Source organism: Streptomyces barringtoniae, assembly GCF_020819595.1.
In the GTDB taxonomy this organism is placed as follows: Bacteria; Actinomycetota; Actinomycetes; order Streptomycetales; family Streptomycetaceae; genus Streptomyces; species Streptomyces barringtoniae.
In genome coordinates this window covers 1-57,671 of sequence record NZ_JAJHNP010000026.1, presented here as the reverse complement: position 1 = coordinate 57,671, position 57,671 = coordinate 1, and the positions used below count along the sequence as shown (strand labels likewise).

General features: G+C 70.5%; 43 protein-coding genes, 2 tRNA genes and 2 pseudogenes (1 of these 47 running past the window's edge). 27 read left to right on the top strand and 20 right to left on the bottom strand.

Annotated features, from left to right (window positions below):
- The 3 genes from LMU33_RS35255 to LMU33_RS35245 all read left to right on the top strand — a co-directional run.
- A protein-coding gene (locus LMU33_RS35255) for a TIGR03767 family metallophosphoesterase (RefSeq protein WP_228625134.1) crosses the window boundary here: on the top strand, window positions 1–1,534 show its 3' portion. The gene continues 215 nt to the left of window position 1, outside the view; 1,534 of the gene's 1,749 nt are visible here — the last part of the coding sequence; its start codon lies beyond the left edge, outside the window; the stop codon is at window positions 1,532–1,534.
- Window positions 1,535–1,629: 95 nt separating this feature from the next.
- A complete protein-coding gene (locus tag LMU33_RS35250; RefSeq protein ID WP_228625132.1) occupies window positions 1,630–2,787 on the top strand; it encodes a serine hydrolase domain-containing protein in 1,158 nt (385 codons plus the stop codon).
- 151 nt (window positions 2,788–2,938) lie between these two features.
- On the top strand, window positions 2,939–4,306 hold the full coding sequence (locus tag LMU33_RS35245; protein WP_228625252.1) for a glycosyltransferase: 1,368 nt from the start codon (window positions 2,939–2,941) through the stop codon (window positions 4,304–4,306).
- Here the strand turns inward: LMU33_RS35245 and LMU33_RS35240 are convergent.
- From LMU33_RS35240 to pepN, 4 genes and pseudogenes are all read right to left on the bottom strand, one after another.
- Window positions 4,247–4,624, bottom strand: a pseudogene (locus tag LMU33_RS35240) (GNAT family N-acetyltransferase); the annotation flags it as partial. The gene LMU33_RS35245 and the pseudogene LMU33_RS35240 overlap by 60 nt on opposite strands.
- A gap of 36 nt (window positions 4,625–4,660) precedes the next feature.
- Entirely contained in the window at window positions 4,661–5,470 is an 810-nt protein-coding gene (locus LMU33_RS35235) for an SGNH/GDSL hydrolase family protein (RefSeq protein WP_228625130.1), read from the bottom strand.
- Between the two features lie 169 nt (window positions 5,471–5,639).
- The gene (locus LMU33_RS35230; RefSeq protein WP_228625129.1) at window positions 5,640–6,677 is read right to left on the bottom strand and encodes a hypothetical protein; all 1,038 of its coding nucleotides are present in this window, start codon (window positions 6,675–6,677) and stop codon (window positions 5,640–5,642) included.
- A 207-nt stretch (window positions 6,678–6,884) separates the two neighbouring features.
- Entirely contained in the window at window positions 6,885–9,464 is a 2,580-nt protein-coding gene (gene pepN, locus LMU33_RS35225; protein WP_228625127.1) for an aminopeptidase N, read from the bottom strand.
- Between the two features lie 150 nt (window positions 9,465–9,614).
- On the opposite strand from pepN, the gene LMU33_RS35220 reads away from it, so the two are divergent.
- Window positions 9,615–10,277 carry a mycothiol-dependent nitroreductase Rv2466c family protein gene (locus LMU33_RS35220; RefSeq protein ID WP_228625125.1) on the top strand — a complete coding sequence of 221 codons (663 nt, stop codon included), beginning with the start codon at window positions 9,615–9,617 and terminating at the stop codon, window positions 10,275–10,277.
- 127 nt (window positions 10,278–10,404) lie between these two features.
- Here LMU33_RS35220 and LMU33_RS35215 read toward each other — a convergent pair whose 3' ends face one another.
- From LMU33_RS35215 to LMU33_RS35175, 9 genes and pseudogenes are all read right to left on the bottom strand, one after another.
- On the bottom strand, window positions 10,405–11,052 hold the full coding sequence (locus tag LMU33_RS35215) for a superoxide dismutase (protein ID WP_228625123.1): 648 nt from the start codon (window positions 11,050–11,052) through the stop codon (window positions 10,405–10,407).
- A gap of 119 nt (window positions 11,053–11,171) precedes the next feature.
- Window positions 11,172–12,557 carry an amino acid permease gene (locus LMU33_RS35210; RefSeq protein WP_228625120.1) on the bottom strand — a complete coding sequence of 462 codons (1,386 nt, stop codon included), beginning with the start codon at window positions 12,555–12,557 and terminating at the stop codon, window positions 11,172–11,174.
- 125 nt (window positions 12,558–12,682) lie between these two features.
- Entirely contained in the window at window positions 12,683–13,579 is an 897-nt protein-coding gene (locus LMU33_RS35205; protein ID WP_228625118.1) for a TauD/TfdA dioxygenase family protein, read from the bottom strand.
- Window positions 13,580–13,601: 22 nt separating this feature from the next.
- Window positions 13,602–14,936 (bottom strand): LLM class flavin-dependent oxidoreductase, encoded by a 1,335-nt coding sequence (locus tag LMU33_RS35200; protein ID WP_228625117.1) that lies wholly within the window; start codon window positions 14,934–14,936, stop codon window positions 13,602–13,604.
- Window positions 14,933–15,109: pseudogene (locus LMU33_RS35195) on the bottom strand (sulfonate ABC transporter ATP-binding protein); the annotation flags it as partial. The gene LMU33_RS35200 and the pseudogene LMU33_RS35195, both read right to left, overlap by 4 nt.
- Before the next feature lie 59 nt (window positions 15,110–15,168).
- On the bottom strand, window positions 15,169–15,903 hold the full coding sequence (locus LMU33_RS35190) for an ABC transporter ATP-binding protein (RefSeq protein ID WP_228625115.1): 735 nt from the start codon (window positions 15,901–15,903) through the stop codon (window positions 15,169–15,171).
- Entirely contained in the window at window positions 15,879–16,727 is an 849-nt protein-coding gene (locus LMU33_RS35185; RefSeq protein WP_228625113.1) for an ABC transporter permease, read from the bottom strand. The genes LMU33_RS35190 and LMU33_RS35185 overlap by 25 nt, the downstream gene beginning before the upstream one ends.
- Entirely contained in the window at window positions 16,724–17,767 is a 1,044-nt protein-coding gene (locus LMU33_RS35180; protein ID WP_228625111.1) for an ABC transporter substrate-binding protein, read from the bottom strand. The genes LMU33_RS35185 and LMU33_RS35180 overlap by 4 nt, the downstream gene beginning before the upstream one ends.
- A 216-nt stretch (window positions 17,768–17,983) precedes the next feature.
- Window positions 17,984–19,183, bottom strand: coding sequence for an ROK family transcriptional regulator (locus LMU33_RS35175; RefSeq protein WP_228625109.1), 1,200 nt, complete (start codon window positions 19,181–19,183; stop codon window positions 17,984–17,986).
- A gap of 447 nt (window positions 19,184–19,630) precedes the next feature.
- On the opposite strand from LMU33_RS35175, the gene LMU33_RS35170 reads away from it, so the two are divergent.
- Window positions 19,631–20,212, top strand: coding sequence for a biotin transporter BioY (locus LMU33_RS35170; RefSeq protein WP_228625107.1), 582 nt, complete (start codon window positions 19,631–19,633; stop codon window positions 20,210–20,212).
- A 177-nt stretch (window positions 20,213–20,389) separates the two neighbouring features.
- On the opposite strand, the gene LMU33_RS35165 is transcribed toward LMU33_RS35170, so the two are convergent.
- Together LMU33_RS35165 and LMU33_RS35160 are read right to left on the bottom strand one after the other, a co-directional pair.
- Window positions 20,390–21,199, bottom strand: a complete 810-nt coding sequence (locus LMU33_RS35165) for an Fpg/Nei family DNA glycosylase (protein ID WP_228625105.1) — start codon at window positions 21,197–21,199, stop codon at window positions 20,390–20,392.
- A gap of 100 nt (window positions 21,200–21,299) precedes the next feature.
- Entirely contained in the window at window positions 21,300–21,785 is a 486-nt protein-coding gene (locus LMU33_RS35160) for a ribose-5-phosphate isomerase (protein WP_228625103.1), read from the bottom strand.
- Between the two features lie 237 nt (window positions 21,786–22,022).
- On the opposite strand from LMU33_RS35160, the gene LMU33_RS35155 reads away from it, so the two are divergent.
- A complete protein-coding gene (locus LMU33_RS35155; protein ID WP_228625102.1) occupies window positions 22,023–23,447 on the top strand; it encodes an amino acid permease in 1,425 nt (474 codons plus the stop codon).
- An 84-nt stretch (window positions 23,448–23,531) separates the two neighbouring features.
- Here the strand turns inward: LMU33_RS35155 and LMU33_RS35150 are convergent, their stop codons facing one another.
- A complete protein-coding gene (locus LMU33_RS35150) occupies window positions 23,532–24,773 on the bottom strand; it encodes a GNAT family N-acetyltransferase (protein ID WP_228625100.1) in 1,242 nt (413 codons plus the stop codon).
- A 186-nt stretch (window positions 24,774–24,959) separates the two neighbouring features.
- Here LMU33_RS35150 and LMU33_RS35145 point away from each other — a divergent pair, with 186 nt between their 5' ends.
- Window positions 24,960–26,132, top strand: coding sequence for a PP2C family protein-serine/threonine phosphatase (locus LMU33_RS35145; RefSeq protein ID WP_228625098.1), 1,173 nt, complete (start codon window positions 24,960–24,962; stop codon window positions 26,130–26,132).
- Between the two features lie 110 nt (window positions 26,133–26,242).
- On the top strand, window positions 26,243–26,704 hold the full coding sequence (locus LMU33_RS35140) for an HD domain-containing protein (RefSeq protein ID WP_228625096.1): 462 nt from the start codon (window positions 26,243–26,245) through the stop codon (window positions 26,702–26,704).
- Here LMU33_RS35140 and LMU33_RS35135 read toward each other — a convergent pair.
- On the bottom strand, window positions 26,694–27,827 hold the full coding sequence (locus tag LMU33_RS35135) for an acyltransferase family protein (RefSeq protein WP_372478120.1): 1,134 nt from the start codon (window positions 27,825–27,827) through the stop codon (window positions 26,694–26,696). The genes LMU33_RS35140 and LMU33_RS35135 overlap by 11 nt on opposite strands.
- Before the next feature lie 489 nt (window positions 27,828–28,316).
- On the opposite strand from LMU33_RS35135, the gene LMU33_RS35130 reads away from it, so the two are divergent.
- Window positions 28,317–28,511 carry a hypothetical protein gene (locus LMU33_RS35130; RefSeq protein ID WP_055703542.1) on the top strand — a complete coding sequence of 65 codons (195 nt, stop codon included), beginning with the start codon at window positions 28,317–28,319 and terminating at the stop codon, window positions 28,509–28,511.
- 1,280 nt (window positions 28,512–29,791) lie between these two features.
- On the opposite strand, the gene LMU33_RS35125 is transcribed toward LMU33_RS35130, so the two are convergent.
- A tRNA-Gly gene (locus tag LMU33_RS35125) sits at window positions 29,792–29,862 on the bottom strand.
- Window positions 29,863–30,068: 206 nt separating this feature from the next.
- Between LMU33_RS35125 and LMU33_RS35120 the strand changes: the two genes are divergently transcribed.
- The 5 genes from LMU33_RS35120 to clpX all read left to right on the top strand — a co-directional run bounded on the left by LMU33_RS35120 (window position 30,069) and on the right by clpX (window position 34,836).
- A tRNA-Pro gene (locus LMU33_RS35120) sits at window positions 30,069–30,145 on the top strand.
- 191 nt (window positions 30,146–30,336) lie between these two features.
- On the top strand, window positions 30,337–31,716 hold the full coding sequence (gene tig, locus LMU33_RS35115) for a trigger factor (protein WP_228625092.1): 1,380 nt from the start codon (window positions 30,337–30,339) through the stop codon (window positions 31,714–31,716).
- A 322-nt stretch (window positions 31,717–32,038) separates the two neighbouring features.
- Window positions 32,039–32,644: an ATP-dependent Clp protease proteolytic subunit gene (locus LMU33_RS35110; RefSeq protein ID WP_228625250.1), complete on the top strand. Its 606-nt coding sequence runs from the start codon at window positions 32,039–32,041 to the stop codon at window positions 32,642–32,644.
- Between the two features lie 69 nt (window positions 32,645–32,713).
- Window positions 32,714–33,379, top strand: coding sequence for an ATP-dependent Clp protease proteolytic subunit (locus tag LMU33_RS35105; RefSeq protein WP_228625090.1), 666 nt, complete (start codon window positions 32,714–32,716; stop codon window positions 33,377–33,379).
- A 170-nt stretch (window positions 33,380–33,549) separates the two neighbouring features.
- The gene (clpX, locus tag LMU33_RS35100) at window positions 33,550–34,836 is read left to right on the top strand and encodes an ATP-dependent Clp protease ATP-binding subunit ClpX (protein WP_228625088.1); all 1,287 of its coding nucleotides are present in this window, start codon (window positions 33,550–33,552) and stop codon (window positions 34,834–34,836) included.
- 66 nt (window positions 34,837–34,902) lie between these two features.
- On the opposite strand, the gene LMU33_RS35095 is transcribed toward clpX, so the two are convergent.
- Window positions 34,903–35,886 carry a hypothetical protein gene (locus tag LMU33_RS35095; protein WP_228625086.1) on the bottom strand — a complete coding sequence of 328 codons (984 nt, stop codon included), beginning with the start codon at window positions 35,884–35,886 and terminating at the stop codon, window positions 34,903–34,905.
- Window positions 35,887–36,023: 137 nt separating this feature from the next.
- Here LMU33_RS35095 and LMU33_RS35090 point away from each other — a divergent pair, with 137 nt between their 5' ends.
- The 13 genes from LMU33_RS35090 to LMU33_RS35030 all read left to right on the top strand — a co-directional run bounded on the left by LMU33_RS35090 (window position 36,024) and on the right by LMU33_RS35030 (window position 55,933).
- A complete protein-coding gene (locus tag LMU33_RS35090; RefSeq protein ID WP_228625084.1) occupies window positions 36,024–38,648 on the top strand; it encodes a valine--tRNA ligase in 2,625 nt (874 codons plus the stop codon).
- 82 nt (window positions 38,649–38,730) lie between these two features.
- The gene (gene folC, locus LMU33_RS35085; RefSeq protein ID WP_228625082.1) at window positions 38,731–40,242 is read left to right on the top strand and encodes a bifunctional tetrahydrofolate synthase/dihydrofolate synthase; all 1,512 of its coding nucleotides are present in this window, start codon (window positions 38,731–38,733) and stop codon (window positions 40,240–40,242) included.
- A 9-nt stretch (window positions 40,243–40,251) separates the two neighbouring features.
- Window positions 40,252–40,614, top strand: a complete 363-nt coding sequence (locus tag LMU33_RS35080) for a DUF4233 domain-containing protein (protein WP_228625080.1) — start codon at window positions 40,252–40,254, stop codon at window positions 40,612–40,614.
- Between the two features lie 67 nt (window positions 40,615–40,681).
- A complete protein-coding gene (gene ndk, locus LMU33_RS35075) occupies window positions 40,682–41,095 on the top strand; it encodes a nucleoside-diphosphate kinase (protein WP_228625078.1) in 414 nt (137 codons plus the stop codon).
- 323 nt (window positions 41,096–41,418) lie between these two features.
- Entirely contained in the window at window positions 41,419–42,438 is a 1,020-nt protein-coding gene (locus LMU33_RS35070; RefSeq protein WP_031158632.1) for a rod shape-determining protein, read from the top strand.
- Window positions 42,439–42,602: 164 nt separating this feature from the next.
- Complete coding sequence (gene mreC / locus LMU33_RS35065; protein WP_228625076.1) at window positions 42,603–43,544, top strand: rod shape-determining protein MreC; 942 nt, start codon at window positions 42,603–42,605, stop codon at window positions 43,542–43,544.
- A 13-nt stretch (window positions 43,545–43,557) separates the two neighbouring features.
- Window positions 43,558–44,235 carry a rod shape-determining protein MreD gene (mreD, locus tag LMU33_RS35060; RefSeq protein ID WP_228625075.1) on the top strand — a complete coding sequence of 226 codons (678 nt, stop codon included), beginning with the start codon at window positions 43,558–43,560 and terminating at the stop codon, window positions 44,233–44,235.
- Between the two features lie 137 nt (window positions 44,236–44,372).
- The gene (gene mrdA, locus LMU33_RS35055; protein WP_228625073.1) at window positions 44,373–46,631 is read left to right on the top strand and encodes a penicillin-binding protein 2; all 2,259 of its coding nucleotides are present in this window, start codon (window positions 44,373–44,375) and stop codon (window positions 46,629–46,631) included.
- A complete protein-coding gene (gene rodA / locus LMU33_RS35050) occupies window positions 46,628–47,824 on the top strand; it encodes a rod shape-determining protein RodA (RefSeq protein WP_228625071.1) in 1,197 nt (398 codons plus the stop codon). The genes mrdA and rodA overlap by 4 nt, the downstream gene beginning before the upstream one ends.
- Before the next feature lie 122 nt (window positions 47,825–47,946).
- Window positions 47,947–49,446, top strand: a complete 1,500-nt coding sequence (locus LMU33_RS35045; RefSeq protein ID WP_228625069.1) for a CYTH and CHAD domain-containing protein — start codon at window positions 47,947–47,949, stop codon at window positions 49,444–49,446.
- A gap of 70 nt (window positions 49,447–49,516) precedes the next feature.
- Complete coding sequence (locus LMU33_RS35040; protein WP_228625067.1) at window positions 49,517–51,487, top strand: TIGR03960 family B12-binding radical SAM protein; 1,971 nt, start codon at window positions 49,517–49,519, stop codon at window positions 51,485–51,487.
- A gap of 171 nt (window positions 51,488–51,658) precedes the next feature.
- Window positions 51,659–52,717, top strand: a complete 1,059-nt coding sequence (locus LMU33_RS35035) for a zinc-dependent alcohol dehydrogenase family protein (protein WP_228625065.1) — start codon at window positions 51,659–51,661, stop codon at window positions 52,715–52,717.
- A gap of 204 nt (window positions 52,718–52,921) precedes the next feature.
- Window positions 52,922–55,933, top strand: a complete 3,012-nt coding sequence (locus tag LMU33_RS35030) for a SpoIIE family protein phosphatase (RefSeq protein WP_228625063.1) — start codon at window positions 52,922–52,924, stop codon at window positions 55,931–55,933.
- Window positions 55,934–55,955: 22 nt separating this feature from the next.
- On the opposite strand, the gene LMU33_RS35025 is transcribed toward LMU33_RS35030, so the two are convergent.
- A complete protein-coding gene (locus LMU33_RS35025; protein WP_228625061.1) occupies window positions 55,956–57,182 on the bottom strand; it encodes a PP2C family protein-serine/threonine phosphatase in 1,227 nt (408 codons plus the stop codon).
- Window positions 57,183–57,671: the final 489 nt, after the last annotated feature.

Genomic DNA, 57,671 nt, shown 5'->3' with positions numbered 1-57,671 from the left:
CTCCGTCGCCGCGCCCCGCAACAGCTCCGGCTACCGCCGGCTCGGTGACGGGCCCGGCTGGGCGCGCGTGGTGCGCGGTGAGCTGGCCACGCCCAAGTCCGGCCGCGCGAGCCGCCGCCGCGCCCTCGCCGCGTTCGTGCAGTTCACCGACCTGCACCTGATGGACGTCCAGCACCCTCTGCGCTGGGAGTTCCTGCGCGCGGCCGACCCGCACTCCTGGCGGCCGCAGGAGGCGCTCACCGTGCCCGGTGCGATCTCGCTGGTCGAGCGGGTCAACGCGCTGCGGGGCGCCCCCGTCACCGGCGCCCCGCTGCACTTCGTGATGACCACCGGCGACAACACCGACAACAACGCCCACTCCGAGCTGGAGTGGTTCATGAAGGTGATGAGCGGTGGCCGCATCAGCCCCAACTCCGGTGATCCCAAGCACTACGAGGGCGTGCAGAACAGCGGTCTGCAGCTGTTCTGGCAGCCCGACGCCGCTCTGCGCGACCACGACAAGACGCTCGGCTTCCCGCAGCTGAAGGGTTTCCTGGCCGCCGCGATCCGCGAGGTGCAGAGCCCCGGCCTCAACCTGCCCTGGTACTCCACCGTCGGCAACCACGACGCCCTCCCGCTCGGCGCCTACGGCTCCCACGGCGACCCCTACCTCGCCGAGGCGGCCATCGGCGGCAAGAAGCTGATGAACGTCCCGGCCGCCGATGCGAGGAAACTCCTGGCCTCCATCAACAACGGCACCGACGCCAAGGGCACCGGCTACCGGGACTTCCTCAAGGCCCACGCCCGCTCGATGCGTTCGGTCACGCCGGACGAGAAACGCGCCCCCTACACCCCCGCCGACTACCTCAAGGCCCACCTCGACCCCGCCCACCAGGGCCACGGCCCGGTCGGGCACGGCTACTCCTCGGCGAACCTCGACGCGGGCACCCAGTACTACGCCTTCCGCATCTCCGACGACGTCATCGGCATCAGCCTCGACACCACCGACGCCGGCGGCTACTACGAGGGCTCCGTCGGCACCGCCCAGCTGAAGTGGCTGGACAGGACGCTGAAGGACAACAAGGACTCCTACGCCGTCGTCTTCAGCCACCACACCAGCAAGTCGATGGACAACACCCGCCCCGACCCGGCCCGGCCCGGCGAGAAGCGGCACGGTGGCGCCGAGGTGATCTCGGTCCTGTCCGCCCACGCCAACGTGCTGGCCTGGGTGAACGGGCACGTCCACAGGAACGTCATCACCCCGCATCAGGCCTCCGGCGGCCGTTCCTTCTGGGAGATCTCCACCGCCTCGCACATCGACTTTCCCCACCTGGCCCGCATCATCGAGCTGGTGGACAACAAGGACGGCACCATCTCCCTGTTCACCACCCTGATCGAGGCCTCCGCCCCGCACCGCACCGACTTCGCCGACCTCTCCCAGACCGGCCTCGCCGCCCTCTACCGCGAGCTGGCCTACAACGCCCCGGGCGCCAGCAAGACCCTCGCGGGCAGCGCGGCCGACCGGAACACGGAGCTGGTGCTGAAAAAGGGCTGAAACTCACCCATCCGGCCTATTGCAGAGCAACCTTCGCGCACCCGGCGAGGGTTTCCTCCCCCGACCGCACAGAACAGCACAGGTTGGGGGAAGACATGCGCGTACGCACGACCCTGGTGGGCGCCACCGCCCTGCTCCTCACGGCGGCCCTCGCGGCTCCGGCCGTGGCCGCCACCGGCGCCCACCCCGCCGGCGCCCACCCCGCCGGCGGGCACTCCCACGCCGGCACCCGCAAGGCCGTCGAGGCCGCGGTCGCGGCCGGGGTGCCCGGGGTGACCGCCACGGCGAGGGACGGCCACGGCACCTGGTCCGCCACCGCCGGCGTGGGCGACCGCCGTACCGGCGCGCCGCGCTCCACCGCCGACCGGTACCGCGTCGGCAGCATCACCAAGACCTTCGTCGCCACCGTGCTGCTCCGGCTGGAGGCGGAGGGCCGGCTGTCGCTGGACGACACCGTGGAGAAGTGGCTGCCCGGCGTCGTCCAAGGGCACGGCCACGACGGCCGCCGCATCACCGTCCGGCAGCTGCTGAACCACACGAGCGGCATCTTCGACTACACCGGCGACGCGGACTTCGGCCGGGCGTTCTTCACCGCGGACGGCTTCTCCCGGCACCGCTACGACACGCTCGCGCCGGGCGAGCTGGTGACGATCGCCATGAAGCACGAGCCGTACTTCGCGCCGGGCACGTCCTGGAAGTACTCCAACACCAACTACGTCCTGGCCGGAATGGTGATCGAGAAGGTGACGGGCCACTCGTACGCCGCCGAGATCGAGCGCCGCGTCATCGCGCCGCTGCGGCTGCGGGGCACCTCGCTCCCCGGCACCCGGATCACCGTGCCCCGCCCGAGCAGCCGCGCCTACTCGAAATTCCTCGATCCGACGGGTCCGGTGTACGACGTCACGACCCTGAATCCGTCCCTGGCCTCGTCGGCCGGTGAAATGATCTCCGACTCCGCCGATCTCGACCGCTTCTACAGCGCCCTGCTCGGCGGAAAACTCCTGCCGCCGAAGCAGCTGAAGGAAATGAAGACCACCGTGGAGGCCACGGGCATCCCGAACACGCGCTACGGCCTCGGGCTCATGGACACCCGGCTGACCTGCGGTGTTCATGTCTGGGGGCACAACGGCGGCATTCACGGGTCCGCGTCCTCGGCGGTGACCACGGCGGACGGCCGCCATGCGATCGCCTTCAATTTCAACGGCGACTGGGCCGGGGACATGCAGTCGGTGATCGACGGAGAATTCTGTTAGCCACCGTTTCATCCACGTCATTCCGTGTTAACCCGGACGCAATGTCCGTACCGCCTCATATCGGCTATCCCGCTTTGGACGGGGATGGCTCGATCTTCTCGATCATTTATGCAAGGCGGGTGGTCGCGTGCGCGCGAGGCACGGACTGCGTGTGCTGTCGGTCTACGAGGGCTTCTTCTCCGGAGGAGCCCGGATCGTGCACAGCGACGTCGTACTGGGACTGGCCGAGGGCGGCCAGTCCCACCAGGTGCTCAGCATCCATGGCGAGGTCCATCGCGAGGCCACCCGGCAGCGCATGGAGGACGACCACTGCTACCGGGCGCTGACCGCCGGCGGGGTCGGCGTCACCTCGCTCGGCCGCAGCGCCGGCCTGGTGGACGGCTCGCTCGCGGCGAACGCTTTCAGCGGGCCCGAGCTGGCCGAAACGGCTCGGTCGATGGCCGGGGCGGATGTGATCCTCTCCCTGAAGGAGCAGCCGCTGGCCCTGCTCAACCAGGCCGGCCTGCCCCGCCGCCCGGTCGTGGTCGGTCTGCACCGTTCCGACCCGGAGAACCAGGGCCCCGCCCTGGAGGAGCTGAAGGCCGCCATCGCCGACGGCACGGTGGCCGCGTGCGTGTGCTGCGCCGAGTCCACCCGGGCCGCCTACGAGGCCGCCGGCATCCCGGCCCGGCTGCTGCACGTCATCCCCAACGGCGTCGACCTGCTCCGCTTCCGCCCGGACCCGGCCGCGCGCCTCGCCCTGCGCGCCTCCCTCGGGATCGCGGACCGGGCGCCGGTGGTCGTCTTCGCGGCCCGGTACGCCGCGATGAAGAACGTACCCCTGCTGCTCCGGGCGGCCCGCGCCTGGCTGGCCCGGGAGGGCGGCGGGCACGTGCTGATGTGCGGTGCCGGGATGACCCCCGGCAACTCCGGGCTGCGCGCGGACCTCGCCGACGCCTTCGCCGACGCGCCGTCCCTCACCGACCGGGTGCACCTGCTCGGCGTGCGGCACGACATGCCGGCCGTGTACGCCGCCGCCGACGTCGTCGCCCTGACCTCCGTCTCCGGGGAGGCGGCGCCGCTGTGCCTGATCGAGGGCATGATGTGCGGCGCGGTGCCGGTGACGACCGACGTCGGCGACAGCGCGTCGATCGTGGAGGGCCTCGGCTTCGTCACCCCGCCGGACCCGGCCGCGATCGCCCTGGCCTGGTCCGCGGCGGCCGGCGGACGCGCCGGGCTCGCGCCGGCCCTGGACGCCGCCCGCGAGCGCTTCAGCCGCACCCGCATGATCGCGGCCTACGCCACCCTGCTCGACGAGGTGTACGCCTCACACGTCGGCGGGCAGCGGGTCGTGGCGCAGCACGCTGTAGGCGACGCCGTCGCGCCAGCGGCCGTTCCGGAAGACGATGCCCCGCAGTACGCCCTCGCGGGTGAACCCGGCCTTCTCCAGGGCCCGCTGCTCGGCGATGTTCTCGGCCTCGGTGTCGGCCTCGATCCGCATCACGGGTGTGTGGGCGAAGAGGTACCGGACGAGCTGTAGCTGGGCCCGGGTGCCGATGCCCCGGCCCCGGGCCTCCGGCAGCAGCTGGGCGCCCATGTTCCAGCAGTGGGTGGAGGCCGTGACGACGACCTTGCGCCAGGCGACGAACCCCAGCGGCTCGGTTCCGGCCGTGACGATCAGCCGGCCGCCGTCCTCGCCGAGCAGCCGGTTCTCCGTCCAGCGCTGCCGGAACCGCCGCGGGTCGGCGTAGCCGTACCACTGGAACGGCCCCGCCGTCTCCGGCTCGGTGAGGAAGCGCTCCAGCAGGGGGAGGTCGTCCTCGGTGACGGGGCGCAGGGTCACGTCTTCGGCAGGCATGGACCGGAGCGTACGGCCCGGCCTGTCAGGGCCCCGTCAGGAAACCCGGTCGAGCACCGGGAGGTAGCCGAGCAACTGGCCCGGTGCCGTGGGGTGGTACGACTCGGTGGGGGCCAGCACGTCGACGCTGTGCAGCCAGGGGGTCGCGGAACAGATCTCGTGGCCGGCGAAGGCCGCCCTGACGTCGGCGTAGGCGAACCCGTGGGCGGCGGCGCGGCGGGCGATCACCGCGTCGAGGTGGTCCACACCGTCGTTGATGGCGGCGCGCGCGGTGTCCTGGAGGCCGACTTCGCAGGTGCCTCTGAGGTGGTACAGGTGCGGATAGCCGAGCACCACGACGCGGGCGCCGGGAGCCCGCTCCCTGATGGCCGAGTAGAGCCGGTCGAGGCTGTCCCCGAGGGACCTGTCCACCGTGGCGCGGGCGGCGGCGACGGCTGACAGGCAGCGGCTGGTGCCGCCCAGCGCGCAGGTCGTCATGACGCCGACGAAGCCCGCGTCGCTGCCGCCGACGGTGAGGGTGACCAGCCTGGTGCCTGGACCGAGCGTGCCGAGCTGGCCGGACAGGACGTCGCTCGTCCGGGCGTGGTTGCACGCGGAGAAGGCGAAGGTCGCCACCTTGTGCGCCGAGGCCCACAGGACCGGGTACGCCCGGCCGCTGCGCTTGCAGTTCGTGCCGGTGGGGAGGTAGTCGCCGGCACCGAGCCCGGCGGAGTAGGAGTCGCCGAGGGCCACATAGCCCACGGCTGCCGTCCGGGGCGCCGCCTGTGCCGTGCCGGGGCCGGCGACGAGGCAGGCCGTGGCGAGCACGAGGGCCGCCGAACACGCGGCTGTCCGGGTGTGTCGCATACCTCTCATCTTTCGCGCCCCGGCCCGCGCCGCCCGCGAGGCTCGTCCGTTCGGGTGAACCGCTGACCAGGTGTGACGCACGAGGAGGGGCCACCGCAATCGCCCGGTGGCCCCTCCTCTCCCCTCCTGAGGGCGCGGATCCGCCCTCCCGATGCCTTCCGGTCCGTCACTACCGGGGAAGCACCACGACGTAGGCGGCCGGGTCACGGTCCGCCGAGGCCATCAGGGCCGTGCGGACCACCGCCGCCTGCTGTTCCATCGCCTTCCCGAGCTTCTTCGGCGTGATGTACACGACGGTGATCCCGAGGCGTTCGAGGTGCTCGCGCTTGCGGGCGTACTCCGACCACAGCGCGTCGTCGTCCTGCCGGGGCGCCCGGGTGTCGAGCTCCACCGCCACCGCCTGTTCCGGCCAGTACGCGTCGACGCCGCCGAGGTGCGGGCCGCCGGGCAGCCGCAGGTCGACGTTCCAGAGCGGGTCGGGCAGGCCGTACTCGCGGACCATCCGGTACAGGCGGTCCTCGGCGATCGAGCGGCCCTCCGCCACGAGCGCGTCCACCGCGTTCACCACGTGCGGGCGGTTGAGCAGCCTCGCGCTGGTCAACTCCCGTACGACAGCGGCCGGTTCGCAGTGGCCGCCGCGCACCGCCTCGGTCAGCAGCCGCCGTACCGCCTCCGCGTCCGTCAGCTCCGCCACCGCGTCCGCCAGCGCCCGCGGCACCGGCGCCACCGGCAGACCCGTCACCGCGTTGGGCGTGGGCAGGGCGGGGGTGCGCAGGACGCGGACGTAGCCCGTGGTGCGGATCCGGCGCAGCCGGGGGACCAGGACGTCGACGCGGTCCAGGGAGAGCAGCGGCGGGGTGGCGGAGAAGCCGTAGAGGGTGAGGGCCGCGAGGCCCGTGATCATCGCCTCCGTGTAGACCGGCCCGTGCGGGTCCTCCGCCGTCGGCTGGGCCGGGACGCCCGGCGCGGACTCGCGGGCCGCGTACAGCAGCGCCCCGTGCAGACGCTCCTCGCTCGTCGCGGGGCCGGGGTGGAGGAGGACCACGTTCGGCAGCAGCTGCTGCCAGGGGCCGCCGGGGCGGCAGTGCTCGGCCAGTTCTGCCGTCGTCACTCCGTGGGAGCGGAGCTGGGCCGCCGTCAGGACGCGGCGGCGGGCCTCGGAGAGGTGGCGGAGGGGGCGGGGGGAGAGCGGGGTGTTGTGCGTCATGGCGTCGGGATTCCCGCGCTCGGTCCCCCCTTTAACCCCTGTTACACGGCCGTCGAAGAATGCGGACAAGAGGGGACTAAAGGTCAGGTGTTCGGATGCCGAGTAGGGACGGGAAACCCCTGGTCCGATCGGGTGCGGACCAGGGGTTACGGTTCCGATTGACCGAATTCCGTAACGGTCACCGGCGGCCCAAGCTCAGGCCAAAGGTCAGTCGTTGGCGGCCGTCACGTCGCACTCCTGTGCGCGCAGCGCCCGCGCCAGGTCGTCCCGGGCCTCCAGCACCAGCCGGCGCAGCGCCGGCGCCGCGTCCCGGTGCGCCTGAAGCCACGCGTCCGTCGCCCCGAGCGTCTCCGGCCGGTCCTGCAGCGCCGGGAACAGGCCCCGTACGACGTCCATGCCGATCTGGATCGACCGCTCCCGCCACACCCGCTCGATCACGGTGAAGTACTTCTCCGCGTACGGCGCCGTCAGCTCCCGCTGCGAGGGCTGGCCGAAGCCCGCGATGGTCGCCTCCACCAGCGCGTTCGACAGCGCGTCGGACTCCACCACCTGCGCCCACGCCTGCGCCTTGACCGCCGCCGACGGGCGGGCCGCAAGGCAGCGGACCTGGTGGCGCTTGCCGGACGCCGTGTCGTCGCGGGCCAGTTCGGCCGCGAGGACCGACTCGTCGGCCACGCCGTGCGCCGCCAGCGGCTCCAGGAACGCCCAGCGCAGCTCCTGGTCCACCTCCAGGCCGTCGACGGTCTCCGCGCCGTCCAGCAGGCGCTTCAGCAGGGCGAGGTCCGTCTCGCCGGACGCCACCGTCGCGAAGAACCGGGCCCACGCCAGCTGGTGCTCGCTGCCGGGCTCGGCCGCCTCCAGCTCCCGCAGCGCGCCCTGCGCCAGCAGCTCACCGCCGGTCCGCCGCCATTCGGGCGCCGCATAGTGCACCAGTGCCGAGTTCGCCCACGCGTGCAGCATCTGCAGCACGCCGATGTCGGACTCGCGGCCCGCGAACCGCAGCACCAGGCCGACGAAGTCCCGCGCCGGCAGCAGCGCGTCCCGGGTCATGTTCCACAGCGCCGACCAGCACAGCGCCCGGGCCAGCGGGTCGGTCAGCGCGCCCAGGTGCTCCTTGAGGGTCGTCAGCGAGGTGTCGTCGAAGCGGATCTTGCAGTACGTCAGGTCGTCGTCGTTGACCAGGACCAGGTCCGGGGCCTCGGCGCCCGCCAGGTCCGCGACGACCGTGCGCGGCTCGTGCGCGTCCGTCTCCACGCGTGCGTACCGCTCCAGCGCGCCCTCGGGCGTACGCCGGTACAGGCCCACCGCGATGCGGTGCGGGCGTTCCTCGGGATGCGACTCCGGCGCTTCCTGCACCACCGCCAGCTCGGCCACCCTGCCCTGCGCGTCCAGCAGCACCTGCGGCGTCAGCGAGTTGACCCCGGCCGTCTGCAGCCACGAACGCGCCCACGCCGACATGTCCCGGCCGCTGGTCTCGCCCAGCACCGACAGCAGGTCGCCGAGGCGGGTGTTGCCGTACGCGTGACGCTTGAAGTAGCGGCGGGCGCCCTCCAGGAACGCGTCCTGGCCGACGTACGCCACCAGCTGCTTGAGCACCGAGGCGCCCTTGGCGTAGGTGATGCCGTCGAAGTTCAGCTTGGCGTCCTCCAGGTCACGGATGTCCGCCGTGATCGGATGCGTGGACGGCAGCTGGTCCGCGCGGTACGCCCAGGCCTTGCGGCGGTTGGCGAAGGTGATCCAGGCGTCCTTGAAGCGGGTCGCGCCCACGTTCGCGAACGTGCCCATGAAGTCCGCGAAGGACTCCTTCAGCCACAGGTCGTCCCACCACTCCATGGTGACCAGGTCGCCGAACCACATGTGCGCCATCTCGTGCAGGATCACGTTGGCCCGCGCCTCGTACGACGCCTGTGTCACCTTGCCGCGGAAGATGTACTCCTCGCGGAAGGTCACCAGGCCCGGGTTCTCCATCGCGCCCAGGTTGTACTCGGGCACGAACGCCTGGTCGTACTTCCCGAACGGGTACGGGTAGTCGAAGTGGTCGTGGAAGAAGTCCAGGCCCTGCTTGGTGACCAGGAAGACGTCGTCGGAGTCGAAGTGCGGGGCGAGACCCTTGCGGCACATCGCGCCGAGCGGGATCTCCAGCTTGGTGCCGTCCTCGAACGCCCGCTCGTAGGAATCCGTCACATAGTGGTACGGCCCCGCCACCACGCACGTGATGTACGTCGAGATCGGCTTGGTCTCCGCGAACCGCCAGACGCCGTCGGCCGGTTCGCCCGCGCCGTTGCTCCACACCGTCCAGCCCTCCGGCGCCCGCACCTCGAAGCGGTACGGCGCCTTGAGGTCCGGCTGCTCGAAGTTGGCGAAGACGCGGCGGGAGTCGGCGGGCTCGTACTGGGTGTAGAGGTAGACCTCGCCGTCCTCGGGGTCGACGAAGCGGTGCATGCCCTCGCCGGTGCGGGAGTAGGCGCACTGCGCGTCCACCACCAGCTCGTTCTCCGCCGCCAGGTCCTCCAGCGCGATCCGCGAGCCGTCGAAGACCTGGCCCGGGTCCAGGTCCCGGCCGTTGAGCGACACCGAGGTCACGCTCGGCGCGACCAGGTCGGCGAAGCTGGACGCGCCCGGCTCGTTGCAGCGGAAGCGGATCGTGGTCACCGAGCGGAACGTGCGTGGCTCGCCCTCTCCGTCGCCTACGGCGGACCTGAGGTCCAGGGACACCTCGTACCCGTCGACGGACAGCAGGGCGGCCCGCTCCCGGGCCTCGTCACGGGACAGATTCTCACCGGGCACGGACGGCACTCCCTTGTGATCGCGTGGATGAGGCTGAACAGGACCGATCCTGCCATGTGCCCCTGACAGGGGGCAGCAGGGAATCAGCGGGGAATGCGGGTCGCGAGGACGTGGTTGGGGGTTGGAAAGAGTCCTTCGCTGAGGAGAACCATGTCCGAGACCGTGCCCGAGACCGGCAAGACCCCCGTCGACTTCTGGTTCGACCCGCTGTGCCCGTGGGCCTGGATGACGTCCCGCTGGGTGCTGGAAGTGGAGAAGGTCCGCGACATCGAGGTCCGCTGGCACATCATGAGCCTCGCCGTCCTCAACGAGAACAGGCTGGAGGAGCTGCCCGAGGAGTACCGGGAGATGCTCGCCATCAAGGCCTGGCAGCCGGTCCGCGTGGTCACCGCGGCCTGGCAGAAGCACGGCGAGGACGTCCTCGGCCCGCTGTACACAGCGCTCGGCACCCGCATCCACAACAACGGCGAGGGCCCGACCCTGGAGGCGATCGCCGGCGCCCTCGCGGACGTCGGCCTGCCCGCCGACCTCATCGACCACGCCGAGCAGCAGGACTTCGAGTACGACGCCGAGCTGCGCGCCTCCCACAAGGAGGGCATCGAGAAGGTCGGCCAGGACGTCGGCACCCCGGTCATCGCCGTGCCCGGCCCCGACGGCGAGCAGATCGCCTTCTTCGGCCCGGTCGTCACCCCCGCCCCGAAGGGCGAGGAGGCGGCCCGCCTGTGGGACGGCACGCTCGCCGTGGCCTCGGTGCCGGGCTTCTACGAGATCAAGCGGACCCGGACCCAGGGGCCCGACTTCAGCAACCTGTAGGCCCGCTCGCCGCATACGAACAAGGGGAGGACCCCCGCGAGTCACGTCCACGCGGGGGTCCTCCTTCATCCGCCTGCCGTCGTGAAGGGTGAGAAGACGATCACGGGGCAGGACGAGCGACGGGCTCTCAGGGAGCCATCAGGAGCACGTCGGCGCGGGACTTGGCGGCCTGGTGACGGCGGGCCACGTCCTGCCAGTCGACGACCTGCCACATGGCCTCGACGAAGTCCGCCTTCTGGTTCCGGTACTGGAGGTAGAAGGCGTGCTCCCAGGCGTCGAAGACCAGGATCGGGGTGGAGCCCTGGCCGACGTTGCCCTGGTGGTCGTAGACCTGCTCCACGATCAGCCGCCCGCTCAGCGGCTCGTACGCCAGCACGCCCCAGCCGGAGCCCTGGGTGGTGGCCGCGGCCTTGGAGAGCTGGGCCTTGAAGGCGGCGAAGGAGCCGAAGGACTCCTTGACGGCCTCCGCCAGCTCGCCCACGCCGTCGGCCGCGAGCGGCTCGCCGCCGCCGTCCTTCGGGCCGGTCATGTTCTGCCAGTAGATGCTGTGCAGGATGTGGCCGGAGAGGTGGAAGGCCAGGTTCTTCTCCAGCCCGCCGACGGATCCCCACGCCTCCTTGTCCCGCGCCTCGGCGAGCTGCTCCAGCGTGTCGTTGGCGCCCTTCACATAGGCCGCGTGGTGCTTGTCGTGGTGCAGTTCGATGATCTCCGGGCTGATCACGGGGGCGAGCGCGGAGTAGTCGTAGGGCAGGTCGGGCAGCGAGTAGACGGGCATGGGCGGGTCCCCTCCGAAGCTTATTGCAAGTTACTTGCAACTACACGCTAGCAACAAGAGTGACGGGCGAAAGAAAGGCCCCCACGTGTCGCACGTGGGGGCCTTCGCCGGTGCCGGACTCAGCGCCTGGCGCGGGCCCGCTGCCAGAGGTAGCCCACGACCGCCAGGAACAGGGTCATGCCGCCGGTCGAGAAGAGCTGGACGCGGGTGTCCGGCTCGCGGGCCATCAACACGAAGATCGCGACCATGCCCGCCAGCGCCACCCAGGTCAGCCACGGGAACGCCCACATGCGCACGACCAGCCGCCCGGGGGCCTCGCGCTCGATGCGGCGGCGCAGCAGCAGCTGCGAGACGGCGATGAAGATCCAGACGACCAGGATGACCGCGCCGATCATGTTCAGCAGCCACGGGAACACGTCGTTCGGGCGCCAGTAGCTCAGCAGCACGCAGACGAAACCGAAGAAGCAGGAGGTGAGGACCGCGATCCGCGGGACCCCGCCGGACAGTTTGACCAGCGCCTTCGGGCCCTGGCCGCGCTCGACCAGCGAGTAGGCGATGCGCGAGGAGCCGTAGATGTTCGCGTTCATCGCGGACAGCAGGGCGACCAGGACGACCACGTCCATCAGCCGGCCCGCGCCGGGGATGCCGAGGTGGTCGAGCGCGGCGACGTACGGACCCTTCTCCACGACCTCCTTGGAGTTCCACGGGACCAGGGTGACGACGACCGCCATCGAGCCGATGTAGAACAGCGCGATCCGCCACATGGCCGTGCGCACGGCGGACGCCACGCCCTTGACCGGGTTCTCCGACTCGGCGGCCGCGATGGTGACCGTCTCCAGGCCGCCGTAGGCGAAGACGGAGGCGAGCAGGCCGACGAGGAGGCCCTGGTTGCCGTGCGGCATGAAGTCGCTGAGGTTCGAGGCGCCGGGGGAGTGCGTGCCGGGGAGCACACCGGCGATGGCCAGCACGCCGAGGACCAGGAACAGGCTGATCGCGCCGACCTTCAGCGCGGCGAACCAGAACTCGAACTCGCCGAAGTTCTTCACGGCGGCCAGGTTGGCCCCGCAGAACACCACCATGAACAGGGCCACCCACATCCACTGCGGGGTGCCGGGCAGCCAGCCCTGGACGATGTTCGCGGCGCCGATGCCCTCCAGGCCGACGGCCGTGCACAGCAGCACCCAGAAGGACCAGCCGGCGGCGAAGCCCGCCCAGGGGCCGATCGCCCGCTCGGCATGCGCGGAGAAGGAGCCGGAGGAGGGGTGGGCGGCGGACATCTCGCCCAGCATCCGCATCACCAGCATCACCAGCAGGCCGGAGAGCGTGTAGGCGATGACGATGGACGGACCGGCGGCGGCGATGCCCGCGCCGGAGCCGACGAACAGACCCGCGCCGATCACACCGCCCAGGGCGATCATCGACAGGTGGCGCTGCTTGAGGCCGTGGGAGAGGGAGGCGCCGTCCTGCTGCTGTGGCGGTGTCTCGGTGGTCGTGCTGCTGGGCATGGGCGCGGCTCTCCCGGGCAAGGCAATGGGCGGGCAAAAACCCCGCCAGTCTGGGCGGCCCGTCCGCTCACACGGAGGGACCGCCCAGTATCCGGACACCCTCTGCACGGAGGGTGAGAGTCCCGTTACGCCGCCGCGAGCACCGGCGTGTAGTGCGAGGCGTCGCCCTCGATCGAGTAGCTCTCCTTGCCCTCGATGCCGACCGGGACGTCACCGGCGACGGTCACCCGGTGCAGGCGGCGCGGCCGTCCGTCGTAGTTGTCGACGGCATAGTGCTGGGTGATCCGGTTGTCGAAGAGCACCAGCTCGTTCTCCGCCCAGCGGTGGCGCAGGATGTTCTCCGGGCGGGTGACGTACGCCTGCAACAGGTCCAGGATCGTGCGGGACTCCCCGACGGACAGGCCCACGATCCGCTGCGCGAACCCGCCCACGAACAGTCCGCGTTCCCCGGTCAGCGGATGGACGCGGACCACCGGGTGGGCGGTGCGGTACGTGATGGAGGTGAACTGGGCGCGCTGGGCGGCCTTCTCCTCGTCGATCTCCTCGTCCGGTACGGCGTAGTCGTAGTCGTTGGTGTGCTCCGCCCACAGGGTGTCGGCGAGGCGCCGAAGCGGCTCGGGCAGGTCCCGGTAGGCGGCGGCCGCGTTGGCGATCAGGGTCTCGCCGCCGTACGGCGGGATCGTGATCGAGCGCAGGGTGCTGGCCTGCGGCGGGTTGAGCACGAAGGTCACGTCGGTGTGCCAGTGGTTGGCCCGGCCCCGCTCGCTGTCCACGGGCAGCACATTCGGGGCGCCGTCGACCGCGCCGACCGTCGGGTGCGCGGTGGTCAGGTCGCCGAAGTGGCGGGCGAAGGCCTGCTGGCCCGCGTCGTCCAGACCGCCCGCGTCGAAGACGAGCGCCTTGTGGACGTTCAGGGCCTCACGGATCGCGGTGACCTCCTCCGGAGCGAGGGGCCTGGTGATGTCGACGCCGGAGACACGGGCGCCGATGCGTGCGGTGACCTGGGTGATCTCGAGGGACATGGGCGGGTCCTTTCAGGCGGGGTCAGACGAGGGCTGCGGTGTGCTGGTTGGCGGGGCGGGGGAGGCCGTAGCGCTCCCGGAGGGTGTGGCGGGGGCCGTACTCGTGGCGGAACAGGCCGCGGGCGCGCAGGAGCGGTACGACGTGCTCGACGAACGCGTCCAGGCCGGAGGGCAGCACGGCGGGCATGACGTTGAAGCCGTCGGCGGCACCTTGCGTGAACCAGGTCTCGATCCGGTCGGCGACCTGTTCGGGCGTCCCGGCGAAGGTGAGGTGGCCGCGCCCGCCGCCGAGCCGCGCGATCAGCTGCCGGACGGTGAGCCGCTCGCGCCGGGCCAGCTCGACCACGAGCGTGTAGCGGCTCCTGGCCCCCTCGACGGCGGACTCGGGCGGCAGGTCGGCGGGCAGCCCGGCGTCCAACTCCAGTGTGCCGGGCTCGAGTTGCAGCAGGCTCTCCAGCCGGCCCACCCCGTGGTCGTACACGATGTGGTCCTCCAGCAGCTGCTCCGCCGCCCGCGCCTCCGCTTCCGTCGAGCCGAGTACGGGCACGATCCCGGGCAGCACCTTGACGTGCTCGGGGTCCCTTCCCGCCTGTGACGTCCGGGACTTGAGGTCGGCGTAGAAGGTTTGGGCGCCGGCGAGGGTCTGCTGGGCGGTGAAGACGGCCTCCGCGTAGCGGGCGGCGAAGCGTTTTCCGTCCTCGCTCGATCCCGCCTGTACGAGCAGCGGGTAACCCTGCGGAGTGCGGGGCACGTTCAGGGCGCCCGCGACGCTGAAGTACGCCCCCTGGTGCCGGGGCGGATGAACCTTCCTGTCGTCGCCCCAGACCCCGGCCGCCTTGTCGGCGACGATCGCGTCGTCCTCCCAGCTGTCCCACAGCTTCAGCGCCACATCGAGGAACTCGGCCGCGCGGGCGTACCGCTCGGCGTGCGCGGGCTCGGCGTCGAGCCCGAAGTTCCGGGCGGCCTCGGCGCCGGCCGTGGTGACGATGTTCCAGCCGGCCCGCCCGCCGCTGATGATGTCCAGCGAGGCGAACTTGCGGGCCAGGTTGTACGGGGAGTTGTAGGACGTGGACGCGGTGGCGATCAGCCCGATGTGCTCGGTGGCCGTCGCCAGCGCCGTCAGCAGGGTGAGCGGTTCCAGGGCGCCGGCCGGGCGCTGGGCGAGGTTGCCCCACAGCTGGGGGCCGTCGGCGAGGAAGAGGGAGTCGAAGGTGCCGCGCTCGGCGATCCGGGCGAGCCGCACATGGTGCTCCAGGTCGACATGCGCGTACGGATCACTCTCCGGCAGCCGCCACGACGCCTCGTGGTGCCCGGTGTTCATCAGGAACGCGTTCAGATGAAGTCTTCTCTGTGTCACCGGTGGTCCTCCGTGACGCCGAGTGCCGTCAGCAGGTGTTCGCGGTACTCGCCCAGGACGGGTTCGCGGTAGGTGCGGGGGTGGGGGTGGTCGATGGTGAGGTCGAGGGCGATGCGGCCCTGGTCCAGGACGAGGACCCGGTCGGCGAGCACGATCGCCTCGTCCACGGGGTGCCTGTGGCGCTTCGAGGGTTCGGGGTGGTGGCGGGTGTTGTGTGAGTGGGAGCGGCGGGTCACTTGTGGTCCTCCGTGACGCCGAGTGCCGTCAGCAGGTGTTCGCGGTACTCGCCCAGGACGGGTTCGCGGTAGGTGCGGGGGTGGGGGTGGTCGATGGTGAGGTCGAGGGCGATGCGGCCCTGGTCCAGGACGAGGACCCGGTCGGCGAGCACGATCGCCTCGTCCACGTCGTGGGTGACCAGCAGGACGGACGGCCGGTGGCGCTGCCACAGGTCGCGCAGCAGGGTGTGCATCCTGATCCGGGTGAGCGCGTCCAGTGCGCCGAAGGGCTCGTCGGCCAGCAGGAGTTCGGGCTCGCGGACCAGGGAACGGGCGAGCGCGGCCCGCTGGGCCTCACCGCCGGACAGCTCGCCCGGCCAGGCCCGTTCGCGGCCCTTCAGCCCGACCTCGGCGAGGGCGGCCCGGCCGCGCTCCTCGGCGTCCTTGCCGTCGGTGCCGAGCACGACGTTGTCCAGCACCCGGCGCCACGGCAGCAGCCGGGAGTCCTGGAAGACGACCGAGACCCGCTCCGGGGCGGTGAGCCGCCCGCTGCCGGCGACCCCGTGGTCGAGTCCGGCCACCGCCCGCAGCAGCGTGGACTTGCCCGAGCCGCTGTGCCCGAGCAGGGCCGTGAACTGGCCGGCAGGCAGGTCGAGGTCGATGCCGTCGAGGACCGTACGGCCGCCGAAGGAGCGGGTCAGGCCCTGGAGCCGGACGGCGGGCGGGGTCAGTTGTTCAAGCTGCGGCGCCATGACAGCACCCTCCGTTCCACGAGACGGACCACGCTGTCGGAGACCAGGCCGAAGACGCCGTAGACCAGCAGGCCGACCAGGATGACGTCGCTCTGGCCGTAGTTCTGCGCCTGGAACATCAGGTACCCGAGGCCGCTGGTGGCGTTGATCTGCTCCAGCACCACCAGGCCCAGCCAGGAACTGGTCACACCGAGCCGGAGCCCCACGAAGAACCCGGGCAGTGCGCCGGGGATCACCACCTGGCGGATGAAGGCGAGCCGGGACAGGCCCTGCACCTCGGCGAGTTCGACGTACCGGCTGTCGATGCCGGCCAGCGCGGCATGGGTGTTCAGATAGACCGGGATGTAGACGACGATCGCGATGATGGCGACCTTGAAGGTCTCCCCGATGCCCAGCCAGAGGATGAACAGCGGAATCAGACCGAGGGTCGGGATCGCCCGGTTGAGCTGCACGGTCCCGTCGATCAGCGCCTCCCCGGTGCGGCTGAGCCCGGAGGCGAGCGCCAGCAGCACACCCGCGGACAGACCGATCGCGAAGCCGTAGCCGGCCCGCCTCAGCGAGGTCAGGATGTCGGTGGGCAGGGTGCCGTCGGTCCACAGCCGGCCGGCGGTCCGCAGCACCGTCCAGGGCGCGGGGATCGCACCGGGGTCGAGGGTGCCGGCGGCCGAGGCCGCCGCCCACAGGGCGAGCACCGCCAACGGACCGATCAGCCGGGCCGCGGGCAGCCGGCGGCCGGGGGAGAGACGACGGCGCCTGCGGACCTGGGGAACCTCCCCCGCCTCAGCCGCCGCGACGGCGGTCGTCGTCGTGGTCACGGCGGTCATTTCCGGTACTCCTCGGGTACGGCCCGGGCGGCGATCGACTCGAAGCGGTGGTCGAAGAGCGAGGAGACGTCGAACCGCTTCACGAACCCGCCGTCGGCGAGCAGGTCGGCCGTCTCCTGCTCCCACTTGACCGCCTCGCCCCAACCGGGCGGGAACAGCGGCTTGTTGGCGAGCCTGCTGATGCCCCGCGCCTGCTCGGGGGTCAGGTTCTGCGTCTTGACGTAGAACTCCTCGTTCCAGACGTCCGGGTGCTCGTACTGCCACACCTGGCCCCGGGCCCACTGCGGGATGTAGGCGGCGATCGCGGCGGCCTTCGCGGGATCGTTCAGCACCGCCTGCGGGGCCCACAGCAGGTTGAGCAGGTCGACGACGTCGGTGGGGATGGTGCGGGCGCCCCTGGACTCGTACTGCTTGAGGTAGGCCGGTGCCTGGCTGTTGGCGAGCGGGGCCACGTCGACCTGCCCGGACTGCAGGGCGGTGAGGAACTGGTTGCTGGTCAGCGGGACCAGCTTCACCGCGTCGTACGCGAGGCCCGCCTTCTTGAGCGCCCGCAGCAGGACGACCCCCTGGGCCTGCCCCTGCGAGAACGCGAGCCGCTTGCCCCTGAAGTCGTCGACGGTGTGGATGTCGCTGCCGGGCTTGGTGGCGAAGAGGTAGTTGGGCTTGCGGGTGATGTCGATCGCCACGATCTTCGCGTCGAAGCCCTGGTAGTGCGCCTGGATCGGCGGGATGCCGGCGTTGTTGGCGAGGTCCAGGGACCCCGCGCGGAAGGCGTTGATGACATCCGGGCCCGCCCCGATGTTCACCCAACTCGACACGGTGAAGGGCAGCTTGGGCAGCCTCGCCAGCCGGAACTGCAACTGCTGGATGTTCTGGTAGGAGGCGATCTTCAGGCTGGTGCCCGCCGGAACCTGGTCCGCGAGCGGCTTGGTCGCGGCGCCCCGGGTGTCGGCGGAGGCAGCGCCCTTGGCGCAGCCGCTGAGGCCCACGGCGGCGGCGGACGCGCCCAGCAGGGAGGTGAGAAAGACACGACGGTGCATGGGAGGACTCCCGGGAGAAAAGGGCTGGAAAGGCGGGAAGAAATCCGGGAAAGACGAGCCGGAGGAAGAGAACTCACGCAGACTCACGCAGCGGGAAACACGCGCTTCATGCGCGGCAATATGTCAGCAACAGACGGTGCGACAGCTCGTGAGGTGGCTCATGACCAGCATGTTCCTGGCCATGAGCGACTCCTGTCAACATTCCGAGTTTCTGAATTAAATACCCTCAGGTGACGTACCCAGCGGATCCCGGAACAGCACGTCGAGCACCACGGAACCGCCCGCCACCGACAGTACGGAATCCGGGAAACTCGTCGGGAGTACAGCCGCGGTACGGCGATTTCCGGCCGCCTCCCGCAGCGCGCCCAGGCACTCCTCGAAGTGGAGGACACCGACCTCGGTGACGACGACCGTCTCCGGGTTGAGCACATCCAGCAGCAGCCCGGCCGCCCGCCCGGTCGCCCGGGACCGCTCGACCAGCAGCCGCCGGGCCACCTCGTCGCCGGCCGCCGCTGCGGCCACCACGTGCATCGGATTGGCCGAGCCGATCACCCCGGCCGCGCGGGCCCGCCGGCTGAGCGTCCGCTCGCTCAGCTCCGCCTGCAGGCAGCCGCTACGGCCGCACGGGCACGGCTCGGTGCCGCCCGGCACCGGCAGATGCGCGATCGCCCCGGCCGCCGAGCGCGGCCCGTGGTGCACCTCGTCGTTGGTGGCGAAGGCCGCGTCGACCACATTGCCCACGAACAGATGCAGCACGCTCCGGCTGCCCCGGGCCCGCCCGAACAGCCGCTCGCCGTGCAGCAACGCCCGTGCGTGGCCGTCCACATGGACCGGCAGGCCGGTGCGGGCGCCGAGCAGCTCCCGCACCGGCACCTCGCGCCAGCCCAGCAGCTCGTGCTCGACCACGGTGCCGGTCTCCCGGTCCACCCAGCCGCCGACCGCCACCCCGACCCCCAGCGGCCGGCGGCCCGGCACCCCGGCGAGCAGCCCCGCGAGGCCCTCGGCGGCCCGGCCCAGCACCCAGCCGGGATCGGTCCGTTCATGCTTCAGCTCACGCCGCGCCACCACCCGGCCGCGCAGGTCCAGCAGGGCCACCGTCGTGTACGGCACGGCCACGTGCACCGCGCCGACCAGGAACCCCGTGTCGTCCAGGTCGACGGGGACATGCGGCCGGCCGACGCCGTTCGAGCGGCGGGGCACGGCGGACTCGCGGATCAGGCCGAGCTCGGTGAGCCGGGCACAGTGCTCCGTGACCGACGCGGGCGACAGCCCCGTCAGCCGGGCGACGGTGCTGCGCGCCACCGGCCCGTGCTCCAGCACGGACCGCAGTACGACACTGGCGCTGGTGCGCCGCCGGTCGCTGTCGGCGGCGCGTGGAACGGGCGAGACAAGGGTGGATGCCGCGGTACGGGGCATGGGAACCGTCCTCGGGAAACGGGGCCGACACGTCTCGGCAGGGCGAGGCGTGCCGCAGGGCCCGCCCCTACCCCGGGCGGCGACAGGTGGCCGTGCCCTGGCGTCGCAGGTCGACATAGCGACGCGAGGTGAAGTACCGGGCCTGGGCAACCATGCGGTCGAAGCTAGCAAAACGCCCCCGCGCTGCCCAGACGGCGACCGACGGGCGAGACGGTCCCCCGCGGGGCTTTGGCGGGACCCTACAGAGGGGTCGTCAGATGCCGAGGTACCGCAGGCCACTCCACCTCAGTGACCGGTATCACGTCGAATCCGGTGTAGCGCACACTATTTGTGCGAAGCCCACCAACGCGCCGCTCAAGCCTTTGTCGACCGGAGACGGTGATCGGCGCGGGCGGCGCGTTGTAGCGTCACGGTGTTCCCACCTGCCCACTCACCCGCGGAGTCCCCATGAGCACCGCCACCGCCACCGCTCGCCCCGGCGCAGTCCTCGCCGACCTGCTGCCTGCCTCCCGCGTCCGCGACGCGGCCCTCGTCGCAGGCGGCGCCGTGCTCACCGGCCTCGCGGCCCAGGTGGCGATCCCGGTGCCCGGCACCCCGGTGCCGGTGACCGGCCAGACCTTCGCCGCGCTGCTCGTCGGCACCGCGCTCGGCGCCCGCCGCGGCTTCCTCTCCCTCGCCCTGTACGCGCTCGCCGGTGTCGCGGGCGTGCCGTGGTTCGCGGACGGCTCCTCCGGCGCGGCCTCGGTCTCCTTCGGCTACATCCTCGGCATGCTCCTCGCCTCGGCGGCCGTCGGCGCCCTGGCCCGGCGCGGCGCCGACCGCTCGCCGCTGCGCATGGCCGGCACGATGCTCCTGGGCGAGGCGGTCATCTACGCCGTCGGCGTGCCCTACCTGGCCGTCGCCGGCCACATGTCCCTCTCCCAGGCCGTCGCGCTCGGGCTCACCCCGTTCCTGATCGGCGACGCCCTCAAGGCCGCCCTGGCGATGGGCGCGCTGCCCACCGCCTGGAAGTTCGCGAACAAGCGCTAGCACGCCGTGCGCTGACGCCGTGTTTCCTGCGGAAGAGGTTCCCCGGGGCGTAGAGCCTCCTTGACCCGGGCGAGCCTCTTTCGCGTCTTCGGAGGCGAAGTTGAGGGACCGTCCGAGGATCTCCGCGGCGGCAGGGCGGGCGTGCCGCCCGGACGTGACGGGCAGCCCGCCCTCCTTTCACGGTTTCTGGCAGGTGGGGCACCAGAAGAGGTTGCGGTTGGCGAGGCCGGCGGTGCGGACCTCGTCGCCGCAGACGTGGCAGGGCAGGGTGGCGCGGCGGTAGACGTACACCTCGCCGCCGTGGTCGTCCACGCGGGGCGGCCGGCCCATGGCCTCCGGGGTGTGCTCGGACCGCACCGTGTCGATCCTGTTGTTCCGCACCCCTTCGCGCATCAGCGCCACGAGGTCCGCCCAGAGGGCGTCCCACTCGGCCGGGGTGATGTCCTGCCCCGGCCGGTACGGGTCGACGCCGTGCCGGAACAGGACCTCGGCACGGTAGACGTTGCCGACGCCGGCGACGATCTTCTGGTCCATCAGGAGCGCGGCGATCGTCGTACGGCTGCGGGAGATCCTGCGGTACGCCGCGTCCGGGTCGGCGTCCTCGCGGAGCGGGTCGGGACCGAGGCGGTCGTGTACGGCCCGCTTCTCGCTGTCGGTGATCAGCGCGCAAGTGGTGGGGCCGCGGAGGTCGACGTACGCCGTGTCGTTCGCGAGCCGGAGCCGGACGGTGTCGGTCGGCGGGGGTGCGGGGGCCCCGCCGAAGGTGACCTTGCCGAACAGGCCGAGGTGGATGTGGACCCAGTCGGTGTCGCGGAAGCGGAGGAAGAGGTGCTTGCCGTGGGCTTCGGTGGCCGTCAGTTCGGCCCGGTCCAGCAGGGCCGCGGCGTCGGAGAACTTGCCCTGGGGGCTGGTGACACGCGGGGCGCTCTCGAGGAACCGCTCGGCGTAGTCCTGGGCCAGCCGATGAATGGTGTGCCCTTCCGGCAAGGCGGGGGTGTCCTTCCTTCCGCCCACCCGGCTCGGTGGGCCGACGACCGACTGACCCAGGCGGGCATATGGGGGTCGGGGGCGGAGCCCCCGGGGGCCCCTAGCTCTGCGGGTGGTGGGCCGGGACCGGCGGGAGGTCGCCCGTCGTCTCGTACGACGACAGCATGTCGATCCGCCGGATGTGACGCTCGTCACCGGAGAACGGCGTGTTGAGGAAGACCTCGACGAACTTCGTCGCCTCCTCCGTGCTGTGCATGCGCGCACCCACCGCCACCACGTTGGCGTTGTTGTGCTGCCGGCCGAGCGCCGCCGTCTCCTCGCTCCAGGCCAGCGCCGCCCGCACGCCCTTCACCTTGTTCGCGGCGATCTGCTCCCCGTTGCCGGAGCCGCCGATCACGATGCCGAGGGCGTCGGCGTCCGCCGCCGTGCGCTCGGCCGCCCGGAGGCAGAAGGGCGGGTAGTCGTCCTGGGCGTCGTAGATGTGCGGCCCGCAGTCGACGGGCTCGTGACCCGCCGCCTTGAGCCACTCGACGAGGTGGTTCTTCAGTTCGTAGCCAGCATGGTCGGAGCCGAGATACACGCGCATGCCATGAGTGTGACACGCCCCATGGCGGGCAGCAGCCCCGGGTGGCGGCCCCCCGCCGGGTGTCCGGGAACACCCCGTCAGGCCTTCCAAAATGTGAGCAGGACCATAGAACCTCAAGGGAACCTCAAGTAACGATACGGATTCAGAGGTTCCCGAATCCGTTCGCCTCGGATTCACTGGACCGACTCGTACACCGCTCGTACGACATGCTCCGCCTGGCGTAAAGGAAATCCGTCCATGACCCCTGGTTCGGGCCTTCAAGCAGGACTCAAGAACCGCCACCTGACGATGATCGCGATCGGTGGTGTGATCGGAGCCGGCCTCTTCGTCGGTTCCAGCTCCGGTATCGCCACCGCGGGACCGGGCATCCTCCTTTCGTACGCGCTCGTCGGCACCCTCGTCGTCCTCGTGATGCGGATGCTCGGCGAGATGTCCGCCGCCAACCCCACCTCCGGCTCCTTCTCCGCGCACGCCGACCGTGCCCTCGGCCGCTGGGCCGGGTTCTCCATCGGCTGGCTCTACTGGTTCTTCTGGGTCGTCGTGCTGGCCGTCGAGGCCACCGCCGGCGCCAAGATCCTCGCGGGCTGGGTCCCGGGCGTGCCGCAGTGGGGCTGGGCCCTCATCGTGATGACCGTGCTGACCGCGACCAACCTGGTCTCCGTCGGCTCCTACGGCGAGTTCGAGTTCTGGTTCGCCGGCATCAAGGTCGTGGCGATCGGCGCGTTCATCGGCGTCGGTCTGCTGGCCATCTTCGGCGTGCTGCCGGGGGTGCACGCCGACAAGGCGTCCTTCGGCAACCTGACGAACCACGGCGGCTTCCTGCCGCACGGTCCCGGCACCATCCTCACCGGTGTGCTGCTGGTCGTCTTCTCCTTCATGGGCAGCGAGATCGCGACGCTCGCGGCCGGTGAGTCGGAGGACCCGCAGCGCGCGGTCACCAAGTCCACCAACAGCATCATCTGGCGTATCGGCGTCTTCTACCTGGGCTCGATCCTGGTCGTGGTCTCGCTGCTGCCGTGGAACGACCCGTCCATTGCCAAGCAGGGCTCCTACGTCGCCGCGCTGAACTCGCTCGGCATCCCCAACGCCGGTCAGATCATGAACGTCATCATCCTGACCTCGGTGCTGTCCTGCCTCAACTCCGGCCTGTACACGGCCTCCCGCATGGCCTTCTCGCTCGGCCAGCGCGGTGACGCCCCGAAGGCGTTCGCCCGCACCACCTCGCGCGGTGTGCCGATGGCGGCGATCCTGGCCTCGGTCGTCTTCGGTTTCGTGGCGGTCTTCTTCAACTACGCCTACCCGGACACCGTCTTCCTCTTCCTGGTCAACTCCAGTGGCGCGGTGGCCCTGTTCGTGTGGCTGGTCATCTGCTTCTCGCAGCTGCGCATGCGCAGGATCATCCAGCGGGAGGCGCCGGAGAAGCTCGTCGTCAGGATGTGGCTGTACCCGTACCTGACCTGGGCGACGGCCATCTTCATCATCGGCGTCCTCGGCTACATGCTGACCGACACCAAGGGCGAGAGCAGCGGCCGTACGACCGTGCTGCTGTCGGTGGCGGTCGCGGCCGTCGTGGTGATCATCTCCCTGGTGAAGCAGAAGGTCACGGCGGGCCGCCCGGCCCCCGCCGTCGAGGCCCCGGCCGACAAGGTGTCCGTGGGCTGACCGGCCTCCTCCTCGGCCACAACGACGTACGGCACGGTGAAGGCGTCCTTCACCGTGCCGTACGTCGTGGTGGGGGTGGCGTCTCTAGAAGCCGTGCGGCAGCCACGGGGCCACCGGTGAGCCGAACGCCACCGACGCCTCCGTCAGCGCCCCCGGCCGCAGCTCCCGCACCCGCCCGGCGGCCGCGAGCGACAGCAGCGTCACACCGCCGAGATAGGACGCGCCCAGCTCCCTTACGGACAGCGAGAGGTCGGCGGCGTCGGACGTACGCTCGCAGGACGCGCCCTTGGCGTCGCCCGTCAGCCGCCAACGCCCCGCGTTCCACGGGCAGAAGACGTCCTCCACCTCCAGCACGACATCGACCGGCGCCGGATACGTGCGCGCCGACAGCGCCGCACCGACGTCGACGAGACGGACGTACGCGTCGTCCTTCAGGCGCGGCCGGCAGCGCCGGGTGTCCGAGACCAGGTAGCGCCAGGCGTCGTCGACCGGGCGGGACCCCACCGACAGCGTCGTCATCAGGTCGATGCCGAACAGGAACCGCCACAGCGCCGCCTCGGTGACGGGATCGAGCGCGGCCAGGTCCTTCAGGCACACCGTGCCGTCGTGCCCGCTCTCGCCCCAGCCGATCTTGGTGCTGAAGCGGACGTACCCCGTCACCTCGCCGTCCCGTTCGGCCACCACGCACTGCAGCGCCGACGCCCCGTCCCGCCGGCTCTCGGGGTCGAGGAGACCGGCTTGCTCCCAGCCGGGCCGCCTGGCCAGCATCCCGGGCCGCAGGGGCACCAGCGCCGCGTAGACCGCCTCGCAGGCGTCCAGGACGTCGGCGGGCGCCGCGTAGCGCAGCCGTACGTCCTCCACGCCGGGCGGCAGGGACAGCGTCACCCGGCTCGTGTCGATCTCGGCTGCCGTACGGAAGGTGGCGGCGCCGTACCCGAAGCGGCCGTAGATCGCGGGCTCGGACGCGGTGAGTACCGCGAGCGGCTCGCCCAGCGCCCGTACGTCGTCCAGCTGCCGGCGCATCATCGAGGTCAGCACCCCGCGCCGCCGGTGGGTGGCCGCCACGCTCACCATGGTCACCCCGGCCACCGGGAGCGCGGCCCCGCCCGGCACGGTCATCCGGAAGCTGAACGCCCCCGTCGTACCGACGATCCTGTCCCCGTCCCATGCGGCCAGGGAACGGTCGAACTCGGTGAGGGACTTGTCCAGTTCGCGTTCCTCGGGCGGTACCGCCTGGGCGCCGAAGGCGCGGTACAGCACGTCGTACCACCGGTCCCAGTCGGACTCGCGCAGCACCCTCAGCTCGGTTCCCCGGTCAGTCCCCATGCGCCATGCCTACCAGGGCCCTGCGGGACGAGCCAGCGAATTTCTCCCGGACGGCGGCGCGACGGCCTCGCGTGCCGTTCACTGTGAGGACGAACCGACGACGAAGCGCGAAGTCGGGCCCCGCACGGGGGACAAGTGGGACCTCCCGTGCCAAGCAGCCGGTCCGATGGATAGGGTCCCGAACTAATGGCAGCAGGACGAGAGCGGCGCGCGAAGGCCGAGACGTTCACGGCCCGGTTGAAGATGCTGTGGCACCGGGCCCGCACCGGCCTGCGCAGAAGCGCCGTGGACTACTTCCGCGGCGACGGCTCAGACTGGATCGCGTTCGCCGGACTGCTGCTCGCCATCCCCGTCCTCATGGGCATGACCCTGGGCGACTCGGTGTGGTGCTCCCCGGCCACCCTGGTGCTGCCGATCATCGCCGGCGGCCTGCTGCTGCGCCCGGCGAGCCTGCTCGGCCTGTACGCGGCGGCGGCCACCGCGCTGATCGTGGAGTCGGTGCGGCTCGGGCCGTACACCGAGGGGCCCTCGCGGGTCACCCCCGGTGTGGTGCTGGTGGTGGCCGCGTGCGGTTTCTTCGGCCTGCTCACGGCCCAGTTCCGCAGCCGGGTCGGCGTGCCCTGGCGGCGCGGCGGCACCATGCTGTTCGACCTGCGCGAGCGGATCCGGGTGCAGAGCAAGCTGCCGAAGCTGCCGCAGGGCTGGCACCACGAGATGGCACTGCGGCCGGCCGGCGGTCAGTCCTTCTCCGGGGATTTCGTCGTCGCGGCCCGCACGAACGGCGGCCGCACCCTGGAGGTCGTGCTCACGGACGTGTCCGGCAAGGGCATGGACGCCGGATCGCGCGCCCTGCTGCTGTCGGGGGCCTTCGGGGGCCTCCTGGGCTCCCTTCCCCCGCACGCCTTCCTGCCCGCCGCGAACGGCTACCTCCTGCGCCAGGACTGGGACGAGGGCTTCGCCACCTCCATCCATCTCGTCCTGGACCTCGACTCCGGCGACTACGAGCTGTACTCCGCCGGGCATCCGCCGGGGCTGCAGCTGAGCGCGGGCAGCGGACGCTGGGAGGAGAAGACGGCCGAGGGGCCGCTCCTCGGTGTGTACGACGGCGCCCAGTTCGACCCCGTGAAGGGCTCGCTGCGCCCCGGTGACGTGTTGATGCTGTTCACGGACGGTTTGGTGGAAACCTCCGACCGCGACATCGTCGAGGGCATCGACCGGCTCACCGGCGAGGCCGACCGCTATGTCGCCGGCGGCTTCCACGGCGCCGCCTGGCACCTCATCGAGGCGGTCGCGAAGGACGTCAACGACGACCGGGCGCTGCTCCTGATCTGCCGCCGGCCGGCGCCGCTGATCGGCTGACCCGCCCAGCCGTTCACTCGCTGTGGACCAGCCGGGTCGCCAGGCCGGCGGCTCGCTGCCCCGCTCACCCGGCGTTCCCGGCGGCCTCGGCGCCACGGCACACTGGGCCGATGACACAGCTCACGCTCGCCGAGGTCGAGGCCGTCGCCCGCACCGCCCACGAGGGCCAGACCGACAAGGCGGGACGGCCGTACGCCGAGCATCTCGCCGCCGTCGCCGCCGGTGTGCGCGCCCGGGGGGGGGACGCGGAACAGATCGCGGCGGCCTGGCTGCACGACGCCGTCGAGGACGACGCGCTCACCCCTCAGTGGCTCGAAGAGGCGGCCCTGAGCGCCCGTACCAAGGCCATCGTGGACGCCCTCACCAAGCGGCCCGGGGAGGAGCCGGAGGCGTACGCGCGGCGGATCCTCGCCACGGACGGCGCGCGGCTGGTGAAGGAGGCCGACCTGGCGCACAACGCCGACCCGGAGCGGCTGGCGGTACTGGACGAGCCGACCCGGAGACGGCTGACCGCCAAGTACGCCCGGATGCGCGCCCTCCTCGGTCTGCCGGAGCCGGGCCCTACAGGCTGACCTTCGCGCGCTCGTGATCCCTCCGCTGCCGTTCCCGGGCGAGTTCGACCGGGTCCTGCCTGAACGCCCACTCCATCTTCGGCTCCATCGCGAACCGGAAGACGCGCTGCACGGGCTTGGTGCACAGCACGGTGACCACGGTGGCCGCGAGGACGGTCACGAAGATCTCGCCGAGCGGGGTGTGCAGCCAGGCGTGGTCGAACCAGCCGTTGTACTCGCCGGCCTTCCTCAGGAAGCCGTGCAGCAGGTAGCCGTAGAGCGTGCCCGAGCCGATCGCCGTGAACCAGGTGTTCCGGCCCGGTACCCAGGACAGGAAGCAGGCGGTCAGCAGCACCGCGCAGCCGAACATGACCAGCGTCATGACCGGGCCGGTCCACCAGGGCGCGCCCAGCCCCGGCGCCGAGTCACGGCGGTAGAACCACGCGGCGTTCATCCGGGGCGCCGCCCACCAGCCGACGAGCAGCGCGGTCGCGAACACCGGCACCGACAGGATCCGCACCGAGCGGCGGCGCACCAGCCGGAAGTGCTCGGGTTTCAGGGACACGCCGAGCACGAAGTACGGCAGGAACTGCAGGAGGCGCTGCATGTTCAGGACGTCGCCGATGTGCGAGGCGACGGTCGCCAGCATGGCGACGACGAGGGCGAGCGGCACCGGCCACCGCACCAGCTTCCAGATCGGCGTGGTCAGCCGCCAGACGAACAGCGCGCACAGGAACCAGGTCAGGTAGAAGGGGTAGACGAGGCTGATGTCCTGACCGGGGTTGTGGTTGAAGTAGCGCTCGAAGAGCGAGTAGGCCGTCTCGAAGACGACGTACGGCACGGCGACGCCGGTGATCAGCCGCTTGAGCCGGACCGGGCTCAGGTCGAAGTTGCGGGAGAAGTAGCCCGAGATGAGGACGAAGGCCGGCATGTGGAAGGTGTACACGACGTCGTACACGCCCTGGAGGACGCGGCTGTCGCTCTTCAGCGGCTCCCATGAGTGCCCCACCGCCACGAGCACGATCGCCAGGTACTTGGCGTTGTCGAAGAACGCGTCGCGCTGCCGGCCGTCGCGCTGTTCGCCGGATCTGTCCGCCTTCGCCGGCCCCTTCCGCGCACTCGACGGGGTACGCGGGCCGGGCACTGCGCCCGCCGGCGACTGTGCCGGGGGGAGCGGCCTGCGGTTCTGGCCGGGGGACGAGGCGGCGTCAAACATCTCAGGCACCCTAGCGTCGTCTGCGGGATTTCGTAAAACCCCGGCAATCATTCCTGGTTAACGCCTTCGGATAGCCGCCGATATCCCACCACGGGTCGTCAGTTCACCCTGGATGTCCAGATTCATCCCGACTAAATGGGGCATACTGCGCCTCGGCGTCATCAATTCACCATCAATTCGAATTAGATGCGCACGAGATGTGTGCAGGGAGAAACGAAGTCGCTCAATTCTCAGGGGAGTCACGTGCGGGTGCCTGTCGAATTCCCGTGCGGCGGGTCGCCCGCGCCGGGTTCGGTGCCCGACGTTGTGTCACGGGCCGCATGAGGCGGCAGTGTTGGTGGCACGATGGTTCTGGCGGGGGTGCGCGGGCCGTACCTCCGGGCCGGGAGAGCGGACCGACCGAGGGTGTGATCAGTTGTGGCCATTTCACTGTCTGTGGTGCTGCTGTTGGCGATCATCCTTGTAGTGCTCCTGAGAGGGGGGAACATCAAGGCGGGCCCCGCGATCGTCGCGGTCCTCTTCGGTTTCTTCCTCGCCTCGACCGGCATGGCCCCGTCCATCGACCGCTTCCTGAACTCGATAGCGGACTCGATCAGCTCGATCAAGTTCTGACCGGGGCGGGCCCGAGCCGGGACGCACTGAACAAGTTCAGAGTCGAACAACTCCACACAGCGGGGGCGTACGGCGATGGCGCCGCGCGCCCCGGACCCGGCTGCGATTGGCGGCTACCGCGAGCGGCGGCTACCGCATCGAGGACGCGTCTGAACCGGATGCGGACCTGGTCGTCGTCGGCGTACCGGCCGTGGACGCCCTCGACCGCGAGCCGGCGACCGGACCCGGAACGGGCGAAGGCCGGCCACCACCGCCCGCCAGGCCCCTGCAGCGCCGTGACGGCCCCCGTGGCGGAGCCGGGCCGGCGGTGCCCTGACGGCCCCGCGGTGGCGCGGACGCCGACGCCTCGCGCCCCTGGACGGCCAGGCCCGACAGCCCCGGCCGAGGATGTCGGCACCCTCCCCTCGGCTCTCGGCTCTCGGCTCTCGGCTCTCGGCTCCGGGCATCGCTCGAGCCGGGGGCCGGGATCCCCGTCGTCGCCACGGCCGCCCGCTGCCCCGGGACCGGCTGCGCGAACCCGCCACCGGCCCTCAAGGCCCTGCGCGACCTCCACGGCGCAGAAGTGTCCACGGGCCTGAATCCGGCCAATGTCATGGCCGCCCGAGGCGGGCCGTACCCAGACCATCCGGGAGGGCGGTACCGCCCGCTCGAGCGGAGCCGCTGGCGGGGGAGCACCCGGCCCTTCATGTCCCCCGAGCGGTTCACCTCCCTGCGGCCACCCTGTGCGGCCCCCTCGACGGCGTGAGCGCCTGGGAGACGGCGACCCTGGCCTGGACCCGAGCCCCCCGACGGGCTCCTGTACGTCCTGAGCTCCGGCGGCTCCCGGCCCGGGACCCGCCGGAGACCGATCCCGCCCCCACGGAGGCGGTACGACGGCACCGGCACCGGTGGCGGCCCGCCGCCGTCACGACGGCCGCAGCGCCTGCCGTACCGGCGGCCCCTGCCCGTCACCGCGATTGCCGGGCGTGGCGACGCTCCCGGCGCCCGACTTCCCGGCTGGCCGACGGGCCTGACATGCCCAGGCAAAGGGCCCTCCGGCGCCGACCCGGGCGGCTCCTTCAACCGCCGCGCCGCCACCGGCACGTCCCTGATCTGCACGGGCGACCGCATCCTGGCCACCCGCTTCACCCTCGCCGACGCCCGCCAGGCCTGTGGCAGGCGCCGAGCGCGGCCGTAGCTGCGGCCGATGCAGCAGGCCCGGCCGGGCCTCTGAACACGCCAGGGGCCCGGCCCCGCCGAAGCGGAACCGGGCCCCTGGGCTGGTCATGGCGACCGATCGGAGCGGGCGACGGGAATCGAACCCGCGTAGCTAGTTTGGAAGACTAGGGCTCTACCATTGAGCTACGCCCGCAACAGTGCGCCGCAGGTCGGTGGCCGCGGCACTGGAGGCATCGTAGCGGGTCGCCCGCCGCCGAGGCCAACGAGTTGATCCCGGAAGCCCCCGTGCGCGCCGCACGCGATCCCTCGCGCCCCCACGCCGGAGCCCCCGTGCGTACCGCCTCGGAGAATGCGGCCGACGTAACCGGCCAGGGCATGTACCCTACGTGTCGCACCAGACGGGGTGTGGCGCAGCTTGGTAGCGCGTCCGCTTTGGGAGCGGAAGGCCGTGGGTTCAAATCCCGCCACCCCGACCACCCTGCTCACGCACCTGCTCACGACGTCGTGATGATCGCCTTTTGGGGCGCTGACCGGCTGCGGTTACTATGCAAGCTGCGCGCCCGTGTGTCCCGGCCCACTCGGCCTACGAACTCCTCCGGGCGGCGAATCCGCCGGACCAGTCTGGCTCCGGCAGAATCCAAGAAGTCAGCCACAAGGAGACCGAACCGTGAAGAGCGCCGTGGAGACCCTGAACCCGACCCGGGTTCGGCTCACTGTCGAGGTGCCCTTCGAGGAGCTCAAGGACAGCCTCGACGCGGCGTACAAGAAGATCAACCAGCAGGTCACGGTGAAGGGCTTCCGCAAGGGCAAGATCCCCGCCCGGGTCATCGACCAGCGGTTCGGTCGTGGCGCCGTGCTGGAGGAGGCCGTCAACGACGCGCTTCCGAAGTTCTACACCGAGGCGGTCAACGAGGCCGAGCTCAGCCCGCTGGGCCAGCCCGAGGTCGACATCACCGAGCTGAAGGACGGCGAGACGCTGAACTTCACCGCCGAGGTCGACATCCGCCCGGCCCTGGAGATCCCGGACTACTCCGGCATCGAGGTCGAGGTCGACGCCGTCGAGGTCACCGACGAGGACGTCGAGAAGTCGGTCGAGCAGCTGCGCGAGCGCTTCGCCTCCACCTCGCCGGTCGAGCGCGCCGCCGAGGACGGCGACGTCGTCACCATCGACCTGCAGGCCAAGGTCGACGGCGAGGTCCTCGAGGACGGCATCGCCAACGGCGTCTCGTACACCATCGGCTCCGGCGAGCTGCTCGACGGCATCGACGACGCCGTCAAGGGCCTGTCCGCCGGTGAGGAGGCCACCTTCACCTCCGAGCTGAAGGGCGGCTCGGCCGCTGGCAAGGAGGCCGAGGTCGTCGTCAAGGTGACCCAGGTCGCCGCCCGTGAACTGCCCGAGCTGGACGACGAGTTCGCGCAGCTCGCCTCCGAGTTCGACACCCTGGACGAGCTCAAGGCCGACAGCCGCAAGCGCCTCGCGAACATGAAGCAGTTCGACCAGGCCACCCAGGCCCAGGAGCGCGTCCTGGAGAAGCTCCTCGAGCTGGTCGAGGTCCCGGTCCCCGAGAAGCTGCTCGAGGACGAGATCAACACCCGCAAGCACAACCTGGAGCACCACCAGCTCGGCCAGATGGGTCTGACCCTCGACAAGTACCTGGAGATCCAGGGCAAGACCGCCGAGGAGTTCGACACCGAGACCCGCGAGGCCGCGGTCAAGGGCATCAAGACCCAGTTCGTCCTGGACGAGCTGGTCAAGAAGGAGCAGCTCAACGTCAACCAGGAGGAGCTCACCGAGCACCTCATGCGGCGCGCCGCCTCCTCCGGCATGTCCCCCGACCAGTTCGCCCAGGCCGTCGTCGAGGGCGGCCAGGTGCCGCTCCTGGTCGGCGAGGTCGCCCGAGGCAAGGCCCTGGCCGTCGTGGTCGAGGCCGCCACGGTGAAGGACACCAACGGCGAGATCGTCGACCTGGACGACGAGGAGGAGACCGAGGCCGCCGTCGAGGCCGCCGAGGCGTCGGAGACCTCCGAGGAGAACGCCGAGGGCTGACCGGCCCTACGGCGCCTGTGAGGCACGTACAGCGGGCCCTGGGGACTTTCCCCGGGGCCCGTTTGCCGTACCGGGGGCGCGTGCCGGCTCAAGGGGGCGCGGGGAACTGCGCGACAAGCCCCCGCGTACCCGCGGCCCGACGACAACCGCCCCACCACCCACGATCCGCACCCGGCCCCCGGCGGAGCCGCTACGCCCCCGGCGAACACCACCATCTCCGGGATTCCCCGAAGGGACCCTCGCGTTAGGGTCCATGAAAGGCAGAACAATGAGACGGCCCGGCGCCGTCGCAAGACGAGCAGGTGGATACGTGACGAATCTGATGCCCTCCGCCGCCGGCGAGCCTTCCATCGGTGGTGGCCTCGGCGACCAGGTCTACAACCGGCTGCTCGGCGAGCGGATCATCTTCCTCGGCCAGCAGGTTGACGACGACATCGCCAACAAGATCACCGCACAGCTGCTGCTCCTCGCCGCCGATCCGGACAAGGACATCTACCTCTACATCAACAGCCCCGGCGGCTCGGTGACGGCCGGCATGGCGATCTACGACACCATGCAGTACATCCCGAACGACGTGGTCACGATCGGCATGGGCATGGCGGCCTCGATGGGCCAGTTCCTGCTCACCGGCGGCACCGCCGGCAAGCGCTTCGCCCTGCCGCACACCGACATCATGATGCACCAGGGCTCCGCGGGCCTGGGCGGTACGGTCTCGGACATCAAGATCCAGGCCCAGTACCTGCTGCGCACGAAGAAGACCATGTCCGAGCTGACCGCGCTGCACTCCGGCCAGTCCGTCGAGACGATCGTCCGCGACGGCGACCGCGACCGCTGGTTCACCCCGGAAGAGGCCAAGGAGTACGGTCTCATTGACGAGATCATCACGCACGCCTCGGGTGTTCCGGGAGGCGGCGGCACCGGTGCCTGACCGGCCCGGCCACGCCAAGCACCGCCACGACCCCAGCCCCCAGAACGCCACCAGGACGGTGAACACCCCATGAGCAACTTCCCCGGCGCCGCCAGCGGCATGTACGAAGGGCCCCGCCCCGACAGCCGCTACGTCATCCCGCGCTTCGTCGAGCGCACCTCCCAGGGCATCCGCGAGTACGACCCGTACGCGAAGCTCTTCGAGGAGCGCGTGATCTTCCTGGGCGTCCAGATCGACGACGCCTCCGCCAACGACGTCATGGCGCAGCTGCTGTGCCTGGAGTCGATGGACCCGGACCGGGACATCTCGATCTACATCAACAGCCCCGGTGGCGACATGACCGCCCTGACGGCGATCTACGACACGATGCAGTTCGTGAAGCCCGACATCCAGACGGTCTGCATGGGCCAGGCGGCCTCCGCGGCGGCCATCCTGCTCGCCGCGGGTACGCCCGGCAAGCGCATGGCCCTGCCGAACTCGCGCGTGCTGATCCACCAGCCGGCGGGCTCCACCGGCCGCGGTCAGCTCTCCGACCTGGAGATCATCGCCAACGAGTTCACCCGGATGCGTGAGCAGCTGGAGGACATGCTGGCCAAGCACTCGAACCAGCCGATCGAGAAGATCCGCGAGGACATCGAGCGCGACAAGATCCTCACGGCCGAGGAGGCGCTGCAGTACGGCCTCGTCGACCAGATCATCTCCACCCGCAAGCTGAACAACGCCGCCGTCCGCTGAGGCGGAACGGCATACTCTGGGCCCTTCTTGGCAGGGTCCGCGTCAAAGTGAACCCTGCCAAGGGGGGCCCGAACACGGGGCCCGGCAAGGTACCGTCGACATAAGGCAGCACCAGGAGCCGCTGGACTCGAAAGCGTCCGGGCGTCTCCCAGGCGAAGGGGAAGCACACCGTGGCACGCATCGGTGACGGCGGCGATCTGCTCAAGTGCTCGTTCTGCGGCAAGAGCCAGAAGCAGGTCAAGAAGCTCATCGCAGGGCCCGGTGTGTACATCTGCGACGAGTGCATCGATCTCTGCAACGAGATCATCGAGGAGGAGCTCGCGGAGACCAGCGAGGTGCGCTGGGAGGAGCTGCCCAAGCCCCGCGAGATCTACGAGTTCCTCGAGGGCTATGTGGTCGGCCAGGAGGCGGCGAAGAAGGCCCTCTCCGTCGCGGTGTACAACCACTACAAGCGGGTCCAGGCGGGCGAGAACGGCGGCCCGGGCGGCCGTGACGACGCCATCGAGCTGGCGAAGTCCAACATCCTCCTGCTGGGCCCCACGGGCTCCGGCAAGACCCTCCTCGCGCAGACCCTGGCGCGCATGCTGAACGTGCCGTTCGCGATCGCCGACGCCACGGCGCTCACGGAGGCCGGCTACGTCGGCGAGGACGTGGAGAACATCCTCCTGAAGCTGATCCAGGCGGCGGACTACGACGTCAAGAAGGCCGAAACCGGGATCATCTACATCGATGAGATCGACAAGGTGGCGAGGAAGAGCGAGAACCCCTCGATCACCCGTGACGTCTCGGGCGAGGGCGTCCAGCAGGCGTTGCTGAAGATCCTCGAGGGCACCACGGCCTCCGTCCCGCCCCAGGGCGGCCGCAAGCACCCCCACCAGGAGTTCATCCAGATCGACACGACGAACGTCCTGTTCATCGTGGGCGGCGCCTTCGCCGGCCTGGAGAAGATCATCGAGGCCCGCGCGGGCGCGAAGGGCATCGGCTTCGGCGCGACGATCCTGTCCAAGCGCGAGCTGGAGGCCAAGGACGTCTTCGAGGACGTCATGCCGGAGGACCTGGTCAAGTTCGGCATGATCCCGGAGTTCATCGGCCGCCTCCCGGTCATCACCTCGGTCCACAACCTCGACCGCGAGGCGCTCCTCAAGATCCTGGTGGAACCCCGCAACGCCCTGGTCAAGCAGTACCAGCGGCTCTTCGAACTCGACGGCGTGGAGCTGGACTTCGAGCGCGAGGCCCTGGAGGCCATCGCCGACCAGGCCATCCTCCGCCAGACCGGCGCCCGTGGCCTGCGCGCCATCATGGAGGAAGTCCTCCAGGGCGTCATGTACGAGGTCCCGTCCCGCAAGGACGTCGCCCGCGTGGTCATCACGGCCGACGTGGTCCTCTCCAACGTCAACCCGACGCTGATTCCTCGGGATTCGCGGGGGCGGGGTTCGGGGGAGCAGAAGTCGGCGTAAGCCCGCCAGACATGAAAGAGGGGCCCCGGTCGACCGACCGGGGCCCTTCGCCGCGTCCTGGAGCCGTCAGGCCTTGACCCGCACGTCGTTGCGCAGCTTGGCCGCCAAGTCCGCCGTGTCGTTGATCGCGCCGCCCTCGCCCGACGCCAGGGAGGCCACGCTGTACGCCGACACCAGGGCGACCGTGCTGTGGTCACCCCAGATGCACACCGGCATCTTCACGGTCTTCGGCAGGCCCGATTCCGCCGAGCCGGCGGTGTCGAGCTGGGCCACCTGGCACTTCATGATGCCGTGGGAGAAGCCCGCCGGGTGGACCGTCTCGGGGCTGCCGATCAGCTTGCCCTTGAAGTCGGAGTCGCTCTGGTCCTTCTCCGAACCCGTCTTGGCCTTGGCGAACATGGCGTCGACCACCACCTCGGGATGGTCGATGGTCCCGTATACGCCCTTGAAGGAGAGCCCCTTCTTGGTCAGCCCCGTCCCGCTCTCGTAGGTGGCGTCCACCTGCTTCGGGTTGTCCACCCCCCACTTCTCGAAGTCCGAGCGGTCGGAGGCGGTCATGTCACTCGAGGACCCCGAGCCGGCCGACTTCGTGTAGGTCCCGTTGATCACCGAGCTGGGCGTGATGAGCTTGTGCGGCCCGTCGTCCGCGATGTCGCTGCCGCTCCCGCCGACCGCGATATACACCCCCACCGCCACGGCCGCCACCACGGCCACCGCGCCGATGATCAGGCCCGTCTTCTTCTTGCTGCCCGCCGGAGCCGGCGGCTGCGGCATGCCGTAGGGCTGCTGGCCGTAGGGCGGCTGCTGGCCGTACGGCTGCGGCTGCTGCGGCATGCCCTGCTGCGGGTAGCCGTACCCCGGCTGCGGCGGAGCCGGAGGCGCCTGCTGGGGGTAGCCGTAGCCGGGCTGCGGGGCCTGCGGCTGCTGGCCGTAGGGGCCCGGCTGGCCGTAGGGCCCCGGCTGGCCGTACGGGCCAGGCTGCCCCGGCTGGCCGTACGGACCCGGCTGCTGGGGCGGCTGGCCGTACGGGCCCGGCTGGTTGTTGCTCATTTCTGGGTTCCCCCTAGGACGCTTATGTGTTCCTGACATCCTGGCCCAGGCCCGGAAAGCGCGCGGCACCGGGGGCCGCACCGTTACAGAACAAACGTGTTTCGGGACCACCCCGTAACACCTCTAAACTGACCCCCGTGACCGAGAACGCTCAGCAGCAGCCACCCGCGCCCGACTCCGAACTGCCGACCCAGTACGCGCCGGCCGATGTAGAGGGCCCGCTGTACGAGCGCTGGGTAGAGCGCGGTTACTTCGAGGCGGACGAGAAGAGCGACAAGCCGCCGTACACCATCGTCATCCCGCCGCCGAACGTCACGGGCAGCCTGCACCTCGGGCATGCCTTCGAGCACACCCTCATCGACGCCCTCACCCGCCGTAAGCGCATGCAGGGCTACGAGACGCTGTGGCAGCCCGGCATGGACCACGCCGGCATCGCCACGCAGAACGTCGTCGAGCGCGAGCTGGGGAAGGAAGGAAAGTCCCGGCACGACCTCGGGCGTGAGGCGTTCGTCGAGCGCGTCTGGCAGTGGAAGGCCGAGTCCGGCGGCCAGATCAGCGGCCAGATGCGGCGCCTCGGCGACGGCGTCGCCTGGTCGCGTGAGCGGTTCACCATGGACGAGGGCCTGTCCCAGGCCGTCCAGACCATCTTCAAGCGCCTCTACGACGACGAGCTGATCTACCGCGCCGAGCGCATCATCAACTGGTGCCCCCGGTGCCTCACCGCGATCTCCGACATCGAGGTCGAGTACCAGGACGACGACGGCGAGCTCGTCTCCATGAAGTACGGCGAGGGGGACGACACCATCGTCGTCGCCACCACCCGTGCCGAGACGATGCTCGGCGACACCGCCGTCGCCGTCCACCCCGACGACGAGCGGTACAAGCACCTCGTCGGCAAGCTCATCAAGCTCCCGCTGACCGACCGTTCCATCCCGGTCGTCGCGGACACGCACGTCGACCCCGAGTTCGGCACCGGCGCCGTCAAGGTCACCCCGGCCCACGACCCGAACGACTTCGAGATCGGCCAGCGGCACGGCCTGCCGTCCATCACGGTCATGGACGAGCACGCCGTCATCACCGCCCACGGCCCCTTCCAGGGCCTGGACCGGCTCGAGGCCCGCTCCGCCATCGTCGCCGCGCTGCGCGCCGAGGGCCGGATCGTCGCCGAGAAGCGGCCGTACGTCCACTCCGTCGGCCACTGCTCGCGCTGCAAGACCACCATCGAGCCGCGCCTGTCGATGCAGTGGTGGGTCAAGGTCGGCCCGCTGGCGAAGGCCGCCGGCGACGCCGTCCGGGACGGCCGCGTCAAGATCCATCCGCAGGAGATGGAGAAGCGGTACTTCGACTGGGTCGACAACCTCCACGACTGGTGCATCTCGCGGCAGTTGTGGTGGGGCCACCGGATTCCCGTCTGGTACGGCCCGGAGGGTGAAGTCGTCTGCGTCGGGCCGGACGAGGAGCCGCCGAGCGGCGAGGGCTGGCACCAGGACACCGACGTCCTCGACACCTGGTTCTCCTCCGGCCTGTGGCCGTTCTCCACCCTCGGCTGGCCCGAACAGACCGAGTCGCTGGCGAAGTTCTACCCGAACTCCGTCCTGGTCACCGGCTACGACATCCTCTTCTTCTGGGTCGCCCGGATGATGATGTTCGGCCTGTACGCGATGGACGGCACCCCGCCGTTCCACACCATCGCCCTGCACGGCATGGTCCGCGACCAGTTCGGCAAGAAGATGTCGAAGTCCTTCGGTAACGCGGTCAACCCGCTGGACTGGATGGACAAGTACGGCAGCGACGCGCTCAGGTTCACCCTGGCCCGTGGCGCGAACCCCGGTGTCGACGTCCCGATCGGCGAGGACTGGGTCCAGGGTTCCCGCAACTTCGCCAACAAGATCTGGAACGCCACCCGTTTCGCCCTGATGAACGGCGCCACGGTGGAGGGCCCGCTGCCGGACCCGGCGAGGATGTCGGCGACCGACCGCTGGATCCTCTCCCGCCTGAACTCGGTCGTGGCCGAAGTCGACGCCCACTACGAGGACTTCCAGTTCGCCAAGCTGTCGGACGCCCTCTTCCACTTCGCGTGGGACGAGGTCTTCGACTGGTACGTCGAGCTGTCCAAGACGGTCTTCCAGGCGGGCGGCGAGCCGGCCGAGGTCAGCAAGCGCGTCCTGGGCGAGGTCCTCGACGTCACCCTCAAGCTGCTGCACCCGGTGGTCCCGTTCGTCACGGAGACCCTGTGGACGACCCTCACCGGCGGCGAGTCGGTCGTCATCGCGGACTGGCCGAAGGACAGTGGCTTCCGTGACGCATCCGCCGAGCGGGAGATCGAGACCCTCCAGTCGGTCATCACCGAGGTCCGCCGCTTCCGCGCCGACCAGGGCCTGCAGCCGGGCCAGCGCGTCCCGGCCCGCCTGACGCTCGACGGTACGGCCCTCGCCCCGCACGAGGCCGCCATCCGCCAGCTGCTGCGCCTGCAGCCGGAGGGCGACTCCTTCACGGCGACGGCGACCCTCCCGGTCTCCGGTGCCGAGGTCGCGCTCGACCTCTCCGGCACGATCGACGTGGCCGCCGAGCGCAAGCGCCTCGCCAAGGACCTGGCCGCCGCGGAGAAGGAGAAGGCCCAGGCGAACGCCAAGCTCGGCAACGAGGCCTTCCTGGCCAAGGCCCCGGACCACGTGGTGGACAAGATCCGCACCCGCTTGGCCAAGGCGGACGAGGACATCGCCCGCATCACCGCCCAGCTGGAGAAGCTGCCGCAGGCGTAGCACGGCGACGAAGGCCCCCGGAACTGCACAGTTCCGGGGGCCTTCGCCCACCTATGTCAGTGCCGCTCCGTAGACTGGCACCGTGAGCGACCCGAACGGCACCGACCAGCCCGACCCCCTCGACAGCTTCGACGAGATCATCGAGGCCGAGACCACCCGCGACCCCGATCTCGCCGTGATCGAGGCGGGCAGCCGCACCCTGCGCACCCAGGGCGGGCAGGCGTACGCAGACGTACCCGCGCGGCCCGAGGACCCGGAGGTCGACAAGGCCCTGCGCGAGGTCGAGGCCGAGCTGGCCACCCGCTGGGGCGAGACCAAGCTGGAGCCCTCGGTCAGCCGCATCTCCGCGCTGATGGACGTGCTCGGCGAGCCGCAGCGCTCGTACCCCTCGATCCACATCACGGGCACCAACGGCAAGACCTCCACCGCCCGCATGATCGAGGCCCTGCTCGGCGCCTTCGAGCTGCGCACCGGCCGCTACACGAGCCCCCACGTGCAGTCGATCACCGAGCGGATCAGCCTGGACGGCGCCCCGATCTCCGCCGAGCGGTTCATCGAGACGTACCAGGACATCAAGCCGTACGTCGAGATGGTCGACTCCTCGCAGGAGTACCGGCTGTCCTTCTTCGAGGTCCTCACCGGCATGGCGTACGCCGCCTTCGCGGACGCCCCCGTGGACGTCGCCGTCGTCGAGGTCGGCATGGGCGGCTCCTGGGACGCCACCAACGTCATCGACGGTGACGTCGCCGTGATCACCCCGATCGACCTGGACCACACCGACCGCCTCGGCGAGACGCCCGCGGAGATCGCCGGCGAGAAGGGCGGGATCATCAAGCAGGACGCGACCGTGATCCTGGCCCAGCAGCCCGTCGACGCGGCGCAGGTGCTGCTGAAGAAGGCCGTCGAGGTGGACGCCACCGTGGCCCGCGAGGGCCTGGAGTTCGGGGTCGTCGCCCGGCAGGTCGCCGTCGGCGGGCAGCTGCTCACCCTGCGCGGCCTCGGCGGCGAGTACCCCGAGGTGTACCTCCCGCTGCACGGCGCCCACCAGGCGCACAACGCGGCCGTGGCCCTCGCGGCCGTCGAGGCGTTCTTCGGTGTCGGCGCGCAGCGCGCCGAGCCGCTGGACACCGACGCCGTCCGCAAGGCCTTCGCGGCCGTGTCCTCGCCGGGCCGCATGGAGGTCGTACGGCGCTCCCCGACCATCGTGCTGGACGCCGCGCACAACCCGGCGGGCGCGCGGGTGACCGCCGAGGCGGTGCAGGAGGCGTTCGATTTCAGCCGGCTGATCGGCGTGGTCGGCGCGAGCGGCGACAAGAACGTGCGGGGGCTGCTGGAGGCCTTCGAGCCGATCTTCGCCGAGGTCGTCGTCACGCAGAACTCCAGCCACCGGGCCATGGACGCGGACGAGCTGGCCGCGCTCGCCGTCGAGGTGTTCGGCGAGGAGCGGGTGCAGGTCGAACCGAGGCTGCCGGACGCCCTGGAGGCCGCGATCACGCTGGCCGAGGAGGAGGGCGAGTTCGCGGGCGGCGGTGTGCTCGTCACCGGTTCCGTCATCACCGTCGGCGAGGCCCGGCTGCTGCTGGGGAAGGGCTGAGAGTCGAAGATGCGTACGCTCTGTGCATCGACACTGATCGGCGAGTTCTTCGTCATCGGCTTCGCCGGGCTCGTCGCCATGAAGGACCCGAACCTGTCGGTCTCCACGGTGTGGCTGGTCAGCGGCATCGCCATGTTGCTGTGTGTGCTGCTGTGCGGCATGGTGACCCGGCCCGGCGGGGTGGCCCTCGGCTGGGCCCTGCAGCTCGCGCTGATCGTCTCCGGCGTCTTCGTCCCGACCATGTACTTCATGGGCGCGGTGTTCGCGGCGCTGTGGTGGGCGTCGGTGCATTTCGGCAGAAAGGTGGACGAGGCGAAGGCCAGATTCGCCGCCGAGGCGGAGTCCGGCCCGTCCACACCTGACGCTGCGTAACGGGTGTCCCGGCACGCCCTGTAACCTCGTCCCACCACCGCAGACGACCGCCAGAAGGAGTCCTCCCGTGAGCCAGCGCACCCTCGTCCTGCTCAAGCCCGACGCCGTCCGTCGCGGCCTGACCGGCGAGATCATCAGCCGCATCGAGCGCAAGGCCGGCTGGCAGATCACCGCGCTGGAGCTGCGCACCCTGGACCGTGCCACGCTGGAGCAGCACTACGCCGAGCACGTCGGCAAGCCGTTCTACGAGCCGCTGGTCGAGTTCATGTCCTCCGGCCCGGTCGTCGTGCTGATCGTCGAGGGCGAGCGGGTCATCGAGGGCGTGCGCGCGCTCGCCGGTCCGACCGACCCGATCGCGGCCGCGCCGGGCTCCATCCGCGGCGACTTCGGTGTGATCGTCCGCGAGAACCTGATCCACGCCTCCGACTCCGAGGAGTCCGCCGAGCGCGAGGTGAAGATCTTCTTCCCGGGCCGCGCCTGAGCCGCGTGGTCGGCCGCGAGCAGAGTTTTCATCAAATTTCCTGAGGGGGCGTCAGCTCGGTCCGGTGGCGCCTGACCAGGGACGGCCGTACATTTCCGGCCGTCCCTTGGCATATGCATTGCCGTTCGGGGGAACGCGTGCCTCCGTTGGACCGTCTCCACAAGCGGGGCGGGCCGCCATCTGGTGACAATGGCGGAGACCCTCGCGCAGTGTTCGTGCAGGCGCGTTTACGATGGAGGCCTTCACGTCACAGCACCCGCCTCGCCGACCTGATATGCCCTCAAAAGTTCGGGAAGGCCAGATGAATCCGGATGGGGAACTCAATGTCGTTCATCGGCCGTGACATGGCTGTCGACCTCGGGACCGCCAACACGCTGGTGTACGTCAGGGGTCGCGGGATCGTACTCAACGAGCCGTCCGTCGTCGCGATCAACACCAACACGGGTGGGATTCTTGCGGTCGGTGCCGAAGCGAAGAAGATGATCGGCCGGACGCCGGGCAACATCGTGGCCGTCCGCCCGCTGAAGGACGGCGTGATCGCCGACTTCGAGATCACCGAGCGGATGCTCCGCTACTTCATCCTGAAGATCCACAAGCGGCGGTATCTCGCCCGGCCGCGGGTCGTCGTCTGTGTGCCCTCGGGCATCACGGGCGTCGAGCGCCGCGCGGTGATCGAGGCGTCCTCCCAGGCGGGTGCGCGCCAGGTGCACATCATCGAGGAGCCCATGGCGGCCGCCATCGGCTCCGGCCTGCCGGTCCACGAGGCCACGGGCAACATGGTGGTGGACATCGGCGGCGGCACCACGGAGGTCGCGGTCATCTCGCTCGGCGGCATCGTCACCGCCCAGTCCATCCGGGTCGCGGGCGACGAGCTGGACAACGCGATCATCCAGTACATCAAGAAGGAGTACAGCCTTCTGCTGGGTGAGCGCACGGCCGAACAGATCAAGATCACGATCGGTTCGGCGTACGACCTCGACGCCGACGAGCACACCGAAGTCCGCGGCCGGGACCTGGTGTCCGGGCTGCCGAAGACCGTCGTCATCTCGGCCGCCGAGGTCCGCAAGGCGATCGAGGAGCCGGTCAACGCGATCGTCGACGCGGTCAAGACGACCCTCGACAAGTGCCCGCCGGAGCTGTCCGGCGACATCATGGACCGAGGAATCGTTCTGACCGGCGGCGGAGCCCTGTTGCGCGGGCTCGACGAGCGGCTGCGCCGGGAGACCGGCATGCCGATCCACATCGCCGAGGACCCGCTGGACAGCGTGGCGCTCGGTTCCGGCAAGTGCGTCGAGGAGTTCGAGGCACTGCAGCAGGTCCTGGACGCCCAGCCGCGCAGATGACGAAACTCTTCGATTCCGCCGTACGAGACGTTCTCCTCTCGTGCGGCGGATCGTTGATATAGAGGCATAAGCTCCCCCAAATGGGCCCCTCGGGTTTGCGTTTCGCGCATTGCACCGCAAAGGGGCTCCCGAATTCCTATTGAGGAAGGGCACGGCCGCCGCACGTGAGGGACACGAAAGAGAGTCGGCTGCTCCTGGTCCTGCTGATCGCCATCGCGTTCGCGCTGATCACGGTCGACATCCGCGGGGGCCGGAACTCCCCGGTCGACGGTGCCCGGCAGGCCGCGGCCGCGGTGTTCGGCCCCGTCGAGAACGGCCTTTCCTCGGCGGTGAACCCGGTCGGCAACGCCGTCTCCGCGATCCGGGACTCCGGCAACCGGCACGACCGGCTCGCCCTGCTGGAGAAGGAGAACGCGGCCCTCAAGGCGAAACTCGGCAGCGACGACCGCAACCGCAGCAGGCTGAACCAGCTCGACAGGATGCTGAAGATCGCTGGCGAGGGCCAGTACGGCATCAAGGGCGCCCAGGTCATCGCCATAGGAGCGGCCCAGGGCTTCTCCTGGACCATCACCATCGACGCCGGTGCCAACGACGGCATCAAGCGCGACATGACCGTCCTCAACGGCGACGGCCTGGTCGGCCGCGTCACCACCGTCGGCCCGGACACCTCCACTGTGCTGCTCGCCAACGACCCCGACTTCACCGTCGGCACCCGCATGGAGGGCAGCGACGAACTCGGCTTCGCCTCCGGGCAGGGCGACCGCCCGCTGCGCGTGGAACTGCTCAACGGCAAGGCGGAGGTGAAGAAGGGCGACCGGCTCGTCACCTTCGGCTCGGAGGCCGACCGGCCGTTCGTGCCCGGCGTGCCGGTCGGCGTGGTCTCCCGCGTCGACCCCTCCAACGGCGGCCTCACCCGCACGATCTACGTCACCCCGTACGTCGGCTTCACCAAGCTCGACATCGTCGGCGTGGTCGTCCAGGCCCCGAAGAAGGACCCGCGCGACGAGGTCCTGCCGACCAAACCCAAGCCCGTACCGACGCCGACGGTGACCGTCACGGTGACCCCCTCGGCCAACGCGAACAACACGACCGGCCAGCAGCAGTAGGAGCTGACTTTCCATGCGCCCCAACCGGATCCTGCTCTCCAGCGCGCTGGTCGTCGTGGCCCTGGTGATCCAGGTGAGCGTCCTGGCCCGCCTGCATCTGCCGGGCGCCGTCCCGGACCTGCTGCTGCTCACCGTCCTCGGCCTGGCCATGGTGTACGGCCATGTGGGCGGCGCCCTCGTCGGCTTCGGCGCCGGCCTGCTCGCCGACCTGGCCCCGCCCGCCGACCACGCGGCCGGCCGCTACGCCCTCGTGCTGTGCGTCACCGGCTACTTCGCCGGGCTCATCAGGCCGGAGAACGGCCGCCTGAAGTCGGCGACCGGCCCGATGGCCGTCGTGGTCGCCGCCGCCATCGGCTCCACGCTGCTGTACGCGGGCGTCGGCGCGCTCGTCGGCGACACCGCGGCCCGCCACGTCGGCCTGACCGGGCTGCTGTTCTCGGCGGCCCTGTACGACCTGCTGCTCGCCCCGTTCGTGGTCCCGGGCATCATGTGGCTGGCCCGCCGCGCGGACAACGATCCGCTGACCGAGTCAGGCCCCGCCGCCAAGGCCGGTGACATCTCCACCGGCTGGCTCTCCTCCGGCACCGGCCTGCGCATCGGCAGCCAGCGCGGCGGTTTCGGCGCGCTGAAGGCCAAGGCCCGCACCCGCTCCACGCGGGTCGGCCGGATCAAGGGGGTCAAGCGGCTGTGAGCGCGAGTCAGGCGGTCGAAGCACCCGCGGAGTTCACTCGAACGGGTCAGCTTTCGTGGAACGCGGGTTCACAGGCTGGTCGTTCATCATACGTACGCGATCTCGCACATGCGCACTGAGAGGGGGAGGCAACCGCAGTGACCAACATCCCCGAGACCGGTCGGACCCCACGGGTCCAGATCCGGCTCGTCGTGATCCAGATCCTCGTCCTCTCCCTGCTCGGCACGCTCGGCGGCCGGCTCTGGTACCTGCAGATCCGCGAGGGCGCCCAGTACCAGAAGGAGGCGTCCGGCAACCACGTCCAGCAGGTCGTCGACCCCGCCGTGCGCGGCGACATCCTGGACGCCCGCGGAGTGCCCCTCGCGGACAACGAGACCCGCCTGGTCGTCTCCGCCTCCCGCACCGACCTGCTCAAGCAGAAGGACGACGGCAAGGCGGTCCTCACCAAGCTGGCCGGCGTCCTCGGCGAGAAGCCCGCGGACGTCATCCAGAAGGTCCGGCTGTGCGACGCCAAGACCCCCAAACCGTGCTGGAACGGCTCGCCGTACCAGCCGATCCCGATCACCGACGAGGCCACGCCCAAGCAGGCCCTGCAGATCCGCGAGCGCGCCGAGGACTTCCCCGGCATCACCGCCGAGCCCGAGGCCGTGCGCCGCTACCCGGCCCCGGGCAACGCCAACACCGCCCAGGTCCTCGGCTATCTCTCGCCCGTCACCGACGCCGAGATCCAGAAGGCCAAGGACACCGACTCGCCCTATCTGCGCTCCGACATGGTCGGCCGCTCCGGCCTGGAGCGGGAGTACGACAAGGAACTGCGCGGCAAGGCCGGCGTCACCCGGTACGAGGTGGACAACCTCGGCCGGGTCATCGGCAAGGCCAAGTCGGACTCCGCCGAGCCCGGCTCGAACCTGGTCACCAGCATCGACTCCCGGGTCCAGCGCGTCGCGGAGTACGAACTGGACAAGGCGATGAAGGCCGCCCGCCAGCAGTTCGACAAGAACACCGGCGAGAACTTCAAGGCCGACTCCGGCGCCGTCATCGTCATGGAGGCCAAGACCGGCCGGATCGTCGCGATGGCCTCGGCCCCGACCTACGACCCGAACGTCTGGGTGGGCGGCATCTCCGCCAAGGACTACAAGGCCCTCACCGGCAAGGACTCCGACTACCCTCTGCTCAACCGGGCCATCCAGGGTCAGGCGGCCCCCGGTTCGACGTTCAAGGTGGTCTCCACGGCCGCCGCGGTCCAGGCCGGCTACGCCTGGGACGGCGGCTACCCCTGCACCAGCTCCTACTCGGTCGGCGGCCAGGTCTTCAAGAACTTCGAGGGCGAGAACTTCGGCGACATCTCCCTGGGCCGCGCCCTGGAGGTCTCCTGCGACACCGTCTTCTACGGCCTCGGCGACAACGAGTGGAAGAAGGACGGCGGTATCAACCCCAAGAAGGGCCAGCCCAAGGACTGGTTCTTCAAGACGGCCCACCAGTTCGGCCTCGGCAAGGAGACCGGCATCGACCTGCCCAACGAGGTCACCGGCCGCGTCCCCGACCGCCAGTGGAAGCTCGACTACTGGAAGGCCAACAAGGACGCCTGGTGCAAGTCCGGCAAGAAGGACGGCTCCTACGTCGAGAAGATCGCCTACGAGAACTGCCTCGAAGGCAACAAGATGCGCGAGGGCGACGAGATCAACTACTCCATCGGCCAGGGCGACACCCTCGTCACGCCGATCCAGGAGGCCATGATCTACGGCGCCGTAGCCAACGGCGGCACCGAGTACGCCCCGACCATCGGCAAGGCGGTCATCAGCGCCGACGGCAAGAGCGTCCAGGAGATCAAGCCCAAGGTGCAGCGCAAGCTGCCGGTCAGCCAGGCCACCCTCAAGGGCATGGACGACGCCTTCGCGGGCGTCATCACCCGCGGTACGGCCGCGTGGAAGTTCAACGGCTGGCCGCAGGACAAGATCCCGCTGCACGGCAAGACCGGTACCGCCGAGGTCTACGGCAAGCAGACCACCGGCTGGCTGGCCACGTACTCCAAGGACTACTCGGTGATCATGACGATCTCCCAGGCCGGTACGGGTTCCGGTTCCTCCGGTGAGGCCGTGCGCAACATCTACAGCGCGCTGTACGGCGTCCAGGGCGACGGTTCCATCGACAACAAGAAGGCGCTGCTGCCCCAGCCGCAGAAGGGCCTGCCGAAGGTCCGCACCGACGGCACGATCGACGCCCCGAAGATCAACGGTGACCCGGCGAAGGACGCCGAGGCCTCCCAGCAGAACAACCCCAGCAACGGCAGCGACCAGCAACCCGCCACCTCGCCCTCGCCCACCACGGGCAACCGCAACACCCGCAGGCGACCACGCAGGACCCCCGGGCGGGGAAGCCGGAGGATGCCCTCATGACCGGCGCGAACGGCTTCTCCGTCTCCGGATACGGCCCCGAGCGGGCCGGCTGGACCAGGATCTTCGCCCGTGACTCGCTGGCCCGCAGGCTCGACTGGCCGATACTGCTGGCCGCCGTGGCGCTGTCCCTGATCGGGTCCGCGCTGGTGTTCTCGGCGACCCGCAACCGCACCGAGATCAACCAGGGCGACCCGTACTTCTTCCTGGAACGCCACCTGATGAACCTCGGCATCGGGTTCGCCCTGATGCTCGCCACGCTCTGGCTGGGCCACCGCGCCCTGCGCAACGCGGTGCCGATCCTCTACGGCCTGTCGGTGCTGCTGGCCCTGGTGGTCCTCACCCCGCTCGGCGCCACCATCAACGGCCAGCGCAACTGGCTCGTCATCGGCGGCTTCTCGCTCCAGCCCGCCGAGTTCCTCAAGGTGACGATCATCCTGGGCATGGCGATGATGCTCGCGACCCGGGTGGACGCGGGCGACAAGCCCTACCCGGACCACCGGACGGTGGCGCAGTCCCTGGGCCTCGCGGCCGTACCGTGCCTGATCCTGCTGCTCATGCCGGACCTCGGCTCGGTGCTCGCCATGGTGGCCATCATCCTGGGCGTGCTGCTCGCCTCCGGCGCCTCCAACCGCTGGGTCTTCGGCCTGCTCACCATGGGCGTGATCGGCTGCATCGCCATCTGGCAGCTGCACATCCTGGACCAGTACCAGATCAACCGCTTCGCCGCGTTCGCCAACCCGAGCCTGGACCCGGCGGGCGTCGGCTACAACACCAACCAGGCCCGTATCGCCATCGGCTCCGGCGGCCTGACCGGCGCCGGGCTCTTCCACGGCTCGCAGACCACCGGCCAGTTCGTGCCCGAGCAGCAGACGGACTTCGTCTTCACGGTCGCGGGGGAGGAACTGGGCTTCGTCGGCGCCGGCTTCATCATCTTCCTGCTCGGCGTGGTGCTGTGGCGGGCCTGCCGCATCGCCCGCGACTCCACCGAGCTGTACGGGACGATCGTGGCCGCCGGGATCGTCGCCTGGTTCGCCTTCCAGGCCTTCGAGAACATCGGCATGACCCTCGGCATCATGCCGGTCACCGGCCTGCCGCTGCCGTTCGTGTCGTACGGCGGCTCGTCGATGTTCGCGGTCTGGGTGGCCGTGGGTCTGCTGCAGTCGATCAAGGTCCAGAAACCCATGTCGGCGTAGGCCCCCGGCGGTCGGCGGGGGCGGCGCGGCGCACCGTTCACCGGGTGGATGACGGGAGTTTTCCGGCCATTCACCCGGCACCGCCCCTGCCGTACCACCTCGCGGACAACTAGATTCGATCCATGGCGGATGCGAAACGCGAGATCGAGCGCAAGTACGAGTCCGACGACAGCGGGCTGCCCGACCTGACCGGCGTCGGCGCAGTGGCGGCCGTCCTGGACAAGGGCCTGACGGAGCTCGACGCCATCTACTACGACACCGCCGACGAGCGCCTGGCCGCCGCCGCCCTCACCCTGCGCCGCCGCACCGGAGGCTCGGACGCCGGCTGGCATCTGAAGTTCCCGGTCGAACCGGGCGTGCGGGACGAGATCCGGGCCCCGCTCTCCGACACCGTCCCGGAGGAGATCGCCGCCCTGGTCCGTTCCCGGATCCGGGACGCCGAGCTGGTCCCGCTGGTCCGGCTGCGCTCCGCCCGGGACGTGCGCCACCTGGTCGACGCCGACGGCACCCTGCTGGCCGAGGCGAGCGTCGACGCCGTGACCGCCGAACGGATCGGGGAGACGGGCAGGACCGCCCAGTGGACCGAGATCGAGGTGGAACTGGCCGACGACGGCGACCCCGCCTTCCTGGACCTGGTGGACAAACGGCTGCGCCGGGCGGGCATGCGCCCCTCGAAATCACCGTCGAAGCTCGCCCGGGCCCTGAAACAGACAGGGGGACGGCGCCGTGCAAAGGGCAGGCCCGCACCGCCGGTGACGGCAGGCGACCACGTGCTGGCCTATCTGCGCGCCCAGCGGGACGTACTGGTCGAGCTCGACCCCGCCGTCCGCCGGGACGTGCCCGACTCCGTGCACCGTATGCGGGTCGCCACCCGCCGCGCCCGCAGCACCCTGCGCAGCTTCCGCTCCGTCCTCGACCGCACCGCCACCGACCCCGTCGCGGTCGAGCTGAAGTGGCTCGCGGGCGAGCTGGGCGTGGACCGCGACCAGGAAGTGATGGCCGAACGTCTGACGGCCGCCCTGGACGCCCTCCCGCCCGACCTCGTCGTCGGCCCGGTCCCCGAACGCCTCGCCTCCTGGGCCGAGGCCCGCGGCGGCGGTGCACAGGCCCACCTGACCGGCGTGCTGGACTCCCGCCGCTATCTGACCCTGCTGGACACCCTGGACGCGCTCCTCGCCGACCCGCCGCTGCGCAAGGCCGCCGGGAAGAAGCCCGAAAAGGTGCTCACCAAGGCCCTGGACAAGGACCTGGCGACCCTGTCCGCCCTGGTCGAGCGGGCGATCGGCGTCCCGCGCGGCGCGGAACGCGACGTCGCCGTGCACGAGGCCCGCAAGAAGGCCAAGCGCACCCGCTACGCGGCCGAGGCGGCCACACCGGCCCTCGGGAAACCGGCCGGCTCCCTCACCAAGGCCATGAAGTCCCTGACCACCCTCCTCGGCGACCACCAGGACAGCGTCATGACCCGCCTGACCCTGCGCGAGCTGTCCGCGGTGGCCCACGCGGCGGGGGAGAGCACCTTCACATACGGGGTGCTGTACGGGCGCGAGGAGGCCCGGGCGGCACGGACGGAGGCGGAGCTGCCGGAGATGTGGAAGGAGATCAGGGCCGGGGCGACCGGCTGAGCGTGCGGGGGAGGGCCTCGGCCGGGTTACGCTTGATGGTCACCCCTGTCAGCTCACGAAGGTTCGCGAGATGCCTGCCGAAGCCGCCGAGTCGGTGTTCCCGCAGCTCGAAGCACTGCTCCCGCATGTGCAGAAGCCCATCCAGTACGTCGGCGGAGAGCTCAACTCCACCGTCAAGAACTGGGACGAGTGCGACGTCCGCTGGGCGCTCATGTACCCGGACGCGTACGAGGTCGGCCTGCCCAACCAGGGCGTCCAGATCCTCTACGAGGTCCTCAACGAGCGGGAGGGCGTTCTCGCCGAGCGCACCTACAGCGTGTGGCCGGACCTGGAGGCGCTGATGCGTGAGCACGGCGTCCCGCAGTTCACGGTGGACACCCACCGCCCGGTGAAGGCCTTCGACGTGTTCGGCCTCAGCTTCTCCACGGAGCTGGGCTACACCAACATGCTCGCCGCCCTGGACCTCGCCGGAATCCCCCTGGAGTCCAAGGACCGCACGGACGACGACCCGATCGTCCTGGCCGGCGGCCACGCCGCCTTCAACCCCGAGCCGATCGCCGACTTCATCGACGCGGCGGTCATCGGCGACGGCGAGCAGGCCGTGCTCGACATGACCCGGATCATCCGCGAGTGGAAGGCCGAGGGCCGCCCCGGAGGCCGCGAGGAGGTCCTGTTCCGCCTGGCGAAGACGGGCGGGGTGTACGTCCCGGCGTTCTACGACGTCGAGTACCTGCCGGACGGCCGTATCGCGCGCGTGGTCCCGAACAAGAGCGGTGTCCCCTGGCGCGTGTCCAAGCACACGGTCATGGACCTCGACGAGTGGCCGTACCCCAAGCAGCCCCTCGTGCCCCTGGCCGAGACGGTCCACGAGCGCATGTCGGTGGAGATCTTCCGCGGCTGCACCCGCGGCTGCCGCTTCTGCCAGGCCGGCATGATCACCCGCCCGGTCCGCGAGCGCTCGATCACGGGCATCGGCGAAATGGTCGACAAGGGCCTGAAGGCAACGGGCTTCGAGGAGGTGGGCCTGCTCTCCCTCTCCTCCGCGGACCACTCGGAGATCGGCGACATCGCCAAGGGCCTGGCGGACCGCTACGAGGACGACAAGATCGGCCTCTCGCTCCCCTCCACCCGCGTCGACGCCTTCAACATCGACCTGGCGAACGAGCTGACCCGCAACGGCCGCAGGTCGGGCCTCACCTTCGCCCCGGAGGGCGGCTCGGAGCGCATCCGCAGGGTCATCAACAAGATGGTCTCGGAGGACGACCTGATCCGTACCGTGGCCACGGCCTACGGCAACGGCTGGCGCCAGGTGAAGCTGTACTTCATGTGCGGCCTTCCGACGGAGACCGACGACGACGTCCTGCAGATCGCCGACATGGCGATGCACGTCATCCAGAAGGGCCGCGAGGTCTCGGGCTCGAACGACATCCGCTGCACGGTCTCGATCGGCGGTTTCGTCCCCAAGCCGCACACCCCCTTCCAGTGGGCCCCGCAGCTGTCCGCCGAGGAGACGGACGCGCGCCTGGAGAAGCTCCGCGACAAGATCCGCGGCGACAAGAAGTACGGCCGCTCCATCGGCTTCCGCTACCACGACGGCAAGCCGGGCATCGTCGAGGGCCTCCTCTCCCGCGGCGACCGCCGCATCGGCGCGGTCATCCGCGCGGTGTACGACGACGGCGGCCGCTTCGACGGCTGGCGCGAGCACTTCTCCTACGACCGCTGGATGGCCTGCGCCGACAAGGCGCTCGCGCCCTACGGCGTCGACGTCGACTGGTACACCACCCGTGAGCGCACCTACGAGGAGGTTCTCCCCTGGGACCACCTCGACTCCGGCCTGGACAAGGACTGGCTCTGGGAGGACTGGCAGGACGCCCTCGACGAGACGGAGGTCGAGGACTGCCGCTGGACCCCGTGCTTCGACTGCGGCGTCTGCCCGCAGATGGACACGGCCATCCAGATCGGCCCGACGGGGAAGAAGCTGCTGCCGCTGACGGTCAAGAACGCGGGTCCGACACCGGCTTCGAGTGGTCACGCGCACTGAGGTGGGCGAGGCGCCCGTCCGGGGGCGGGCGGGCGTAGCGTGAAATGACAGCCTGACGCCGATGACAGCCTGGGCGCCGACGACGAGGTCGGCACCAGCATCGCTTTTGTCCGGAGCGCCCGCCGAGTTTCGCGGGCGCTGAGAGACGAAAGGCCGGTCATGCCTCAATCCATGCGCGCGCTCGTAGCCGTGAGGGCCGGTGAGCCCACCGATGTCCTGCGGCTGGAATCCCGGCCTGTTCCCACGCCGAAAGCCGGTCAGGCGCTGATCCGTGTGAAGGCGACTCCGATTCACGCCAGTGATCTGCATGTGCTGCGGGGCCGCTACGGTTTCTCCCCCGGGTTTCCCGCTGTCGGGGGCCACATGGAATGCGTGGGCCGTATTGCGGCCCTGGGCCCGGACACCGGGGGACCGAAGGTCGGCGAGCGCGTGGTGGCCGCTACGGTCCCGGCGGTACCCGGGCCCCCCGTGGCCGGCACCTGGCAGGAATACCTCGTTGCCGACACGCGAAGGCTGCTGCCGGTCCCCGGCCGGCTGAGCGACTCCAGAGCCTGTCAACTCGCCGTCAATCCGTTGACCGCGCTGCTCCTCGTGACGCGCGAACTCGACGTACAGCCGGGCGAATGGCTGTTGCAGACGGCCGCGGGCTCCACGGTCGGCCGGCTCGTCATTCAGCTGTCCCGGCATCTGGGTGTTCGCACGATCAATGTCGTGCGGCGACGCGATGCCGTAGAGGAGATCAAAGCGCTCGGTGGCGACGAGGTCATTTGCACCGAGGACGAGGACCTGCTGCAGCGGGTGGCTGACATAGCGGGGCCGGCCGGCGTGCGCAAGGCCGTGGACTGTGTCGCGGGCCCCGTGGGCGCCCAGGTGTCCCAGGCACTGGCTCCGGGAGGGGAGCTCGTGGTCTACGGCGCGCTCTCGACGCATCGGCAGACCGACCCTGCGGCGCTGACGATTCCGCTGCAGGCACGCTCGGTCATCTACGAGACGAAGGCAGTCCGAGGCTTCTGGCTGAACCGCTGGTTCGGCACGGTCTCACCCGAGGACGCGCTGCGCGCGCTGTCCCAGGTTCGCGGTCTCGTCGCCGATGAGGTGCTGAGCATCCCCCGGGGCCGGCCGTTCCCGCTCGAACGCTTCGCTGAAGCCGTCTCGCTCGCCGAAGCACCCGCACACGGCACCAAACCGCTCTTCGTCTTCGAAGAAAGCCCCAATGGTGACGAACGGTGAGCCGATCGCATTTTCGGTTAATCGATGCGAGCGGTTCCCCTGAGTGGGGGAAATCGCTTAAGTTGTCCCGACTGGGATGGATTTTCCGGATGGAGATCGCTGCAGGTGCGCATCCGAAACCCAGGTGGCTCAGCGGGCGAGCGGAGGTGACCGTCGGCAGTGGTGAATTCCAGAGGTGGCGATGCGCACAACACCGACCCCTCCATGCCAGGCTCCTCCCATCCGCTGCGCCGGCCGCAGGGCTCGGGGACCGTACAGGCCGTACGGCCCTCGGAGCGGCCCCTCATGCGGATGCGGCTGCTCGACGCCGTGGACGAGGACCGGCGCGATGCCGAGGTGCTGCTGACCGCGCTCCAGCAGGCGGTGGCCGAGGTGCACGGCCTGGGCGGCATGGTTCATCTCCCGGGCGGCGGAATGAGCGGCATCCTCTACCTGGTCGCCGACAGCGGCCTGCCGGAGTCGATGATCCGGCCCTGGCTGATCATCCCGGCACGCGGCACGGCGCCGCCCAGCAGGGCCGCCCGCGAGGACACCCTCACCTGGCAGCCCGACCTGGCCCCGCCCGACCCGGTGCCGGGCCGGGACCCCGCCGCCCTGTGGCCTTCCCGGGTCCCCGCCGGCATCGCTCACCTGGCCGTCCCCATTCCGGGCGGTCGGCGACGGGGCGCGCTCTCGGTCCTCTTCGCCCCGGGCGACGAGCCCGGCGCGGCGGAGTGCGCCTTTCTGCACGAGGTGGCGGCATGGATGTCCGAGAGACTCAGGTCGTCCGGGATCCTCACCCCGTCCCCCACCCTGCTGCGCGCCCTGGAGAACGGGGCGGGACCGCGGGAGACGCCCCCGTGGGACGCCGACCGGGAGGCACCCCCGTGGGACACGGAAGGGGTGCCGTCCATCACGTACACCTGGGACCTGCGTACCGGTGAGCTGACCTCCGACCGGCCCGTCGAGGAGGTGCTGGCCGGCATCGATCCGGAGGTGATGGCCGGCGGCATCGAGGCGTGGGCAGAACTGATCCACCCGGACGACCTGCCGGGGGCGGTCAGCGGCTTCGACATGGGCATCCAGCTGCGCGGCGGCTTCCAGGACGAGTACCGGGTCCGGCGCCAGGACGGCACGTACCTCTGGATCGAGGCCCGCGCCCGGACGATCACGGACGAGGGAGGGACGCCGGTGAAGGTGATCGGCACCCTCCGGGACAGCAGCGAGACGCACACCGCCGCCGAGTCGGTGGGACGGGCGCTGCGGCACATGAGCGACGGCTTCGTCTCCCTGGACACGGACTGGCGCATCGGATTCCTCAATCAGGCCGCCGAGCGGCTCTTCGGCGCCGCGGGGGACGTGGCCGGAGCCCTGCTCTGGGACATTCCCGCGCTGCATGCCGTGCCGGGGCTGGAACAACGGTTCCGGGCCACGGCGGCCGAGGGCCAACCGGCCGGATTCGACGTACCGGGGCCGGACGGGACGTCGTGGTACCACCTGCGGCTGGTACCGGTGCCGCAAGGCCTGACGCTCTACATCACCGACACCACCGAGCGGCATCTGCGGGAGGCCGAGCGGGCCGCCGCGGAGCGGGCGGCAGCGGAGCGGGCGGCCCTGGTGCAGCGGATCACGCGGGAGCTGGCCGAGGCCGTCACGGCCCAGGATGTGATGGCGGCGGTGGCCGACGGCGTGATGACACCCCTCGGGGCCACCGGACTCGTCATGCTCGGCGTGGCCGGCGACCGGCTGACCGTGGTCGGCTCCCGGGGATATTCGGAGCGCTTCACCCGACGGCTGGACGGGCAGTGGACGGTGCGGGACGCCACCAGCCCGCTGGGGGACGCCCTGCGCACCCGCACCACGCTCTTCATCTCCTCCCCGGAGGAGTTCCTGAAGCGATACCCGAGGACCGAGACCCTGATCCGGGAGGGCGGCAAGCAGGCGTGGGCCTTTCTGCCGCTGGCGGTGTCGGGGCGCGAGATCGGCGCGGCGGTGATCTCCTTCGGCCGACCGCGGGTGCTGGACGATGACGAACGAACGCTGCTGACCGCGCTCAGCGGACTGATCGCGCAGGCCCTGGAGCGGGCCGGGCTCTACGACGAGGCGACGACCCGGGCCCGTACCCTCCAGCGCAGCCTGCTGCCGCGGGCACTGCCCGAGCTGCCCGAGGTGACGACGGCGGCGCGCTACCAGCCGGCCAAACAGGGAGCCGACGTCGGCGGCGACTGGTACGACGTGATCCCGCTGTCCGCGGCCCGGGTGGCGCTCGTGATCGGCGACGTCATGGGCCACGGCATGGCCGAGGCCGCCACGATGGGTGGCCTCCGCACGGCCGTGCGCACCCTCTCGGAGCTGGAGCTGTCACCCGACGAAATCCTCGGACACCTCAACGACATCGTCGGCGACCTGGGCACCGACGCCTTCGCGACCTGCCTGTACGCCATCTACGACCCGGTGACCCGGCGTCTGTCGTACGCCAGCGCCGGTCATCCGCCCCCGGCGGTGGCCCACCCCGACGGCACCGTCACCTTCCTGCCCATGACCCCGGACCCGCCGCTGGGGGTGGCCGCTCCGCCCTTCGAAACCCTCGAGACCCTGCTGCCCGCCGACAGCCTGCTCGCCCTCTACAGCGACGGCCTGGTCGAGAGCAAGGACAGGGACGTCGCCACCGGCATGAGCCGCCTCGCCGAGCTCCTCTCCCAGTCCGTGAACGCCATGCCGGCCTCACCGGGGGACGCGTCCGGCCTGGACGCCCTCTGCGTCACCCTGACCTCCGCTCTCCTGCCCGCCCACGGCGCGCTGGTGGACGACGCCGCCCTGCTGCTGGCCCGCACCCACCCGCTGGGCGCGGAGAATGTCGCGGAGTGGCCGTTGCCGGAGGACCCGATGGCGGCAGGCCAGGCCCGTGAGCTGGTCCGCGCCCAGCTCACCGACTGGGACCTGGCCGACGAGGACCTGATCATGACCACCGAACTCCTGGTCAGCGAGCTGGTCGGGAACGTCGTCCGGCACGCCTGCGGCCCCATCCGGCTGCGCATGCTCCGCAGCCACGCACTGATCTGCGAGGTCTCCGACGCCAGCCTGACCACGCCGCACATCCGCCACACCTCCGCCACCGACGAGGGCGGCCGAGGCCTGCAGCTCATCTCCGCACTCTGCCGGCGCTGGGGCACCCGACACACCCGCACCGGCAAGTCCATCTGGACCGAACAGCCTCTCCCCACGGCCTCAGCCTGACTGTGGTGGGGGCGCCCGGACTTCAGTCGAGGACCGCGAGGTGGTCGGCGGTGCCCCCGTGCCACTCGATCATGAAAAGGGTGGCGTCGTCGGTGGTGCGCCCGTCCCGTTCGCTCTTCAGCGTGTGGGAGAGCCGGCGCAGATCCGCCCGCACACTCTCCGACGGCCCTTCCCCCAGGGCGTTGACGCAGCGGATGAGGCGTTCCTCGCCGAACGCCTCCCCGCCGGCGAGACGCTCCTCGATGATGCCGTCGGTGTAGCAGAGCACCCGGTCGCCTCGCTGGAGCACGTGCTCCTTGACGCGGGGCATCTCGCCGCCGAAGCCGACGGGCAGCGTCGTGGCGGTCTCCAGCTGCCGCACGACCCGGCCGTCGCGGATCAGCAGCGGCGCGGGGTGGCCCGCGTTGACCAGTTCCATCTCACCGGTGGTGATGTTCAGGTGCATCAGCTGCGCCGTGACGAAGTGGTCGGGCCCGAACTGCCGGGAAACGGCATCGTCCATGAACGCGTACTTTTCGTCCAGGCTGATGAACACGCGCCGGGCATGCCGGTAGGCGCCGATGGCCACGGTCGCCATCGTCGCGGCGTCCAGGCCGTGGCCCATCGCGTCGATGACGGCCATGTGCAGGATGTTGTCGTTGAGGGCGTAGTCGAAGCTGTCGCCGGCGACGCGGTAGGCGGGCTCCAGGGCTCCTGCCACCTCTACCTGGGGAAAGGACATCGTCAGCGGCGGCAGCAGGCTCCACTGGATCTCCGCGGACACGCTCATCGGCTCCCGGCGCCGGGCCTGGAAGAACTGGTCGGTATAGGCGTTCTTGGTGACCAGCATGTCGGCGACCAGGCCGGCGAGCCTGTACAGCAGGCGCCGGTCGTCGTCGCCGACTGCGTCCAGGGTGAGGGCCATCACGCCCACCTGGTCACTGCCGTCCAGCAGTGGCAGATACATCCGGACGCCGACGGGGCCCTGCGGTACCTCGACCACGTCCCCGCGCAGGAACGCCCGCCCGGCGGGGGAGTCCTCTACCGGCTCTGGCTGGCCCACGTGCAGTTTCCTGCCCGGCAGCGGCACCAGCAACTCCTGCGCGTAGTCCTGGAGCAGGATGGAGACGTCACGACCGCCGATCCTGGCCACCCCCTCCGCGATCAGCGGGGCGATCATCTGGGGCGGCAGCAGCCGCGCTCTGTCCAGCAGCAGGCCGAGCAGCCGCTCGCCGAAGCCCTCCGATCGGTCAATGCGCTCCGTGCCCATGGCCCGATGTGTCACCCGCTTTCCGCGTCCTCGCTGCTCACCGCCTCCGCACAACGTGACCTGGGAAGCCGCCCGAGCGGTTCATTACGCCATGCGCGGCATGTCGGCCGCGTGCCTCCGGCAGTTGGACGCCTCGTTACCCGACGGGGGCGCTTGCCGCGCCCCCGTATTCTCGGAGCATGGTCGGGGCACAGGCGCAGAGGGCCGAGCGGGGGCCGGGGCGGCCGCGGCAGGAGCGGGTCACGGACGACACCCTTGAGGCGGTGATCGAGCTGGTGACCGAGCAGGGCGTGACCCGGAGCCGACACCAACCCCCTGCTGGGAAAGCCGCTGATCCACTTCGGCCGGCGTGTGCTCGAGCGGACCGCGCCCGGTACGGCGCCGGCTGAGTACAGGCTGCTGCGGATCGCGCCGATGACTCCGCACATCGGTGCGGAGATCGAAGGTGTGGACCTGTCCCGGCCGATCGGCGAGGAACTCGCCGGGGAA

Coding starts and splice junctions, on each gene's coding strand:
- LMU33_RS35095 (WP_228625086.1), bottom strand. CDS start 35,886: ATGAGCAACAACCAGCCGGGCCCGTACGGCCAGCCGCCCCAGCAGCCG.
- rodA (WP_228625071.1), top strand. CDS start 46,628: ATGACCGGCGCGAACGGCTTCTCCGTCTCCGGATACGGCCCCGAGCGG.
- LMU33_RS35070 (WP_031158632.1), top strand. CDS start 41,419: ATGTCGTTCATCGGCCGTGACATGGCTGTCGACCTCGGGACCGCCAAC.
- LMU33_RS35080 (WP_228625080.1), top strand. CDS start 40,252: ATGCGTACGCTCTGTGCATCGACACTGATCGGCGAGTTCTTCGTCATC.
- LMU33_RS35220 (WP_228625125.1), top strand. CDS start 9,615: ATGTCCGAGACCGTGCCCGAGACCGGCAAGACCCCCGTCGACTTCTGG.
- LMU33_RS35035 (WP_228625065.1), top strand. CDS start 51,659: ATGCGCGCGCTCGTAGCCGTGAGGGCCGGTGAGCCCACCGATGTCCTG.
- LMU33_RS35145 (WP_228625098.1), top strand. CDS start 24,960: ATGGCAGCAGGACGAGAGCGGCGCGCGAAGGCCGAGACGTTCACGGCC.
- mreD (WP_228625075.1), top strand. CDS start 43,558: ATGCGCCCCAACCGGATCCTGCTCTCCAGCGCGCTGGTCGTCGTGGCC.
- LMU33_RS35105 (WP_228625090.1), top strand. CDS start 32,714: ATGAGCAACTTCCCCGGCGCCGCCAGCGGCATGTACGAAGGGCCCCGC.
- LMU33_RS35235 (WP_228625130.1), bottom strand. CDS start 5,470: ATGCGACACACCCGGACAGCCGCGTGTTCGGCGGCCCTCGTGCTCGCC.
- LMU33_RS35170 (WP_228625107.1), top strand. CDS start 19,631: ATGAGCACCGCCACCGCCACCGCTCGCCCCGGCGCAGTCCTCGCCGAC.
- LMU33_RS35025 (WP_228625061.1), bottom strand. CDS start 57,182: ATGGGCACGGAGCGCATTGACCGATCGGAGGGCTTCGGCGAGCGGCTG.
- LMU33_RS35205 (WP_228625118.1), bottom strand. CDS start 13,579: ATGTCCCTCGAGATCACCCAGGTCACCGCACGCATCGGCGCCCGTGTC.
- LMU33_RS35030 (WP_228625063.1), top strand. CDS start 52,922: ATGCCAGGCTCCTCCCATCCGCTGCGCCGGCCGCAGGGCTCGGGGACC.
- LMU33_RS35180 (WP_228625111.1), bottom strand. CDS start 17,767: ATGCACCGTCGTGTCTTTCTCACCTCCCTGCTGGGCGCGTCCGCCGCC.
- LMU33_RS35210 (WP_228625120.1), bottom strand. CDS start 12,557: ATGCCCAGCAGCACGACCACCGAGACACCGCCACAGCAGCAGGACGGC.
- LMU33_RS35040 (WP_228625067.1), top strand. CDS start 49,517: ATGCCTGCCGAAGCCGCCGAGTCGGTGTTCCCGCAGCTCGAAGCACTG.
- LMU33_RS35150 (WP_228625100.1), bottom strand. CDS start 24,773: ATGGGGACTGACCGGGGAACCGAGCTGAGGGTGCTGCGCGAGTCCGAC.
- LMU33_RS35175 (WP_228625109.1), bottom strand. CDS start 19,183: ATGCCCCGTACCGCGGCATCCACCCTTGTCTCGCCCGTTCCACGCGCC.
- LMU33_RS35190 (WP_228625115.1), bottom strand. CDS start 15,903: ATGGCGCCGCAGCTTGAACAACTGACCCCGCCCGCCGTCCGGCTCCAG.
- LMU33_RS35230 (WP_228625129.1), bottom strand. CDS start 6,677: ATGACGCACAACACCCCGCTCTCCCCCCGCCCCCTCCGCCACCTCTCC.
- LMU33_RS35110 (WP_228625250.1), top strand. CDS start 32,039: ATGCCCTCCGCCGCCGGCGAGCCTTCCATCGGTGGTGGCCTCGGCGAC.
- LMU33_RS35140 (WP_228625096.1), top strand. CDS start 26,243: ATGACACAGCTCACGCTCGCCGAGGTCGAGGCCGTCGCCCGCACCGCC.
- LMU33_RS35250 (WP_228625132.1), top strand. CDS start 1,630: ATGCGCGTACGCACGACCCTGGTGGGCGCCACCGCCCTGCTCCTCACG.
- LMU33_RS35215 (WP_228625123.1), bottom strand. CDS start 11,052: ATGCCCGTCTACTCGCTGCCCGACCTGCCCTACGACTACTCCGCGCTC.
- LMU33_RS35155 (WP_228625102.1), top strand. CDS start 22,023: ATGACCCCTGGTTCGGGCCTTCAAGCAGGACTCAAGAACCGCCACCTG.
- LMU33_RS35160 (WP_228625103.1), bottom strand. CDS start 21,785: ATGCGCGTGTATCTCGGCTCCGACCATGCTGGCTACGAACTGAAGAAC.
- LMU33_RS35185 (WP_228625113.1), bottom strand. CDS start 16,727: ATGACCGCCGTGACCACGACGACGACCGCCGTCGCGGCGGCTGAGGCG.
- LMU33_RS35045 (WP_228625069.1), top strand. CDS start 47,947: ATGGCGGATGCGAAACGCGAGATCGAGCGCAAGTACGAGTCCGACGAC.